The 53,357-nt window shown below is 68.5% G+C and carries 62 protein-coding genes and 1 tRNA gene (2 of these 63 only partly in view); 43 read left to right on the top strand and 20 right to left on the bottom strand.

Annotated features, from left to right (window positions below; genetic code table 11):
• Both AB5S17_RS19710 and AB5S17_RS19705 read left to right on the top strand, forming a co-directional pair.
• Nucleotides 1-815 carry the 3' portion of a DUF882 domain-containing protein gene (locus AB5S17_RS19710; RefSeq protein ID WP_369242580.1) on the top strand. It extends 712 nt beyond the left edge of the window, so the window shows 815 of its 1,527 coding nt (coding positions 713-1,527); the start codon falls outside the window, past its left edge; the stop codon is at nt 813-815.
• A gap of 877 nt (nt 816-1,692) precedes the next feature.
• Nucleotides 1,693-2,118, top strand: coding sequence for a MucR family transcriptional regulator (locus AB5S17_RS19705; protein ID WP_369242578.1), 426 nt, complete (start codon nt 1,693-1,695; stop codon nt 2,116-2,118).
• A 158-nt stretch (nt 2,119-2,276) separates the two neighbouring features.
• On the opposite strand, the gene AB5S17_RS19700 is transcribed toward AB5S17_RS19705, so the two are convergent.
• Both AB5S17_RS19700 and AB5S17_RS19695 read right to left on the bottom strand, forming a co-directional pair.
• The gene (locus tag AB5S17_RS19700) at nt 2,277-2,540 is read right to left on the bottom strand and encodes a DUF2312 domain-containing protein (RefSeq protein WP_369242576.1); all 264 of its coding nucleotides are present in this window, start codon (nt 2,538-2,540) and stop codon (nt 2,277-2,279) included.
• Nucleotides 2,541-2,659: 119 nt separating this feature from the next.
• The gene (locus AB5S17_RS19695) at nt 2,660-2,965 is read right to left on the bottom strand and encodes a DUF1244 domain-containing protein (protein ID WP_369242574.1); all 306 of its coding nucleotides are present in this window, start codon (nt 2,963-2,965) and stop codon (nt 2,660-2,662) included.
• 131 nt (nt 2,966-3,096) lie between these two features.
• Between AB5S17_RS19695 and AB5S17_RS19690 the strand changes: the two genes are divergently transcribed.
• From AB5S17_RS19690 to pyk, 3 genes are all read left to right on the top strand, one after another.
• Nucleotides 3,097-3,414, top strand: coding sequence for a hypothetical protein (locus AB5S17_RS19690; RefSeq protein WP_369242572.1), 318 nt, complete (start codon nt 3,097-3,099; stop codon nt 3,412-3,414).
• A 61-nt stretch (nt 3,415-3,475) separates the two neighbouring features.
• On the top strand, nt 3,476-3,949 hold the full coding sequence (locus AB5S17_RS19685) for a DUF1036 domain-containing protein (protein ID WP_369242570.1): 474 nt from the start codon (nt 3,476-3,478) through the stop codon (nt 3,947-3,949).
• Nucleotides 3,946-5,382: a pyruvate kinase gene (gene pyk / locus AB5S17_RS19680; RefSeq protein WP_369242568.1), complete on the top strand. Its 1,437-nt coding sequence runs from the start codon at nt 3,946-3,948 to the stop codon at nt 5,380-5,382. The genes AB5S17_RS19685 and pyk overlap by 4 nt, the downstream gene beginning before the upstream one ends.
• Before the next feature lie 297 nt (nt 5,383-5,679).
• Here the strand turns inward: pyk and AB5S17_RS19675 are convergent, their stop codons facing one another.
• The 5 genes from AB5S17_RS19675 to AB5S17_RS19655 form a co-directional block, all read right to left on the bottom strand.
• Nucleotides 5,680-6,441, bottom strand: a complete 762-nt coding sequence (locus AB5S17_RS19675) for a hypothetical protein (protein ID WP_369242566.1) — start codon at nt 6,439-6,441, stop codon at nt 5,680-5,682.
• Between the two features lie 157 nt (nt 6,442-6,598).
• Nucleotides 6,599-6,724 carry a type B 50S ribosomal protein L36 gene (gene ykgO / locus AB5S17_RS19670; RefSeq protein WP_229154763.1) on the bottom strand — a complete coding sequence of 42 codons (126 nt, stop codon included), beginning with the start codon at nt 6,722-6,724 and terminating at the stop codon, nt 6,599-6,601.
• A 156-nt stretch (nt 6,725-6,880) separates the two neighbouring features.
• Nucleotides 6,881-7,987: a 5-(carboxyamino)imidazole ribonucleotide synthase gene (locus AB5S17_RS19665; protein ID WP_369242564.1), complete on the bottom strand. Its 1,107-nt coding sequence runs from the start codon at nt 7,985-7,987 to the stop codon at nt 6,881-6,883.
• The gene (purE, locus tag AB5S17_RS19660) at nt 7,984-8,472 is read right to left on the bottom strand and encodes a 5-(carboxyamino)imidazole ribonucleotide mutase (protein ID WP_369242562.1); all 489 of its coding nucleotides are present in this window, start codon (nt 8,470-8,472) and stop codon (nt 7,984-7,986) included. Before purE ends, AB5S17_RS19665 begins: the two co-directional genes overlap by 4 nt.
• 10 nt (nt 8,473-8,482) lie before the next feature.
• Entirely contained in the window at nt 8,483-8,686 is a 204-nt protein-coding gene (locus tag AB5S17_RS19655) for a YdcH family protein (RefSeq protein ID WP_369242560.1), read from the bottom strand.
• A gap of 211 nt (nt 8,687-8,897) precedes the next feature.
• On the opposite strand from AB5S17_RS19655, the gene AB5S17_RS19650 reads away from it, so the two are divergent.
• Complete coding sequence (locus AB5S17_RS19650) at nt 8,898-9,074, top strand: YdcH family protein (RefSeq protein ID WP_369242558.1); 177 nt, start codon at nt 8,898-8,900, stop codon at nt 9,072-9,074.
• A gap of 145 nt (nt 9,075-9,219) precedes the next feature.
• Here the strand turns inward: AB5S17_RS19650 and AB5S17_RS19645 are convergent, their stop codons facing one another.
• Both AB5S17_RS19645 and AB5S17_RS19640 read right to left on the bottom strand, forming a co-directional pair.
• Nucleotides 9,220-10,851 (bottom strand): acyl-CoA synthetase, encoded by a 1,632-nt coding sequence (locus AB5S17_RS19645; protein ID WP_369242556.1) that lies wholly within the window; start codon nt 10,849-10,851, stop codon nt 9,220-9,222.
• Nucleotides 10,852-10,915: 64 nt separating this feature from the next.
• Nucleotides 10,916-11,674 carry a sulfite exporter TauE/SafE family protein gene (locus AB5S17_RS19640; protein ID WP_369242554.1) on the bottom strand — a complete coding sequence of 253 codons (759 nt, stop codon included), beginning with the start codon at nt 11,672-11,674 and terminating at the stop codon, nt 10,916-10,918.
• 336 nt (nt 11,675-12,010) lie between these two features.
• On the opposite strand from AB5S17_RS19640, the gene AB5S17_RS19635 reads away from it, so the two are divergent.
• The 11 genes from AB5S17_RS19635 to AB5S17_RS19585 all read left to right on the top strand — a co-directional run bounded on the left by AB5S17_RS19635 (nt 12,011) and on the right by AB5S17_RS19585 (nt 22,980).
• Nucleotides 12,011-12,664 (top strand): thiamine phosphate synthase, encoded by a 654-nt coding sequence (locus AB5S17_RS19635; RefSeq protein ID WP_369242552.1) that lies wholly within the window; start codon nt 12,011-12,013, stop codon nt 12,662-12,664.
• The gene (locus tag AB5S17_RS19630) at nt 12,664-13,710 is read left to right on the top strand and encodes a tetratricopeptide repeat protein (RefSeq protein WP_369242550.1); all 1,047 of its coding nucleotides are present in this window, start codon (nt 12,664-12,666) and stop codon (nt 13,708-13,710) included. Before AB5S17_RS19635 ends, AB5S17_RS19630 begins: the two co-directional genes overlap by 1 nt.
• 522 nt (nt 13,711-14,232) lie before the next feature.
• Nucleotides 14,233-14,309: transfer RNA gene (locus AB5S17_RS19625), tRNA-Arg, on the top strand.
• A 224-nt stretch (nt 14,310-14,533) separates the two neighbouring features.
• Nucleotides 14,534-15,850, top strand: a complete 1,317-nt coding sequence (gene glyA, locus AB5S17_RS19620; protein WP_369242548.1) for a serine hydroxymethyltransferase — start codon at nt 14,534-14,536, stop codon at nt 15,848-15,850.
• Between the two features lie 198 nt (nt 15,851-16,048).
• The gene (nrdR, locus tag AB5S17_RS19615) at nt 16,049-16,561 is read left to right on the top strand and encodes a transcriptional regulator NrdR (protein WP_369242546.1); all 513 of its coding nucleotides are present in this window, start codon (nt 16,049-16,051) and stop codon (nt 16,559-16,561) included.
• Nucleotides 16,558-17,718, top strand: coding sequence for a bifunctional diaminohydroxyphosphoribosylaminopyrimidine deaminase/5-amino-6-(5-phosphoribosylamino)uracil reductase RibD (gene ribD / locus AB5S17_RS19610; RefSeq protein ID WP_369242544.1), 1,161 nt, complete (start codon nt 16,558-16,560; stop codon nt 17,716-17,718). Before nrdR ends, ribD begins: the two co-directional genes overlap by 4 nt.
• A 5-nt stretch (nt 17,719-17,723) precedes the next feature.
• Nucleotides 17,724-18,332 carry a riboflavin synthase gene (locus AB5S17_RS19605; RefSeq protein WP_369242690.1) on the top strand — a complete coding sequence of 203 codons (609 nt, stop codon included), beginning with the start codon at nt 17,724-17,726 and terminating at the stop codon, nt 18,330-18,332.
• 185 nt (nt 18,333-18,517) lie between these two features.
• Entirely contained in the window at nt 18,518-18,967 is a 450-nt protein-coding gene (locus tag AB5S17_RS19600; RefSeq protein WP_369242542.1) for a 6,7-dimethyl-8-ribityllumazine synthase, read from the top strand.
• 2 nt (nt 18,968-18,969) lie between these two features.
• Nucleotides 18,970-19,461 carry a transcription antitermination factor NusB gene (nusB, locus tag AB5S17_RS19595; protein ID WP_369242541.1) on the top strand — a complete coding sequence of 164 codons (492 nt, stop codon included), beginning with the start codon at nt 18,970-18,972 and terminating at the stop codon, nt 19,459-19,461.
• Nucleotides 19,458-20,687 carry an MFS transporter gene (locus AB5S17_RS19590; protein WP_369242539.1) on the top strand — a complete coding sequence of 410 codons (1,230 nt, stop codon included), beginning with the start codon at nt 19,458-19,460 and terminating at the stop codon, nt 20,685-20,687. Before nusB ends, AB5S17_RS19590 begins: the two co-directional genes overlap by 4 nt.
• A gap of 142 nt (nt 20,688-20,829) precedes the next feature.
• Nucleotides 20,830-22,980 carry a sodium-translocating pyrophosphatase gene (locus tag AB5S17_RS19585; RefSeq protein ID WP_369242537.1) on the top strand — a complete coding sequence of 717 codons (2,151 nt, stop codon included), beginning with the start codon at nt 20,830-20,832 and terminating at the stop codon, nt 22,978-22,980.
• A 113-nt stretch (nt 22,981-23,093) separates the two neighbouring features.
• On the opposite strand, the gene AB5S17_RS19580 is transcribed toward AB5S17_RS19585, so the two are convergent.
• Nucleotides 23,094-23,546: an outer membrane protein assembly factor BamE gene (locus tag AB5S17_RS19580; protein ID WP_369242688.1), complete on the bottom strand. Its 453-nt coding sequence runs from the start codon at nt 23,544-23,546 to the stop codon at nt 23,094-23,096.
• Nucleotides 23,547-23,834: 288 nt separating this feature from the next.
• Between AB5S17_RS19580 and AB5S17_RS19575 the strand changes: the two genes are divergently transcribed.
• From AB5S17_RS19575 to AB5S17_RS19550, 6 genes are all read left to right on the top strand, one after another.
• Nucleotides 23,835-24,368, top strand: coding sequence for a ubiquinol-cytochrome C chaperone family protein (locus tag AB5S17_RS19575; protein WP_369242535.1), 534 nt, complete (start codon nt 23,835-23,837; stop codon nt 24,366-24,368).
• Nucleotides 24,365-24,934, top strand: coding sequence for a DUF177 domain-containing protein (locus AB5S17_RS19570; RefSeq protein ID WP_369242533.1), 570 nt, complete (start codon nt 24,365-24,367; stop codon nt 24,932-24,934). Before AB5S17_RS19575 ends, AB5S17_RS19570 begins: the two co-directional genes overlap by 4 nt.
• Nucleotides 24,935-25,037: 103 nt before the next feature.
• On the top strand, nt 25,038-26,111 hold the full coding sequence (plsX, locus tag AB5S17_RS19565; RefSeq protein ID WP_369242531.1) for a phosphate acyltransferase PlsX: 1,074 nt from the start codon (nt 25,038-25,040) through the stop codon (nt 26,109-26,111).
• A complete protein-coding gene (locus tag AB5S17_RS19560; protein ID WP_369242529.1) occupies nt 26,108-27,088 on the top strand; it encodes a beta-ketoacyl-ACP synthase III in 981 nt (326 codons plus the stop codon). The genes plsX and AB5S17_RS19560 overlap by 4 nt, the downstream gene beginning before the upstream one ends.
• A gap of 101 nt (nt 27,089-27,189) precedes the next feature.
• A complete protein-coding gene (locus AB5S17_RS19555; RefSeq protein WP_369242527.1) occupies nt 27,190-27,543 on the top strand; it encodes an integration host factor subunit alpha in 354 nt (117 codons plus the stop codon).
• A gap of 34 nt (nt 27,544-27,577) precedes the next feature.
• Nucleotides 27,578-28,168 carry a MerR family transcriptional regulator gene (locus AB5S17_RS19550; RefSeq protein WP_369242525.1) on the top strand — a complete coding sequence of 197 codons (591 nt, stop codon included), beginning with the start codon at nt 27,578-27,580 and terminating at the stop codon, nt 28,166-28,168.
• A 44-nt stretch (nt 28,169-28,212) separates the two neighbouring features.
• Here AB5S17_RS19550 and AB5S17_RS19545 read toward each other — a convergent pair whose 3' ends face one another.
• Nucleotides 28,213-28,965: a competence/damage-inducible protein A gene (locus AB5S17_RS19545; protein ID WP_369242523.1), complete on the bottom strand. Its 753-nt coding sequence runs from the start codon at nt 28,963-28,965 to the stop codon at nt 28,213-28,215.
• Between the two features lie 235 nt (nt 28,966-29,200).
• Between AB5S17_RS19545 and wrbA the strand changes: the two genes are divergently transcribed.
• The 8 genes from wrbA to AB5S17_RS19505 all read left to right on the top strand — a co-directional run bounded on the left by wrbA (nt 29,201) and on the right by AB5S17_RS19505 (nt 36,927).
• Nucleotides 29,201-29,800 carry an NAD(P)H:quinone oxidoreductase gene (gene wrbA, locus AB5S17_RS19540; RefSeq protein WP_369242521.1) on the top strand — a complete coding sequence of 200 codons (600 nt, stop codon included), beginning with the start codon at nt 29,201-29,203 and terminating at the stop codon, nt 29,798-29,800.
• A gap of 226 nt (nt 29,801-30,026) precedes the next feature.
• Nucleotides 30,027-30,734, top strand: coding sequence for a ribose-5-phosphate isomerase RpiA (gene rpiA / locus AB5S17_RS19535; RefSeq protein ID WP_369242519.1), 708 nt, complete (start codon nt 30,027-30,029; stop codon nt 30,732-30,734).
• Nucleotides 30,735-30,839: 105 nt separating this feature from the next.
• Complete coding sequence (locus AB5S17_RS19530; RefSeq protein WP_369242517.1) at nt 30,840-31,373, top strand: DUF2059 domain-containing protein; 534 nt, start codon at nt 30,840-30,842, stop codon at nt 31,371-31,373.
• Between the two features lie 241 nt (nt 31,374-31,614).
• On the top strand, nt 31,615-33,012 hold the full coding sequence (gene gor, locus AB5S17_RS19525; protein ID WP_369242515.1) for a glutathione-disulfide reductase: 1,398 nt from the start codon (nt 31,615-31,617) through the stop codon (nt 33,010-33,012).
• A 121-nt stretch (nt 33,013-33,133) separates the two neighbouring features.
• Nucleotides 33,134-33,778, top strand: coding sequence for a gamma-glutamylcyclotransferase (locus AB5S17_RS19520; RefSeq protein ID WP_369242513.1), 645 nt, complete (start codon nt 33,134-33,136; stop codon nt 33,776-33,778).
• 172 nt (nt 33,779-33,950) lie between these two features.
• Nucleotides 33,951-35,333, top strand: a complete 1,383-nt coding sequence (locus AB5S17_RS19515) for a class II 3-deoxy-7-phosphoheptulonate synthase (RefSeq protein WP_369242686.1) — start codon at nt 33,951-33,953, stop codon at nt 35,331-35,333.
• A 135-nt stretch (nt 35,334-35,468) separates the two neighbouring features.
• Nucleotides 35,469-36,266: a dioxygenase gene (locus tag AB5S17_RS19510; protein WP_369242510.1), complete on the top strand. Its 798-nt coding sequence runs from the start codon at nt 35,469-35,471 to the stop codon at nt 36,264-36,266.
• Between the two features lie 67 nt (nt 36,267-36,333).
• A complete protein-coding gene (locus AB5S17_RS19505; protein WP_369242508.1) occupies nt 36,334-36,927 on the top strand; it encodes a hemerythrin domain-containing protein in 594 nt (197 codons plus the stop codon).
• On the opposite strand, the gene AB5S17_RS19500 is transcribed toward AB5S17_RS19505, so the two are convergent.
• Both AB5S17_RS19500 and AB5S17_RS19495 read right to left on the bottom strand, forming a co-directional pair.
• Entirely contained in the window at nt 36,881-37,570 is a 690-nt protein-coding gene (locus AB5S17_RS19500) for a DedA family protein (protein ID WP_369242506.1), read from the bottom strand. The genes AB5S17_RS19505 and AB5S17_RS19500 overlap by 47 nt on opposite strands.
• Before the next feature lie 214 nt (nt 37,571-37,784).
• Nucleotides 37,785-38,363: a DUF1003 domain-containing protein gene (locus AB5S17_RS19495; RefSeq protein ID WP_369242504.1), complete on the bottom strand. Its 579-nt coding sequence runs from the start codon at nt 38,361-38,363 to the stop codon at nt 37,785-37,787.
• 208 nt (nt 38,364-38,571) lie between these two features.
• On the opposite strand from AB5S17_RS19495, the gene AB5S17_RS19490 reads away from it, so the two are divergent.
• The 5 genes from AB5S17_RS19490 (at nt 38,572) to trmD (ending at nt 41,850) form a co-directional block, all read left to right on the top strand.
• Nucleotides 38,572-38,871 carry a hypothetical protein gene (locus tag AB5S17_RS19490; RefSeq protein ID WP_369242502.1) on the top strand — a complete coding sequence of 100 codons (300 nt, stop codon included), beginning with the start codon at nt 38,572-38,574 and terminating at the stop codon, nt 38,869-38,871.
• A gap of 5 nt (nt 38,872-38,876) precedes the next feature.
• Nucleotides 38,877-39,323, top strand: a complete 447-nt coding sequence (locus AB5S17_RS19485) for a GNAT family N-acetyltransferase (RefSeq protein WP_369242500.1) — start codon at nt 38,877-38,879, stop codon at nt 39,321-39,323.
• A 121-nt stretch (nt 39,324-39,444) separates the two neighbouring features.
• Nucleotides 39,445-40,728: an MFS transporter gene (locus AB5S17_RS19480; protein ID WP_369242498.1), complete on the top strand. Its 1,284-nt coding sequence runs from the start codon at nt 39,445-39,447 to the stop codon at nt 40,726-40,728.
• A gap of 89 nt (nt 40,729-40,817) precedes the next feature.
• A complete protein-coding gene (locus AB5S17_RS19475) occupies nt 40,818-41,120 on the top strand; it encodes a putative quinol monooxygenase (RefSeq protein ID WP_369242496.1) in 303 nt (100 codons plus the stop codon).
• 10 nt (nt 41,121-41,130) lie between these two features.
• A complete protein-coding gene (gene trmD, locus AB5S17_RS19470) occupies nt 41,131-41,850 on the top strand; it encodes a tRNA (guanosine(37)-N1)-methyltransferase TrmD (RefSeq protein ID WP_369242494.1) in 720 nt (239 codons plus the stop codon).
• Between the two features lie 135 nt (nt 41,851-41,985).
• On the opposite strand, the gene ptsN is transcribed toward trmD, so the two are convergent.
• The 6 genes from ptsN to AB5S17_RS19440 form a co-directional block, all read right to left on the bottom strand.
• Nucleotides 41,986-42,453, bottom strand: coding sequence for a PTS IIA-like nitrogen regulatory protein PtsN (gene ptsN / locus AB5S17_RS19465; protein ID WP_369242492.1), 468 nt, complete (start codon nt 42,451-42,453; stop codon nt 41,986-41,988).
• Nucleotides 42,454-42,512: 59 nt separating this feature from the next.
• Entirely contained in the window at nt 42,513-43,082 is a 570-nt protein-coding gene (gene raiA, locus AB5S17_RS19460) for a ribosome-associated translation inhibitor RaiA (protein ID WP_369242490.1), read from the bottom strand.
• A 283-nt stretch (nt 43,083-43,365) separates the two neighbouring features.
• Nucleotides 43,366-44,832 (bottom strand): RNA polymerase factor sigma-54, encoded by a 1,467-nt coding sequence (gene rpoN / locus AB5S17_RS19455; RefSeq protein WP_369242684.1) that lies wholly within the window; start codon nt 44,830-44,832, stop codon nt 43,366-43,368.
• Nucleotides 44,833-45,044: 212 nt separating this feature from the next.
• Nucleotides 45,045-45,770 (bottom strand): LPS export ABC transporter ATP-binding protein, encoded by a 726-nt coding sequence (gene lptB, locus AB5S17_RS19450; RefSeq protein WP_369242682.1) that lies wholly within the window; start codon nt 45,768-45,770, stop codon nt 45,045-45,047.
• Between the two features lie 152 nt (nt 45,771-45,922).
• On the bottom strand, nt 45,923-46,555 hold the full coding sequence (locus AB5S17_RS19445) for an LptA/OstA family protein (RefSeq protein ID WP_369242488.1): 633 nt from the start codon (nt 46,553-46,555) through the stop codon (nt 45,923-45,925).
• Nucleotides 46,556-46,557: 2 nt separating this feature from the next.
• Nucleotides 46,558-47,271 (bottom strand): hypothetical protein, encoded by a 714-nt coding sequence (locus AB5S17_RS19440; protein WP_369242486.1) that lies wholly within the window; start codon nt 47,269-47,271, stop codon nt 46,558-46,560.
• A 249-nt stretch (nt 47,272-47,520) separates the two neighbouring features.
• Between AB5S17_RS19440 and sppA the strand changes: the two genes are divergently transcribed.
• From sppA to AB5S17_RS19425, 3 genes are all read left to right on the top strand, one after another.
• Nucleotides 47,521-48,504, top strand: a complete 984-nt coding sequence (gene sppA / locus AB5S17_RS19435) for a signal peptide peptidase SppA (RefSeq protein ID WP_369242484.1) — start codon at nt 47,521-47,523, stop codon at nt 48,502-48,504.
• A gap of 69 nt (nt 48,505-48,573) precedes the next feature.
• Complete coding sequence (locus AB5S17_RS19430) at nt 48,574-48,888, top strand: integration host factor subunit beta (protein ID WP_369242680.1); 315 nt, start codon at nt 48,574-48,576, stop codon at nt 48,886-48,888.
• A 112-nt stretch (nt 48,889-49,000) separates the two neighbouring features.
• On the top strand, nt 49,001-49,381 hold the full coding sequence (locus AB5S17_RS19425) for a lipopolysaccharide assembly protein LapA domain-containing protein (protein ID WP_369242482.1): 381 nt from the start codon (nt 49,001-49,003) through the stop codon (nt 49,379-49,381).
• Between the two features lie 63 nt (nt 49,382-49,444).
• Here the strand turns inward: AB5S17_RS19425 and AB5S17_RS19420 are convergent, their stop codons facing one another.
• Nucleotides 49,445-49,924, bottom strand: a complete 480-nt coding sequence (locus AB5S17_RS19420; RefSeq protein ID WP_369242480.1) for a carbon monoxide dehydrogenase subunit G — start codon at nt 49,922-49,924, stop codon at nt 49,445-49,447.
• Nucleotides 49,925-50,065: 141 nt separating this feature from the next.
• Here AB5S17_RS19420 and AB5S17_RS19415 point away from each other — a divergent pair, with 141 nt between their 5' ends.
• The 4 genes from AB5S17_RS19415 to AB5S17_RS19400 form a co-directional block, all read left to right on the top strand.
• Complete coding sequence (locus AB5S17_RS19415; protein ID WP_369242478.1) at nt 50,066-51,154, top strand: class I SAM-dependent methyltransferase; 1,089 nt, start codon at nt 50,066-50,068, stop codon at nt 51,152-51,154.
• Complete coding sequence (locus tag AB5S17_RS19410; RefSeq protein ID WP_369242476.1) at nt 51,147-51,998, top strand: TrmH family RNA methyltransferase; 852 nt, start codon at nt 51,147-51,149, stop codon at nt 51,996-51,998. Before AB5S17_RS19415 ends, AB5S17_RS19410 begins: the two co-directional genes overlap by 8 nt.
• Complete coding sequence (lspA, locus tag AB5S17_RS19405) at nt 51,995-52,480, top strand: signal peptidase II (RefSeq protein ID WP_369242474.1); 486 nt, start codon at nt 51,995-51,997, stop codon at nt 52,478-52,480. Before AB5S17_RS19410 ends, lspA begins: the two co-directional genes overlap by 4 nt.
• Nucleotides 52,481-52,613: 133 nt before the next feature.
• Nucleotides 52,614-53,357: the 5' portion of an MDR family oxidoreductase gene (locus AB5S17_RS19400; protein WP_369242472.1), read on the top strand. The gene runs 249 nt beyond the window's last position; 744 of the gene's 993 nt are visible here — the first part of the coding sequence; it begins with the start codon at nt 52,614-52,616; its stop codon lies off the right edge, out of view.

Raw genomic sequence — 53,357 nt, 5'->3', positions numbered from 1 at the left:
CGCGCGCGCGGCCCGTGGAACCGTCGCCGACGGCGGTGGCGGCGGCGGCCGGGCTTGATCCCGCAGAGGTTCCCTATCCGACCTCGGCCCCCGACCGCAGTCGGATGATTGCCGCTGCACAGGAGATGCCGGCTGCGGCCACGGCCCTGGCAGAGCCGGCCAGGCCCGACGAGATCGGCCGGATCGTGGCGGCGCTGGAGACGCAGCGCTCGGCGGTCGAGGCCGGAGGCGAACTCGCCTTCGTGCCGACGCCGACCGGCCGGCCGCAGCTGGCCGCTGCACTGCTGGAGACTGCTTCGGCCAGCACCTCCTCGGCGCGCGCGGCAGGTTCCGCTCGCGAGTTCCTCGTGTCCGCCGCCGCGCCGGCTCGGCCGCGCAATTTGAAGACGTCGCTGGACGAGGCGCGGAGCTTGTCGCAGGAGCAGACGGACAAGGCCGCGGCCGTCACGGAAGCCGCGATGCGCCAGCCCGAGCCGGGAAGGGCGCCATCGGCGGACAAGTCCAAGGCCTTCGCGAACACCCATGTGCCCTTGAAGGGCGGCCGGATCCTGACGGCTGCGCAAGGGCTGCAGGGCCGCTCCGGAGCCGCCGACCGTCAGCTGGCGATCGCGGCCCGGATCGAGCTCGCGGCACTCGTCACCGATCCGGGTGATCGGGCCGCGCCGGCACTTCGCGATGGCGCGGACGCTGCGGCCGGCGGCCTGCGGGACGCGATGCTGGCCCGCGGCTTTATGCAGGACGGCGCCGGCGGAAAGACCGGCCGGATCATCGGGTCGCCGCTGGTCGTTGCCTCGGAGGTCGGCCTTCAGCCGTGAGGCTCGGCGGTTTTGATCGCGACGGCGGCGGGGCGTCGCCGCGAGACGGCGCCGCGGTGGCTGGCAAGGGAGTGGCTCGCGGCTGAAGCCGACGCGTCCGGCTGCATCGGCTCCTGCCAGTGTTCCCAGCGAGAGAGGGCAGGGCATCGCGGCTTGAGTCGGCCGCGGGGAGCGGGTGGCGGTGCTCCTGAGCGTCGTGCAGGAGAAACAACACCGGCACCGATCATTCCCGAGCCCGACGGGCCGCCTCGCATCAGGACGGTCGCCGTCACGCACAGCAGCTTGAGCTTTGCAGAGTAGATCGGAGCAGGACAGGCCATCGGCTTCGATGCCCGCTGCTGTCGTTGCGTCGTCGGAAACGAACGGATGGGCCGGCTGCCTGCTGCCGAATGCACGCGCTGAACCGACCGTTGCAGTCGCAACGTCCGGACGATGACGCGCCTCGCACCTTCAACCTTCGAGCTGCCGCCGATACAAAAGGAAACATTTCGCAAGTTATGGTCTTGGCGGACAAATCGAATGTCGACCGAACGATTCGGTGGTTCCGATCCCGTTCGCTCGCGGCTCGCCGAAGTTGCAGCCTAAGGGGCGATTACTGAGCCGCAAACAAACCTTTGAGAGAAAGCGAAGGTGCCGAGGCAGTCAGGTCCAGGGATAGAAACGTTTACCTCCTCTCGCCGGCTTTCCCCCAACATTGCTTGTTTTTCACAACAAAATCCTTGACATGAAGTATTGGCGTATAAATACAGGGTGTACCGAGGGCGTCGCCGAAAATTGCGGCGCGGCCGTTCTCGAAGCAGCACCAGTGGAATGAAAACGATACAATCCTTCGGGATTAGCTTCGCGTGCTGCGACGCCGCTCATTTTGGGGTGAACAATGGACCAGATCGAAACGATCGATAACAATGAAATGCTGATGGAGCTGACGGCCGAAGTGGTCGCGGCCTATGTCAGCAACAATTCCCTGCCGGTCTCCGAACTTCCGGGCCTGATCGCCGACGTCTACGGTGCCCTCGGCCGCACCACGAGCGCGCCGCAGGCACCGCAGGCGGAAAAGCCGAAGCCGGCCGTGCCGGTCAAGAAGTCGGTGACGGACGATTACATCGTCTGCCTCGAGGACGGCAAGAAGTTCAAGTCGCTGAAGCGGCATCTGATGACCCACTACAACCTGACCCCGGAAGAGTACCGGGAGAAGTGGGATCTCGCGCCCGACTATCCGATGGTCGCGCCGAACTACGCTGCAGCGCGCTCGCGCCTCGCCAAGCAGATGGGCCTCGGCCACAAGCGCCGTCGCGGCCGCTGATCCGGCTCTCCGGCCGTCTCACGGGCGCGCGGGACGACGGAGTCCGGCAGGATCGCCGGGCTCGCCCAGGATATCGCTTCCTGCCATGCAAAAAGCCCGCCGGATCGTCCGACGGGCTTTTTCCGTTGCGGCGGCGGAGCGAGCCGCCTCCGGCGATCTCAGTTCTTCGGCAGGTCGGCCATCATGCCGAGCGCCTGCAGGTAGAGGTCGAGGATCGCCTCCTGCTCCTGGCGCTCGTTCTGGTCCTGCTTGCGCAGCGAAATGACTCGGCGCAGCACCTTGGTGTCGAAGCCGTTGCCCTTGGCCTCGGCATAGACGTCCTTGATGTCGTCGGCGATCGTCTTCTTCTCTTCCTCGAGCCGCTCGATGCGCTCGACGAAGGAGCGCAGCTGGTCCTGGGCGACGCCATCCACGTCGGACATGTCAAGATCTCCGTCTTTCTGAAGTTGCAGTTCCGTGGCCGCGACCTAGCAGACGGAAGTGATTCGTTGAATGATTTCGACACGGGGCCGGTAGCGCCTGTCCTGCCCCGGTCTGCGGATCAATGCTGCGGCCGGTTCGCCTCGAAGGCCTTCAGGTCTTCGGCGCTCGCCTCGCGCTGGTGCTTTTCCCGCCACTCCTCGTAGGGCATGCCGTAGACGATCTCGCGCGCCTCGTCCTTGCCGATCGCGACGCCGTCCGCTTCCGCCGCCTCGCGATACCAGTTGGACAAGCAGTTGCGGCAGAAGCCGGCGAGGTTCATCAGGTCGATGTTCTGGACGTCCGCCCGCTCGCGCAGATGGTCGCGCAGGCGCCGGAAGGCGGCGGCCTCGAAGGCGAGACGTTGCTGTTCGCTGATGTCCGACATGACGATCTCCTGAGTTCTGCCGGCGAACCACGGGGGCACCGGGATGCCCCGCATATCGCGCTTGCCGCAGGCGGCATCAAGTCCGGCGGGGGCGGCTCCCCGGGCGCGCATCTTGCGGCATCGCCTGCTTCATGGATCGCCCCGCGATCCCCCACGTGCCGCGGGGTGCGGAATTTCTGCGCCCCCTTGACCCCGGCGACTGTGCTCGGCGGAAAGCCGATTCCGCTTTGCAAGCCGATGCTGTAGCTTGGCGGTATCCGGCGCGGGCTGATTCGCGCCTGTCCAAGGTCGCCGCGGCGATCTTCGGCTGGGTCTTCGCCGGCGAGGCCCTGAGCGGCTGGCAGATCGGCGGCGGCGGCCTGATCCTGTGCGGCATCTTCCTTGCGCGGCCGAAGCGCGCCGCCGTGGAGCCGGGCGGCTCGGCGGTCGAAACGCTGCCACATCGTTGACAGCTTGGAGGCCTATGGAAGACTTAAGGTCTCGAACGACCTGCCATCCGAGGACGACATCATGAAATCGCGATCTGTGCGTCGGCTGCAGGGTGCAGCCATGGCCGCGACGCTGGCTGCCGGCGTCACCTTCCTGGCCGCGCCCTTCACCGCGCTGGCGGCCCGGGCCGACTTCCGCGTCTGCAACGGCACCCAGTCGCTCGTCGGCGTGGCCATCGGCTATCGGGCCGAAGCGGGGTGGACGACGGAAGGCTGGTGGCGCATACCGGCCACCACCTGCAAATCGATCATCGAGGGGCCGCTCTCCTCGCGCTACTACTATCTCTATGCGGAAGACGCGGACGGCAAGGGCCGCTGGGCCGGGCCGGTCAACCTCTGCATCGCGGAGAACGAGTTCAAGATCGTGGGCGTCAAGGACTGCTTCAAGCGAGGCTACCAGAAGATGGGCTTCCGGGAGTACGACACCGGCGAGCAGGCGAGCTGGATGGTTCAACTGACGGAAGCGCCGCACAGCGACGCTACGGGGGCACAATGAAGCGCAATCGCAGGGTCAAGATCCTGGCAACGCTCGGACCGGCATCGTCGTCCGAGGAGATGATCAAAAGCCTGCATGAGGCGGGTGCGGACGTGTTCCGCATCAATATGAGCCATACCGACCACGACCTGATGCGCGAACTCGTCAAGCGCATCCGCAATGTCGAGAGCGCCGTCGGCCGCCCGATCGGCGTCCTTGCCGACCTGCAGGGGCCGAAGCTGCGCGTCGGCAAGTTCGCCGAGGGCAAGGTGGCGCTGACCGTCGGCGACACCTTCACCCTCGACGACAATCCGGCGCCGGGCGATGCGACGCGCGTCCACCTTCCGCATCCCGAAATCCTGGAGGCCGTCGAGGTCGGGCACCGCCTGCTGATCGACGACGGCCGGCTGCAGCTCGTCTGCACCGAGACCGACAAGCACCACATCACCTGCCGCGTCGTCGCCGGCGACAAGATTTCCGACCGCAAGGGCGTCAGTCTTCCCGACACCACGCTTGCGACCGGCGCCCTGACCGAGAAGGACCGCCGCGACCTCGACGCCGTGCTCGCGGAAAACGTCGACTGGGTGGCGCTGTCCTTCATCCAGCGGCCGGACGATCTGGCCGAGGCACGCAAGATCGCCCGCGGCCGGGCCTGGCTGCTCTCCAAGATCGAGAAGCCGCAGGCGGTCGAGCGGCTCGACGAGATCATCGAATTGTCCGACGCGATCATGGTCGCGCGCGGCGATCTCGGCGTCGAGATGCCGCTGGAGACGGTTCCCGGCATCCAGAAGCGCATCACGCGCGCGGCCAGGCGGGCCGGCAAGCCGGTGGTCGTCGCGACGCAGATGCTGGAGTCGATGATCACCGCACCGGTGCCGACCCGCGCCGAGGTCTCGGACGTCTCGATCGCCGTGTTCGAGGGAGCCGACGCGGTCATGCTCTCGGCCGAATCGGCCGCCGGACAATATCCGGTCGAGGCGGTGACGATGATGGATCGCATCGCCCAGCAGGTCGAGAAGGACCGGCTCTATCCCGGCATCATCTTTGCGCAGCGGCCGGAGGCCCAGGCGACCGGAGCGGACGCGGTCTCGCTGGCGGCCCGGCAGATCAGCGAGACGCTCGGCGTCGCCGTCATCGTCAACTACACCGCGACCGGCACGACGGGGCTGCGCATGGCGCGCGAGCGGCCACAGATCCCGATCCTGGCGCTGTCGCCGGTGCTGTCGACGGCGCGCCGCCTGTCGCTGGTCTGGGGGCTCCACTGCGTCGTCACCGAGGACGCGCAGGATCTGGACGACATGGTCGACCGAGCCTGCCGCATCGCCGTCGAGCAGGGCTACGCCAAGTCCGGCGAGCGGCTGATCGCGACCGCCGGCGTGCCGCTGCGCACGCCGGGCGCCACCAACATGCTGCGGATCGCCTATATCGGCTCGGACGGACTCAGCGCCGTCTGAGGCGCTGCGGCAGCCGGCCCATCCCGGTCTCGTCCTTCCGTCGCGGCCGCGCCGAGCTGTCCTTGTTCCGGCGAAGGTCCGGCTGGACAGGATCGCGGCGCCACCGGCGGCGGGTTCGACCGAGCTTTCGCGCGGAAAGGGCGATTCCCGACGCCATTTCCGCGCCGATGCCTTCAACAATGAAGCCGCGGGCACAGCGCTCGCGGGCTTTATTCTCGGATCGTTTTCTGCCGGGGACGCTATGCCGGCCCGCCGTTCCGCAGTCCCCAACCGGCGCCGCACCCGTGAGCGGGCGACTCAGATCGCCGGCCCGAGAAGCTCTTCGGACAACCGCCCGGCGGCGTCCTGCGCCGAGCGCAGGGCCGGATAGATCGCGAGGACCTTCATGTAGGTCTGGAGCGCCTCCGGCTTGCGATCCATCCGCTCCAGGATCGTCGCCAGCCCCATCAGCGCGCCCCAGTGTCGCGGCTCGCGGGCGAGCGTCTGCTCGATGTCGGCGATCGACTTGCCCCAGTCGTCGGTCGTGAAGCTGAGCGTCGCCCGCCGGTTCCAGGCCTCGGCATAGGCGGGATCGAGCACGATCGCCTGGTCGAGCATGTCGTAGGCGGCGGCCGTGTTCTTGTCGATCATCGCCTCGGCCGCCCGCGCCATCAGGAGGTCGACGGTGGCGCTGCCGCTGTGCCGCCACTCGCGCTCGATCCGCGCGGCGATATGCGCGGCCTTGGTTTCGTCGGCGGTACGCTTCAACTCGCCGAACAGCCGGTCGATCATCGCCTCGCGCGTCTCGTCGTGGCGCATGGCCGCATCGGCCTGGTCGGCGATCGCTTCGGCCGGATTGTCGTCCTCAGACACCGGGCTCCCGAACGCGTCGGGGGCGGGTTCGGGATCGTCGTCCGGCGCCGGGACGATCATCGGCGACCGGTCGCCGGGTGCCGGGGCTGAATCCGGAGCATCGGGAGCCGGATCGGTCAGCGGCGCGGCCTGCTGCGCGAGAACCGGCAGGGGACTGCCGGCGAGAAGGGCGAGAGCGGCCAGGAACGGAATCGGTTGGAGGCGCATGGACCGAGGCTAAGCCTCCTCGTGCCGCCGTCAAACTGACAAAGCGGTGAATGCGGCATCGGGCATCATGACAACGGAAAAAATCCCGGCCGCGGCAACCGCAGCCAGGATTCGGTCTCCTGCGCTGGCCCCCGCTCGTCGCGGGTGCCGCGGCGCCTCAGCCCTGGCGGGCCTTGAAGCGCGGAGCCTGCTTGTTGATGATGTAGATGCGGCCCTTGCGGCGCACCATGCGGTTGGCGCGGTGACGGGACTTCAGGGCCTTGAGCGAGTTCTTGATCTTCATGACTTCACCGGATCGATCGTCGCGACGATCGGATCCCTTTCCGTTCCGCCGCATGGATAATGAAAAGCGCGCCGTTGCGGGCGCGCCCTGATAGGCGCTGGAAATAGCCGCGGAAGCCCTGCTTGTCAACGTCGCCAGCGGATCTCGCGGGCTTCTTCAACCCGTCACATCGCCTTGCCTCAGCGGCTTCAGGAAGGTGACGTGGCCCATCTTCCGCCCGCGCCGCACGGTCGCCTTGCCGTAGAGGTGCAGCACGGCGCCGGGCGCCGCGACGAGCGAATCGAAGCGGTTCACGTCCTCGCCGATGAGGTTTTCCATCACGCAGTCCGCATGTCGCTGCGTCGTCCCCAGCGGCAGGCCGGCGATCGCCCGGACATGCTGCTCGAACTGCGAGACGGTGCAGGCCGCTTCCGTCCAGTGGCCGCTGTTGTGGACGCGCGGCGCGATCTCGTTGACGAGCAGCGTGCCGTCGTGGCCGACGAAGAACTCGACGCCGATGACGCCGACATAGTCCAGCTTCTCGAGGATCGTCGCGGCGATCGCCCTGGCGCTCTCCGCCACCGCGGCCGTCACCCGGCCGGGCACGGTGGAGGTGTTGAGGATGCCGAGGCTGTGGACGTTCTGTGCCGGGTCGTAGGCGACGACGCTACCGTCCTGCCCGCGCGCCGCGATGACCGAGCACTCGAAGGCGAAGGGCACCTTCTTCTCCAGGATCGCTGGCACGTTGCCGATCTGCTCGAAGGCGCTGGCATAGGGGCCGCTGGCGCGGATCATCGCCTGGCCCTTGCCGTCGTAGCCGAAGCGGCGGGTCTTCAGGATGCAGTCGCTCTTCAGCTCGAACAGCGCATGCTCCAGCTCGTCGACCGAATCGATCGCGCGCCAGTCGGCGGTCGCAACGCCGATCCCGTTGAGGAAGGCCTTCTCGACGACGCGGTCCTGCGAGACCTCCAGCGCTTGCGCCGGCGGGAACACCGGCGTCTTCCCGATCGCCGCGCGTAGCGGCTCGACGGCGACGTTCTCGAACTCGTAGGTCAGGACGTCGGAGCGCTCGGCAAGCTCGGCCAGCAGCCGGCGATCGTCATAGGCGCCAACGAGCACCTCGCTCGCCACCTGCGCGGCGGGGCAGGCGGGGTCGGGATCGAGCACGAGGACGTGGTAGCCGAAGCGCGCCGCCGCCATCGCGAGCATCCGGCCGAGCTGGCCGCCGCCGACGATGCCGATCGTCGCGCCGGGCTTGAGGGAGGGCAGGGGCGCAGCGCTCATGGCTCGTCCCGCGGCGCGTCGGCGACCGCCTCCGTCTGGGCCTGTCGCCAGGCGTCCAGCCGCGCCGCCAGCGCTTCGTCGGAGAGGGCAAGAACGCTCGCCGCCAGGAGCGCGGCGTTGACTGCGCCGGCACGGCCGATGGCGAGCGTTCCGACCGGGACGCCCGCCGGCATCTGCACGATCGACAACAGGCTGTCCTTGCCCGACAGCGCGCGGCTCTCGACCGGCACGCCGAAGACGGGCAGGGGCGTCAGCGCCGCGGTCATGCCCGGCAGATGCGCGGCGCCGCCGGCCCCGGCAATGATCAGCTTGAAGCCGGCGGCCCTGGCGCCCCGGGCGAAGTCGTAGAGCCGCTCCGGCGTGCGGTGCGCCGAGACGATTCGGGCGTCGTAGGAGATGCCGAGCGTATCCAGCGTCTCGGCGGCATTCTTCATCACGGCCCAGTCGGACTGGCTGCCCATGATGATGGCGACGGGCGGATTCATGACGGCCGGCTCATGCGATGATGTCGGGGATGATCTGGTCCTCCAGATCCTGCAGGTGATCCTTGATCGCCAGTTTCTTCTTCTTCATCCGCTGGATCCGCAGCCGGTCGGCGCCGACGGCTTCCATGGCGTTGACGGCGACGTCGAAGTCGGCGTGTTCCTGCCGCAGACGCGCCACTTCCAGCCTCAGTGCCGCCTGTTCCTGTTCGCCCATTCCTGCCCTTTCGAACGCTTGCACGCCAACCGTTTCAGGCCGCTCCGACCCTCGCCGCTTCAGCCTTCACGAATTGTAAACGCCAAGCAAATCGCCGCTTTCCGATCGAACTTTCGTCATTCGACACTGCTTCAGTTTTATGACACGCTCGCAACGTCTAGTCACGGCTCTGTCGGGCGTGCCGGGACACCAATCAGGAAGGGAGAAGCCCATGTCCTTGAATACCCATATCTCGACGCTGGAACAGCGCCATTCGGCCCTCGATCACGAGATCGCGGAAGCCCTGGCGGCGAAGCCGGCCATGAGCGATACGGAGATCAAGGAGATGAAGCGCAGGAAGCTCAAGCTCAAGGAAGAGATCGAGCGACTGAGGAAGTCCAGCCACTGATCGAAGTCCCGCCGGGCGCGGTCCTTCGGCCGCGTCCGGCCACGCCGCTCGAACCGGCGGCCCCGCGGCGCAGTCTGCCGTCCCTCTGCCTGACCATTCCGGCCCCGCGCCGGCCGGTGACGCTGCCGGACAAGCTGCCGGCATGTCAGCCCACCATCTTGCGCAGGACGTATTTCTGGATCTTGCCGGTCGAGGTCTTCGGCACCTCGGCGAAGCGCACCGCCTTCGGACATTTGAACTTTGCCAGCCGCTCGCGGCAATGCGCGAGGAGCTCCGCCTCGCTCGCCTCCCGCCCCGGCTTCAGTTCCACGAAGGCGACCGGGGTCTCTCCCCATTTCTCGTCCGGCATCGCCACCACCGCCGCCGTCTGCACCGCCGGGTGCTGGTAGAGCGCGTTCTCGACCTCGATCGAGGAGATGTTCTCGCCGCCCGAAATGATGATGTCCTTGGCGCGGTCCTTCAGCTCGATATAGCCGTCGTCATGCATCACTCCGAGGTCGCCGGAGTGGAACCAGCCGCCACGGAACGCCTCGGCCGAGGCCTGCGGGTTCTTCAGATAGCCGCGCATGACGATATTGCCGCGGAACATCACCTCGCCGATCGTCTCGCCGTCCGCCGGCACCTCTTCCATCGTCTCCGGATCGCGCACCGACAGGTCCTCCAGCGCCGGATAGCGAACCCCCTGCCGAGCGGTCTGCGCGGCGCGCGCCGGCCCGTCCAGCGCGTTCCACTCGTTCTTCCACTCGTTCACCACCGCCGGCCCGTAGGTCTCGGTGAGGCCGTAGAGATGCGTCACCTCGAAACCCGCCTCGCGCATGCCCGCGAGCACCGCCTGCGGCGGTGGCGCGGCGGCGGTGTTGAAGGTGACGGTCTGGGAGAAGTCGCGCTTGTCGGCCGCGTCGGCGTTGATCAGCGTCGCCATGACGATCGGGGCGCCGCAGAGATGGGTGACGCCGTGGTCGGCAATCGCGTCATACATCGCCTTCGCGCGCACCCAGCGCAGGCACACATGCGTGCCGGCCTCGACGGCCAGCGTCCAGGGGAAGCACCAGCCGTTGCAGTGGAACATCGGCAGGGTCCAGAGATAGACCGGGTGCCGCCCCATGCCGGCAGCGACGAGGTTGGCATAGCCCATCAGCGCCGCGCCGCGATGGTGGTAGACGACGCCCTTCGGATTGCCCGTCGTCCCCGACGTGTAGTTCAGCGAGATCGCGTCCCACTCGTCCTGCGGCATCAGCCAGGCGAAGTCCGGTTCGCCCGTCGCCAGAAACGCCTCGTATTCGGTGCTGCCGATGGCCTCGCCCTTCGTCGCCGGCGCGTCCTCGGGAAACTCCGGGTCGTCATAGTCGATCACCAGCGGCTTCACCGCCGCCTTCGCCAGCGCCGCGGCCATGACGGACGAGAATTCCCGGTCGACGATCACCGCCTTGGCTTCGGAATGGTCGAGCTGGAAGGCGATGATGTCGGCGTCGAGCCGGGTGTTGATCGACAGAAGCACGGCCCCCGCCATCGGCACGCCGTGATGGGCCTCAAGCATCGCCGGCGTGTTGGAGAGCATCGCGGCCACCGTCTCGCCGCGCTTCACGCCGGCCGCGGCGAGCGCCGAAGCGAGACGGCGCGAGCGGGCGTAGAACTCGGCATAGCTGCGGCGCAGCGCGCCGTGGACGATCGCCATCCGGTCCGGATGGACGAGCGCTGCCCGCGCCAGAAAGGTCAGCGGCGTCAGCGGCTGGTAGTTCGCCGCGTTGCGGTCGAGGTTGTCGTCGTAGATGCCCATGCGTCCTCCCGTCCGATCTGCGTCGGTTCCTCCTCCTCCCGTATAGGCGATCGCGCGGCGATCGTCATGAGAGAAGGCCGCTCGCGCCGTCGAAGACGAGCTTCAGGCCGACGGGGACGAGGAAGGCATAGACCAGCTTGTAGAAAACCGCCGTATCGATCCGGCGCACCAGCCAGATGCCGGTGAGCGTCGCCAGCGGCGCGAGCGGCAAAAGAACGGCGGAGGTCTCGAGATTGCCGGGGGAGAACTGGCCGAGGAGGAAATAGGGGACGAGCTTCACCGCGTTGACGACGGCGAAGAACACCACCGCCGTGCCGGCGAAGGTGGCGGGCGCAAGCTTCAGCGGCAGGACGTAGACCTGATAGGGCGGTCCGCCGGAATGGCTGACGAAGCTCGCAAAGCCCGAGGCCGCGCCCCAGAGCTTGGCCTTGAGCCCGTTGCGCGGCTTCGGCTCGGTGACGTGCCGGCTCTTGAACACCCAGTCGGCGACGAACCAGAGCGCCAGCAGGCCGAGGATCAGCCGGATGCCGTCCTCGGAGACGAGCTCGGCTGCGGCATAGCCGACGAAGATGCCGAGGACGGCGGCGGGCAGCATCGACACGATGACGCCGCGGTCGAACTGGCCGCGCCAGGCGACGAGCCCGATCAGGTCCATGACCACCATGATCGGCAACAGGATGCCGGCGGCGGTGACCGGATCGACCGCAAAGGCCATCAGCGGCACACCGATCACCGCGATGGTGCCGCCGAAGCCGCCCTTGGACAGGCCGACCAGGAACACCGCGGGCACGGCGCAGAGATAGAAGAACGGATCGGTGATCAACGGAGCGGGCGAATCGGAGGGAGACGCTTCCTGCATAGGCCCAAGGGGCCTGGGCCGCAACGCCGTTGCCCTTGGCCGTCCGCCCGCCGCCGCCCCGCCCGTCGCCGACTGCGTCTATCCGTCCCTCACGGTGGCGGCGCCGGGACCCGCGAGCCGGGGAGGCCGCCCGCAATCTGCCATAAAGCCGGCGTTCATCGCGCCGGTCGCCGCACGTCCGGTCCATCGGCGCCGGCGCGACCGGTGGTTTGGCGCCTGCGGCAGGCTTTGCTATGACGGCCCCAGTCGGCGCCCCGAGGCATGCCGAGCCGGATTCTCTCGAACGATCAGAACGCTGCCATGATTGCCGATCCCATTCGTCCAAGACTGGTCCTTGTGACGACGCCGCTCGGCGACGCCGAAGCGGAGGCGGCTCTGAAAGCCGCACTCTCCGGCGGCGACGTCGCCTCGGTGATCCTCGATCCTGCGGGGCGCGACGCCGACGGCTTCCAGCGCTTCGCCGAGAAGCTTGTCCCGCTGATCCAGGCGGCCGGCGCGGCCGCGGTCATCGCCGACGACACGCGCTCTGCCGGGCGGCTGCGGGCCGACGGCATCCACCTGACCGGCGGCGACCTCGCGGCGCTCGGCGAGGCGGTCGAGCGGTTCGCGCCGAAGCTGATCGTCGGCGGCTCCGGCTTCGAGACCCGCCACGATGCCCTGGAAGCCGGCGAGCGCCTGCCGGACTATCTGTTCTTCGGCCGCTTCGGCGGCGATGCCGCGGCCGAGGTGCATCCGAAGAACCTCCGGATGGCCGAATGGTGGGCGGAGATCGTCGAGATCCCCTGCATCCTGATGATCGGCCGGGACATTGCCGGCATCGGCGCCGCCTGCTCGACCGGTGCGGAGTTCGTCGCCGCTGCGGCCGCGGTCTTTGCCGATCCGGACCGGGCGGGCGAGATGGTCGCGCAGGCGAACGCGCTGCTCGACGCCTGGTTCGACAAGGTCGCGGCCTGATGGCGAGGTGGGGCGCCTGGCCGTCGGTCGTGGCGGCCGCCGGGTTCTGGCTGTTGCCGGTCGCCGCAGATGCCCAGCCCGCCGGCGCGATGCCGGCGGTGCGGCTCGAGAAGAGCGTGCCCGTCGAGACGCTGCGGCGCGGAAACGGCGTCATCCTGCCGGTGCCCTATGCCGTTGCCGGAATGCCGACGGAGAAGAAGCCGGGAGAAAAGCCGCCGTCGAAGAGCGATCTCGCCTACGGCGCCTATCAGCGCGGCTTCTACGTGACGGCCCGCAAGATGGCCGAACCGCTCGCCAATCTCGGCGATCCGGCGGCGCAGACGCTGCTCGGCGAAATCTATTCGCGCGGCCTCGGCGTCGCCCAGGACATGAAGCAGGCGGCGCACTGGTACGAGGCCGCCGCCAAGGCCGGCAATGCCGAGGCCGAGTTCCGCTACGCGATGCTCTTGATCGACGGCACCGCAGTGAAGAAGGACATGGACAAGGCGCAGGCGCTGATGAAGGCGGCTGCCGACAAGGGTCTGCCGCTCGCCGAATACAATTACGCGCAGATGCTGATCGAGGCCTCGCCCACCGGCGGCTTCGCCGACGCCGCTGCCTATTTCGAGAAGGCCGCCAATGCCGGCGTGCCAGACGCCGAATATGCCATGTCGCAGCTCTACGCCAACGGCCGGGGCGTCAAGGCCGACGACGCGGCGGCGCGGGCCTGGCTGCGGGCGGCGGCGACCAACGGCCTCGACATCGCGCAGATCGAATACGGCATCTGGCTGATCAACGGCCGCGGCGGGCCGCAGAAGCCGCAGGACGGGTTCCGCTTCCTGCGTCACGCCGCCGAAACCGGCAATCCGATCGCCATCAACCGCGTCGCCCACCTCTACAAGGACGGCATCGGGACGGATCCCGACCGGCTGCAGGCGGCGAAATGGGCGGTGCTCGCCAAGCGGCTGAAGAACAGCGACTCGGCGCTCGACGATTTCTTCCGCGGCCTCGATCCCGCCACCCAGAAGGCGGCGCTGGAGGCGGCGAATCGCTTCCACTCGCAGTAGGGCGCCGGCTTTCGGCCGGGAGCCGGCAGCGCGGGTCTGCTGTCCGCCTGCGTGAGGCGGCGAATCGGAAGCGGCCGCGCTCCCGCGCGAGGCCGTTTCGCGGCCTCACGGCGGCGGGGCGCGATGCCGGTTGCGCTGTGGCCGGCGAGGGGGCGGATCGCGGCAGAGCCCGGCGAGAGGCCGCGGCACGCGATTCGCGGCGGCTCGTCACCAGCCTGATACGTTTCTCGGATAGCGCTCCCCGAAGCATCGAAGCATCGGAGCCTCGGAGCCTCGGAGCCTCGGAGCCTCGGAGCCTCGGAGCCTCTGGACCTTTGCGCGTCCCAACCGGGCCCGCCGGCTCTGCTGCGTCGGCAAAAGGTCGCGAGGTTCGAGCAGCTCCGGTGGCCGTCGTTGCGCCGGTGCGGCGGTCCCCATTGCGCCGCGCCGACATTTTGCCGTGCGACACGGCTTGCATTCCGCGCGGCGAGCGGCTACCTAGCCGCCATCGGCAACGCGCTGCCCCGCAGCGCCGCCGGAAGCGCGCCCGTAGCTCAGCTGGATAGAGCACCAGACTACGAATCTGGGGGTCAGAGGTTCGAATCCTTTCGGGCGCGCCATCTCTTCTTGTCTTCCTGCACCTCCCGGTCCCAACCGCCTTGCTTTCTGTCGGTGCGTGCGTCGCCGCGAATGCGCGCCGGAAAACGCGCATCCGTCTGCGCGCGACATTGCGCGTCGCTCCGGCGGTTGGTGGACGCCGCGGCGTCATGCTAAAGCGCCGGCTTCCGGCGTCGCTCCGCGGCGCGGTCCGCCAAGGGTCCGTTTCTCGACAAGGAGTGTCAGCATGAGCCAGGTCAGCCGCAGCGATCAGTCCTCCGATTTCTCCGACTTCTTCACCGCCAGGCTCGCCGAGCGCGATCCCGAGATCTTCCGCACCGTCGGCCAGGAACTCGAGCGCCAGCGCCACGAGATCGAGCTGATCGCCTCGGAGAACATCGTCTCGCGCGCCGTGCTGGAGGCGCAGGGCTCGGTGCTGACCAACAAATACGCCGAGGGTTACCCCGGCCGGCGCTACTATGGCGGCTGCGAGTTCGTCGACGTCGTCGAGACCCTCGCGATCGAGCGGGTGAAGCAGCTGTTCGGCTGCAACTTCGCCAACGTCCAGCCGAATTCCGGCAGCCAGGCGAACCAAGCGGTGCTGCTCGCTCTGTCGAAGCCGGGCGACACCCTGCTCGGCATGAGCCTCGACGCCGGCGGCCACCTGACCCACGGCGCGAAGCCGAATCTCTCCGGCAAGTGGTTCAACGCCGTCCAGTACGGCCTCGACCTCGCGACCGGCCTCATCGACTACGATCAGGTCGAGGCGCTGGCGCTGGAGCACAAGCCGGCGGTCATCGTCGCCGGCGGCTCGGCCTATTCGCGCAAGATCGACTTCGCCAGGTTCCGCGCGATCGCCGACAAGGTCGGCGCGGTCTTCTGGGTCGACATGGCGCATTTCGCCGGCCTCGTCGCCGCCGGGCACCATCCGAGCCCGTTCCCGCACGCCCATGTCGCGACCTCGACGACGCACAAGACCCTGCGTGGCCCGCGCGGCGGTCTCGTGCTGACCAATGACGAGGACATCGCCAAGAAGATCAATTCGGCGGTCTTCCCGGGCCTGCAGGGCGGCCCGCTGATGCACGTCATCGCCGGCAAGGCCGTCGCCTTCGGCGAGGCGCTGACGCCGGCCTACCGCTCCTACATCGGCGCCGTCGTCGAGAATGCCAAGGCGCTGGCCGAGACGCTGCGCGAGGGCGGCCTCGACATCGTCTCCGGCGGCACCGACACGCATCTGATGCTGGTCGACCTCAGGCCGAAGAACCTCACCGGCAAGGCCTCGGAACAGGCGCTGGGCCGTGCCAACATCACCTGCAACAAGAACGGCGTGCCGAACGATCCGGAAAAGCCGACGATCACCTCCGGCATCCGGCTCGGCACCCCCGCAGCGACCAGCCGCGGCTTCGGCACCGCCGAGTTCCGCGAGGTCGGCAAGCTGATCATCGAGGTGCTCGACGGGCTGCGGGCGGCGAACTCGGAAGAGGGCAACGCCGCCGTCGAGGCCGCGGTGAAGGAGAAGGTCGTCGCGCTGACGGACCGTTTCCCGATCTACCAGGCGATGTGAGCGGCACTTTGCGCTTTTCGCCCGCGGGCGCCGTGACTATCTGGAAGAGGCCGCACCGATGCGGCCTTTTCGTTTCTCGAGCATGATCCCGAAACGTCGGAACCGGTTTTCGGAAGAGATCGTGCGAAACCAGAGAGATAGGGCGACATGATGAGCCAGGCTCATCTCGTCTAGCTCTAGAGGCAGGAGAGGGGAAGGATGCGCTGTCCCTATTGCGGATCGCAGGACAGCCAGGTGAAGGATTCGCGCCCCGCCGAGGACGGGGCGGCGATCCGGCGCCGGCGCATCTGCCCGGACTGCAACGGCCGCTTCACCACCTTCGAGCGGGTGCAGCTGCGCGAGCTCCATGTCCTGAAGAAGTCGGGCAAGAAGGTGCCCTTCGATCGTGACAAGCTGGCGCGCTCGATCGAGGTCGCGCTGCGCAAGCGCCCGGTCGAAGACGGCCGCGTCGAGCGGCTGATCTCCGGCATCGTGCGCCGGCTCGAACAGTCGGGCGAGGCCGAGATCGCCTCGCAGACGATCGGCGAAATGGTGATGGAGGCGCTGAAGGGCCTCGACGACGTCGCCTATGTCCGCTTCGCCTCGGTCTATCGCGATTTCGCCGAGGCGAGCGACTTCCAGTCGGTCATCGGCGAGCTGGCGAAGGCGGGCGGCACGACGGCCGCCGCCGTGCCGGAGCCCGTGCCCGATGCCGGAGCGAGCGACCGATGACGGCGGCCCGTCCAGACGTCGAGGGTGGCGCAGACGAGGGCGGCTTCGCGCCCGTCCGGCCGGAGGACCATCGCTTCATGGCGGCGGCGATCCGCTACGCGCTCCGCCATGTCGGCCGCACCGGCACCAACCCCTCGGTCGCGACGCTGGTCGTCGCCGACGCGGGACATGGCCCGGTGATCGTCGGGCGCGGCGTCACCGCCCTCGGCGGCCGCCCGCATGCCGAAACGCAGGCCTTGGCGGAAGCCGGCGAGCGCGCCCGCGGCGCGACGGCCTATGTGACGCTGGAGCCCTGCGCGCATCACGGCCGCACCCCGCCCTGCGCCGAGGCGTTGGTTGCGGCGGGCATTGCCCGCGTCGTCTCCGCCGCCGCCGATCCGGACCCGCGCGTCGACGGCAGGGGCCATGCGATCCTCTTGGCGGGCGGGCTGGCGGTCACCCCCAAGGTAATGGCGAAGGAGGCGGCCGAGACGATCTCCGGCTACCTCTCGCGGCACGTGAACGCACGCCCGGAAATCACGCTGAAGATGGCGCTTTCGGCCGACGGCAAGATCGGCATCCGGGGCGGCGGCCAGGTCAAGATCACCGGCCCCGTCGCCGACGCGCAGACGCATCTGGAACGCGCCCGCCACGACGCCATCCTCGTCGGCTCCGGCACGGCGCTGGAAGACGACCCGCGGCTCGACTGCCGCCTGCCGGGTCTTGCCGACCGCTCGCCGAGCCGGATCATCCTCGACCCGCGCCTGCGGCTGACGCCCGACATGACGGTGATCAGGACGGCCAAGACCACGCCCACCCTCGTCGCCACCTTCGTCGACGCCGATCCCGAGCGCCGCGCGGCGCTCGCCGAAGCGGGCGTCGCCTTCGTCTCTTGCGAGGCCGATCCCGCGACCGGCCGGATCGCCCTGCCGGAACTTCTCGAGGATCTCGCCGCGACCGGCACCGCCAGCATCCTCGTCGAGGGCGGCGCCGAGACGGGGGCGAGCTTCCTCGCGGCCGGTCTGGTCGACCGGCTGATCCTGGTCCAGGGGACGGTCGAGATCGGCGAAGAGGGCGTTCCGGCGCCGATCGACGTCGCGGCGGCACGCGAGCGCTTCCGGCTGAAGCGGGAGTACCGCTTCGGCACGGACCGCTGGTACGAATTCGGAAGGAAATGACGAAGATGTTCACCGGGATCGTGACCGATATCGGCAAGGTTCTCGCCGTCGGCGAACGGGACGCCGGCCGGAGCTTCCGCATCGAGACAGCCTATGACCCCGAGACCATCCCCATCGGCGCGTCGATCGCCTGTTCCGGCGTCTGCCTGACGGTGACGGCGCTGCCCGATGCGGGCTCGAACCAGCGCTGGTTCGAGGTCGAGGCCTGGGAGGAGGCGTTGCGGCTGACGACGGCTGGGCACTGGGGCGAGGGCACGCGGATCAACCTCGAACGCTCGCTGAAGATCGGCGACGAGATCGGCGGGCACCTGGTCTCCGGCCATGTCGACGGGCTCGCCGAGATCCTGTCGGTCGAGGACGAGGGCGAGGCGGTGCGCTTCCGGTTGCGGGCGCCGGCGGATCTCGAGCGCTTCGTCGCCAGGAAGGGCTCGATCTGCCTCGACGGCACGTCGCTCACCGTCAACTCGGTGGAGGACGACGTCTTCGACGTCCTGCTCATCCGCCATTCCCTGGAGGTGACGACCTGGGGCGAGCGGCGCGCCGGCGACGTCGTCAATTTCGAGGTCGACCAGATCGCCCGCTACGCCGAGCGGCTGTTCCAGCCCGCCGCCTGACGCGCCGGTGCGGCCGAAGCCGCCTGCGGCCCGTTCGCGCGGGTCGGGCGCCGGCCGCTGCAAGCGTCTGCGCCGGCGTTCGCGCCGGCGACCGGATCCGACCGCCGATCGGCGGCCGCCGCCTGTTGCCTGCGGGGCGGGAGCAGCGTATCCCCTCCGCAACCCATTCCCGGAAGGACATTCCCATGGCTTCCAAGCCGCATCTCCTCGTCGTCGAGGCGCGCTTCTACGACCACATCGCCGACCTCCTGCTCTCCGGCGCCAAGAAGGCGCTGGAGGAGGCGGGCGCGACCTATGACGTCGTCACCGTTCCCGGCGCGCTGGAAGTTCCCGCCGCCGTCAGCTTCGCGCTGACGGGCGCGGACGAGGGCGAGACCGACTATGACGGCTATGTCGCGCTCGGCTGCGTCATTCGCGGCGAGACCTATCATTTCGAGATCGTCTCGAACGAGTCCGCCCGCGCCCTCATCGCCCTGTCGGTCGACGAGAACCTCGCGCTCGGCAACGGCATCCTGACCTGCGAGACCGAGGCCCAGGCGCTGGAGCGCGCCGATCCCGCCCGCAAGGACAAGGGCGGCGAGGCGGCGAAGACGGCGCTGACGATGATCCAACTCAGGGACCGCCTCGGAGCCTGACGATGTCCAACACCGGACCGAAGCCGCGCGAGACGAGGCCTGCGAACAAGCGGGGGGTGGCGCGTCTCGCCGCCGTCCAGGCGCTCTACCAGATGGATGTCGGCGGAACCCCGCTGCTGGAGACCGTGGCGGAGTACGAATCCTTCCGCCTCGGGCGGGAGATCGACGGCGAGACCTATCGCGACGCCGACCCCGCCTGGTTCCGCGACATCGTGTCCGGCGTGGTGCGCCAGCAGAAGGTCATCGACCCGCTGATCCACGGCGCGCTGCCGGCGGACTGGCCGCTGTCGCGCCTCGACACGACGCTGCGGGCGATCCTTCGCGCCGGCGTGTTCGAGCTGCTGCAGCGCCGCGACGTGCCGGTGGCGGTGATCGTCACCGAATATATCGACGTCGCCAGGGCCTTCTATGCGGAGGATGAGCCGCGTCTCGTCAACGCCGTGCTCGACCGGATCGCGCGGCAGGAGCGGGGCGAGCCCGACAGCAGGCGGTGACGGCGATCTCCGGGTCGTCCGCGCCCGCGACGGCGGTTGCCCGCGGCAATGCGCTGATCCTCGCGGCGGCGCAGGCGCTCGTCGGTTCGGCGGCGCCGATCGCCATCTCCACCGGCGGCCTCGCCGGCACCTGGCTGCTGCTGGAGGACAAGTCGCTGGCGACGCTGCCCGTCACCGGCTTCAGCGCCGGCGTCGCGCTCGGCGCGCTGCCGGCCGCGGCGCTGATGCGCGCCGTCGGGCGCCGGCTCGGCTTTTCCGCGGGCGCCCTGATGGTCGCGGCCGGCGGGGTGTGCGCGGCCGCCTCCCTCTTTTCCGACAGCTTCGTGCTGTTCACCCTCTCCCTCATCGTCGTCGGCATGGGCGGCGCCTTCACCCAGCAGTACCGCTTCGCCGCGGTCGACGGGGCGCCGCGCGATTACCGCGCGCGGGCGATCGGCATCGTGCTCGCCGGCGGCATGGTGGCGGCGGTGCTCGGTCCGCAGACGGCGCGGCTGACGACCGGGCTGTTCCTGCCGGTGGAGTTCGCCGGCGCCTTCCTCGGCATGAGCGTCCTCGCCCTTCTCGGCGCCGGCCTGCTCACGCGGCTGCAGATTCATGACGCGCCGGGCGAGGCGCTGGCCGAAGATGCGCTCCCCGCCCGGCCGCTCGCCGAGATCGTGCGCCAGCCGCGCTTCCTCGCCGCGCTCGCCTGCGGCGTCGGAAGCTACGCCGTGATGAGCTTCGTGATGACCGGCGCGCCGCTGGCGATCGTCGCCTGCGGCCATTCGACCGATGTCAGCTTCTTCGGCATCCAGTGGCACGTGCTCGCCATGTACGGGCCGAGCTTCTTCACCGGCCGCATCATCGCCCGCTTCGGCAAGCCGCCGGTGATCGCCTGCGGCCTCTTCCTCCTGGCGCTCGCGGCCGTCGTCTTCCTCGGCGGCACGGCCGTGTGGAACTTCTGGCTCGGCCTCGCCCTCCTCGGCGCCGGCTGGAACTTCGGCTTCATCGGCGCGACGGCGATGGTCGCCGACACGCACCGCGCGTCGGAGAAGAACAAGACGCAAGGCTTCCACGACCTGATCCTCTTCTCCAGCGTCGCTCTCGCCTCCTTCATGTCCGGCCGCACCTTCGTCACCGCCGGCTGGGAGACGATGAACTTCGTCGTCTTCCCGATCGTCATCCTCTGCTTCGCAGCCCTCGTCCTCCAGGGCGGCGGCTTCCGCAACGTCGCCGCCAAGAACTGATCGCGGTACGACATCGCGGTGCTTGACGCTTAGCCGCCCTCATATAACCTCAACCTGCCCATGACGGGTCGGCGCCGGCCGTCCGGTGCGCGCGCCGTTCATCAACGCCGGAGGAGGAAGCCGGCGCGAGGGGAGGGTGGCAATGCCGTTGGTTCTACTCGTGGTGGCCCTGTGCGGGCTGCTGGCGATCGCCTATGCCGGATGGGCGACGCGCTCGGTCATGGCCTCCGACCAGGGCAGCGTCCGGATGCAGGAGATCGCGGGCGCGATCCGGGAAGGCGCGCAGGCCTATCTCGCGCGCCAGTACACCACCATCGCCGTCGTCGGCGTCGTCGTCTTTCTGCTCGACTGGTGGCTCCTGTCGCTCTACGCGGCGGTGGGCTTCGCGATCGGCGCCATTCTGTCGGGCCTTGCAGGCTTCATCGGCATGAACGTTTCCGTGCGCGCTAATGTCCGCACCGCGCAGGCCTCGGCCCGTTCGCTCGGCCAGGGGCTCGGCGTCGCCTTCAAGTCCGGCGCGATCACCGGCCTGCTCGTCGCCGGGCTCGCGCTCCTCGGCGTCACCGTCTATTTCTACGTGCTGACGACGCAGCTCCGCTTCATGTCCGTCGACCGCACGGTCATCGACGCCCTTGTCTCGCTCGGCTTCGGCGCCTCGCTGATCTCGATCTTCGCGCGCCTCGGCGGCGGCATCTTCACGAAGGGTGCCGATGTCGGCGGCGACCTCGTCGGCAAGGTCGAGGCCGGCATCCCCGAGGACGATCCGCGAAACCCCGCCACCATCGCCGACAATGTCGGCGACAATGTCGGCGACTGCGCCGGCATGGCGGCCGACCTCTTCGAGACCTATGCCGTGACGGTCGTGGCGACCATGGTGCTCGGCGCGATCTTCTTCACCGGCTCGCCGGCGATCGACCTCGTGATGACCTATCCCCTGGCGATCTGCGGCGCCTGCATCGTCACCTCGATCATCGGCACCGCCTTCGTGCGCCTCGGCGCCAACGGCTCGATCATGGGGGCGCTCTACAAGGGGCTGTGGGTGACGACGATCCTGTCGATCGGCGGGCTCGCCGTCGCCACTTATTTCACCATCGGCTTCGGCACGGTCGGGCGCGCGACCACGGGCCTGTCGATCACCGGCCTCAACCTGTTCATCTGCGGCATCGTCGGGCTGATGGTGACGGGCCTCATCGTCTGGATCACCGAATACTACACCGGCATCGGCTCGCGGCCGGTCCGCTCGATCAGCCAGGCCTCGGTGACCGGCCACGGCACGAACGTCATCCAGGGCCTCGCCGTCTCGCTGGAGGCGACGGCGCTGCCGACGCTCGTGATCGTCGCCGGCATCATCGCGACCTACCAGCTCGCCGGGCTCTACGGCACCGGCATCGCGGTGACCGCGATGCTCGGCGTCGCCGGCATGATCATCGCACTCGATGCCTTCGGCCCGGTGACCGACAATGCCGGCGGCATCGCCGAGATGGCCGGCCTGCCGTCCGAGGTGCGCAAGTCGACCGATGCGCTCGACGCGGTCGGCAACACCACCAAGGCGGTTACCAAGGGCTATGCGATCGGCTCGGCGGGCCTCGGCGCGCTGGTGCTGTTCGCGGCGTACAATTCCGACTTGCAGTTCTTCATCGCGCAGCACCAGGCCGGCAAAGGCTATCCGTATTTCGAAGGCGTCGCGCCGGACTTCGCGTTGACCAATCCCTACGTGGTGGTCGGGCTGCTCCTCGGCGGCCTGATCCCCTTCCTGTTCGGCGGCATGGCGATGACGGCCGTCGGGCGCGCCGGCGGCGCGGTGGTCGAGGAGGTGCGCCGGCAGTTCCGCGAGAAGCCGGGAATCATGGCGGGGACCGAGCGGCCGGATTATGCCCGGGCGGTCGACCTTCTGACGCGCGCGGCGATCCGGGAGATGGTCATCCCCTCGCTCCTGCCGGTCCTGGCGCCGATCGTGGTCTACTTCGTCGTCTACGCGATCGCCGGCAAGAGTCAGGCCTTTTCGGCCGTCGGCGCCATGCTTCTCGGCGTCATCGTCACCGGCCTCTTCGTCGCGATCTCGATGACGTCCGGCGGCGGCGCCTGGGACAACGCCAAGAAGTCCTTCGAGGACGGCTTCGTCGATTCGGCCGGCGTGCGCCACATGAAGGGCTCGGAGGCCCACAAGGCGTCGGTGACGGGCGATACCGTCGGCGACCCGTACAAGGACACCGCCGGGCCGGCGGTGAACCCGGCGATCAAGATCACCAACATCGTCGCGCTCCTGCTGCTCGCGGTGCTCGCCCATCAGTAGGGCGGGACTGCGGCAGCGCTGGAGCACGCTGAGACAAACGAAAGGCCCCGCGAGTCGCTCGCGGGGCCTTCGACGTCAGCGGTGGCCGCAGGTACCTGCCGGCGCCGCCGATCTCAGAGATGGACGCCGGGGCCCTTGTCGGACACGGTGTCGCTCAGCACCTGGCCGAGGAAGGAGGCGTCCTTGCCGCCGGTCGGCGTCGTCCGCGAGATGAAGTCGAAGACCTTGCCGTCCTTCAGGCCGTAATTGGCGATCCGCTCGACCTTGCCGTCCTTGTCGAAGTAGACGGCGAGCACGTGCTGGTCGACTAGGTGCGGCTTCATGAAGGCGACCGGCCGGACGCGCTTCTGGGAGATGTAGTAGAAGACCTCGTTGTCGAAGGTCGCGGTGGTCGACGGCGAGCCGAGCGCCAGGAGCACCTGCGCACGGCTGGAGCCGACCGGCACGAGCTCCAGCGACTTCTGGTCGACGATGTAGCCCTCGTTCAGGACCTGGCTCGTCGAACAGGCGTTGAGGGCGGTCAACCCGAGGATCGCCACGCCGAGCACGATCGGCCGCGCCTTCATCATTCTCTGCTTCACGCCGTCTTGTCCCCCGGACCGGTTGCGTCCCCCAACAGTCATGCCCGGCGGCTGTGCCCAAACCATGGCACGCCCGGCATGGGAGCACGATGCGGCGCGGCGCGTCCGAAGCCGAAAGGTTCCGGACAGGTGGAGCCGCGCGAAATCGCGCTCCGGGACGTCCCGCCGGTCGGCGGAGGGCCCCGGAGGCTCTGGTAATCCACCTGCCTAAGCGTTGCAATCCGGCCCGCCCTGTGGCACGGGCGGCAACTGGCATCGGTCCGGGTTGTTGGCATGCTGCAGAGATGGCGCATCCGCCGCCGTAATCGGGCCGTCGTGGATCGCATCTATGACGCCCTCGTCGCACTCACGCGGCAGCCCGACCTCTATCTGGCGTGCGGCATCGAGGACAGCTTCGCCGGGCGGTTCGAGGCGCTGGCGATCCATGTCCACCTCCTGTTGCGGCGCTGCCGGACGGAGAAGGCGCTGGCGCCGCTGGCGCAGGAGGTCGTCGACCGCTTCGTTTCGGACGTCGAGTTCACCATCCGCGAGCTCGGCGTCGGCGACCAGTCGGTGCCGAAGCGCATGCGCAGGCTGACGGGCGTCTTCTACGAGCGGGCGGTCGCTTACGATGCCGCGTTCGCGGCGCCGGAAGAGGCGGAGGCCGCGCTGGCCAAGGCCCTGACGGGGCGGGCGGTGGCGGAAACCGGCGCCGAAGATGCGGCGCGCCGGCTCGCGACCTACATTGTGACGACCGAACAAGCTTTTGCGGCCGTGTCCGCAGACGACATCCTGACAGGCCGCCTCTCGGCGGAGAACCGATCATGACCAAGGCCCCGGCACACGCCATTCCATTCGCAATCTCCACCATCAAGCTGCCGCGCGACGGCATGCCGATTCGCTTCGATGCCGACGAGGCCGAGCGGCAAGCGCTCGCCCGCCAGCTTTCGATTCCCGAAGTGACGACGCTGTCGGTCGATCTGCGGGCGACGCCCTGGCGTGCCGAGGGCGTTCGCGTGTCCGGCCGCATCGCCGCCGAGGTGGTGCAGGAGAGCGTGGTCAGCCTCGAGCCCGTCGTCCAGCGGATCGACGAGCCGTTCGAGCAGACCTTCGTGCCGGAAGACTCCAGGCTCGCCCGGATCGCCGCACCGGCGGAACAGGAACTGCATATCGATCCCGAAGGCGATGATCCGCCGGAGACCTTCTCCGGCGATCGCATCGACATCGGCGCCTACATCGCCGAGGCGGTGGCGCTGGCGCTCGACCCCTATCCGCGCAAGGCGGGGGAAAGTTTCGGGGCGCTGGATACCGATCCGGCACCGGATGCCGGGCGCCGCTCCGCCTTCGACGTCCTGGCCGAACTGGCGGCAAAGCCCGGGCGGGATGACGAATGAGGGCAAATCGGCGGTTGCCGTCCGCGCGTAAACGGATATTTTCGCGCCGCGTCCGGGAGGCTTCGGCCACCTTGTGGCAGCGGCGCAGGAAAGCGAGCATCATTTGAATACCGAAACCGGCATCACGATTTCGCTCGACGCGATGGGCGGCGATCATGGTCCGGCGGTGGTTCTCGCCGGCGCGGCGATCGCGCTGAAGCGCCGTCCCGACACGCGCTTCGTCCTGTTCGGCGAAAGCGAGGCGGTGCTGCCCGTCCTGGAGCAGTATCCGGATCTGAAGGCCAAGGCCGTCTTCCACCACTGCGACGTCTCCATCCGCATGGACGACAAGCCGTCCCAGGCGCTGCGCCAGGGACGCTACAAGTCGTCGATGTGGCGGACGATCGAGGCGGTGAAGACCGGCGAGTCCGACGTCGCCGTCTCCGCGGGCAACACCGGCGCGCTGATGGCGATGGCGAAGTTCTGCCTGCGCACGATGGCCAGCATCGAGCGCCCGGCGATCGCCGCGATCTGGCCGACCCTCAAGGGCGAGAGCATCGTGCTCGACGTCGGCGCGACGATCGGTGCCGACGCGCAGCAACTCATCGACTTCTCGATGATGGGCGGCGCGATGGCGCGCGCCCTGTTCGGGCTGGAGAAGCCGACGGTCGGCCTCCTCAACATCGGCGTCGAGGAGGTGAAGGGCCAGGACGAGATCCGAGAGGCGGGGCGTCTCCTTAAGGAATATCCGCTGCCGCAGATCGACTATCGCGGCTTCGTCGAGGGCGACGATCTCGGCCAGGGCACGGTCGACGTGGTGGTGACGGAAGGCTTCACCGGCAATGTCGCCCTGAAGACGGCGGAAGGCACCGCAAGGCAGATCGCCGCCTATCTGCGCGCCGCGATGACCCGCACCTATCTGGCGCGCATGGGCTATGTGCTTGCCAAGAGCGCCTTCGACCGGCTGCGCGACAAGATGGATCCGCGCAAGGTCAATGGCGGCGTCTTCCTTGGCCTGAACGGCATTGTCATCAAGAGCCACGGCGGCACCGACGCCGAGGGCATCGCCGCCGCGCTGGACCTCGCGCACACCATGGCCCGCACCGGCCTGCGCGAGAAGATCGCGGTGGATCTCGCCAGCTTCCATCACCGGGTATCCGGTGACGAGACCGAAGTTTCCGAAAGCAATATGCCATGAACGAGCATGTCAGGTCCGTCGTCCTCGGGACCGGCTCCGTCCTGCCGAAGCGGGTGATGCGGAACCAGGACTTCGCGGGGATCGTCGAGACCTCCGACGAATGGATCCGGCAGCGGACGGGTATCGCCGCGCGCCACATTGCGGGGGAGGGCGAAACCACCGTCTCGCTGGCCGAGGAGGCGGCGCGCCGCGCGCTCGCCGCAGCCGGGCTCGAACCGTCGGACATCGACCTCATCGTGCTGGCGACGGCGACGCCCGACAACACCTTTCCTGCCTCCGCCGTCCAGGTGCAGAGCCGCCTCGGCATCACCCATGGCTTCGCCTTCGACGTCCAGGCCGTCTGCAGCGGCTTCGTCTACGCGCTGACCACCGCCGACCTCTACGTCAGGAGCGGGATGGCGCGGCGGGCGCTGGTGATCGGCGCCGAGACCTTTTCGCGGCTGCTCGACTGGGAGGACCGCACCACTTGCGTCCTGTTCGGCGACGGCGCCGGCGCTGTGGTCATCGAGGCCCGCGAAGAGCCGGACGGGGCGGCACGCCGCGGCATCATCGTCTCGCGCCTGCGGTCCGACGGCTCGCACGCGGAAAAGCTCTATGTCGACGGCGGGCCCTCGACCACCGGCACGGTCGGGCATCTGAGGATGCAGGGCCGGGAGGTCTTCAAGCACGCGGTCGGCATGATCACCGACGTGATCGAGGCCTCGTTCGAGGCGGCCGGCGTCGGTCCGGACGATATCGACTGGTTCGTGCCGCACCAGGCCAACCGCCGCATCATCGACGCCTCCGCCAAGAAGCTCGGCATCGCGCCGGAAAAGGTCGTCGTCACCGTCGACCAGCACGGCAACACCTCGGCCGCCTCCATTCCGCTGGCCCTCGATACCGCAGTCAGGGACGGGCGGATCACCAAGGGTGATCTGGTGCTGCTGGAGGCCATGGGCGGCGGATTTACATGGGGCGCCTGCCTGATCCGCTGGTAGAATCAACCTTGATTCAGATGACGTTTTCGTTAGAGTGCGGGTCATCTGAGTTCCGCAGCCAGTCTGTGCGGCGCGGTCTTCCACAGCATTAGGGGACATGGATGGGAGACAAGACTCTAACCCGAGCCGACCTGTCGGAGGCGGTGTTCCGCAAGATCGGGTTGTCCCGGAGCGAATCGGCTTCGCTGGTCGAGATGGTGCTGGAAGAAATCTGCGCCACGATCGCCGCCGGCGAATCGGTGAAGATCTCCTCGTTCGGCTCCTTCCTGGTGCGCCAGAAGAACGAGCGTGTCGGCCGCAATCCCAAGACCGGCGAGGAAGTGCCGATCTCGCCGCGCCGCGTCGCCGTGTTCAAGCCGTCCAACGTCCTCAAGGACCGCATCCTCGACGCCCATGCGCAGCGCCGGGGGAGTGCTCCGGAGGTCGAGATGATGCTGAAGGCCGCCGCCGAATAGCGGCGCTGGCCGACAGGCCACGGAATTTCCTGCCATGTCAGACAAGAGCGACGATGCGTTCCGCACCATCAGCGAGGTGGCGGAGGAACTGGACCTGCCGCAGCACGTCCTGCGCTTCTGGGAATCGCGCTTTGCGCAGATCCGTCCGCTGAAGCGCGGCGGCGGCCGGCGCTATTACCGTCCCGACGATGTCGAGCTGCTGCGCGGAATCCGCTACCTCCTCTACGTCAAGGGCTTCACGATCAAGGGCGTGCAGCGCATCCTGAAGGAGAACGGCAGCCGCTTCGTCGTCGCGATCGGTTCCGGCGACCTCGCCGGCCTCGACGCGCTGCAGGCCTCGCCGCGCGCGGATGCGGAGGACGAGCTCGATGCGCCCGACGTTGCGCCGCCGCCGCATGTGGACGATCTCGACATCATCGCGCCCGAGCCGGAGCTCTTGGCGGAGGAGCCCGACGTCCAGCCGGTGGCGCGCGACCGGGCGAACCCGCTGGTCGGCTTCCTGCGGCGCGACCGCGAGCGGGCGGCCGACGGGCGGCAGCTCCTGCCGCGCGAGAGCATCGAGGCGCTGGACGCGGTCGTGCTCGAGCTTCTGGAGTGCAAGCGCCTGCTCGATCAGGTGCGCTGACGGGCAGCCGAGCTGGCGCCCGTCACTCATGGCCCCGGTCGGCGTCAGTCCGGCTCTCGCGCCGCCATCTCCGCCAGCATGGCCTCGACATCCGCCTTCGCAGCGGCCAGTGCCGCCTCGTCGCGCGAGCGCAGGACGATCTCGGTCGAATAGCGCTGGCCGTCGAAGCGGGGATAGGAGCCGATCGCCACCGCCTCATGCCGCTTGGCGATGGCGCGCAGCGGCTCGCCGATATCGCCTTCGCCATAGGGGCAGGGGACGGCGGCGCTCTTCACCGCCTGCCCGGCCGGCAGCGTCTCGATCACCTTGCCGAGCATGGCGCTGAAGACATCCGGTACCCCGGCCATGACGAAGACGTTGTCGATCCGGAAGCCCGGCGCGACCGAGACCGGGTTCTCGATCAGCGTCGCGCCCTCGGGCGTGCGGGTCATCCGCCGCCGCGTCGCGGTGAACGGCATGTCGCGGCGGGCGTAATGCGCTTCGAGGAGCGCAACGGCCTCCGGATGCTCCCGGACCGCGAGGCCGAAGGCGGCGCCGACTGCGTCCGCGGTGATGTCGTCATGCGTCGGCCCGATGCCGCCGGAGGTGAAGACGTAGTCGTATTCCCGCCGCAGCGTGTTCAGCGTGTCGGCGATGATGTGCGGCTCGTCGCCGACGATCCGCACCTCCTTCAGGTCGATGCCCGCGACCGTCAGAACCTCGGCGAGATGCCCGATATTGCGGTCTTTCGTCCGCCCCGAGAGGAGTTCGTCCCCGATCGCGAGCATGGCGGCAGTGGCGGCGGGCGTCTCGGTCATGAAGGGGGCTCCGGTTCGGCATCCGGCGCTCGGACGAAGCGTCGATGTTCTGGCGCCATAAAGTGGCGACCGGCAGCCGATTGCAAGCGGCACGATGCGCCGGCGGCCACTGTTGCCGCTCACGCGACGGAGCGTCGCGTCAAAGGGCCGAGCCATCGGCGGCATGATCCGTTATCTCCGGGTCGGCGGAAGCAGCCGCTCTCCTTCATCGTCACCAGGAAGAGGAAGCATCGGAATGGCGAAAGTATTAGTTCTCTACTATTCGAGCTATGGCCACATCGAGACCATGGCGAAGGCCGTCGCGGAAGGCGCGGAGAGCGCCGGCGCCAGCGTCGACATCAAGCGCGCGCCGGAGACCGCGCCGAAGGAGGTGGTCGAGGCCGCGCACTTCAAGACCGACCATCCCTATCCCGAATGCGACCCGATGGAACTCGCGAACTACGACGCGATCATCATCGGCGTGCCGACCCGCTACGGCAACATGTGCTCGCAGATGCAGGCCTTCTGGGACCGCACCGGCCCCCTCTGGGCGAAGGGCGCCCTGGTTGGCAAGGTCGGCGGCGCCTTCGCCTCCTCGGCGACCCAGCACGGCGGCAACGAGGCGACGCTGCTCTCGGCCCACAAGACCCTGCTGCACCATGGCCTCATCGTCGTCGGCCTGCCCTATGCCTTCCCCGGCCAGATGAACATGGACGAGATCGTCGGCGGCTCGCCCTATGGCGCGACCACCATCGCCAAGGGCGACGGCTCGCGCATGCCGAGCCAGATCGAGCTCGACGCCGCCCGCTTCCAGGGCCGCCACATCGCCGAGATCGCCGCCAAGGTCGCCGGCTGAGCCTGACAGGACCGGTCCCGTCGGAGTGGCCACGGCGGAAGCCGCTGGGCTGACGGGCCCGGCACCGTCGCCACCTCACCGCCACCGAGCCGTCCCGCGCGATGCGGGGCGGCTCTTTCGTTTTCGGCCCTGCGCCGGCCGGAGGTGTTCTTGCCGCCGCGGCACCTATCGATTCCGGGCATAGGCTGCTAGACCCGTCGGCGAACGCGACGGGAGGATCGGCGGCATGGCGAGCGCGGCGGAGTTGAAGACGATGGCGGGCGAGGCTGCGGCGGCGCGCGTCGAAGACGGCATGAAGCTCGGCATCGGCACCGGCTCGACGGCCGAAGCCTTCGTGCGGGCGCTCGCCGCGCGGGTGCGGGACGGGCTCAAGGTCGTCGGCGTCGCGACATCCGAGCGCACCGAGGCGCTCTGCCGCCAGTTGAAGGTTCCGACGACCTCGCTGGAAGCGATGCCGCATCTCGACCTGACGGTCGACGGGGCCGACGAGGTGGATCCGCAACTTCGGCTGATCAAGGGCGGCGGCGGGGCGCTCCTGCGCGAGAAGATCGTCGCGGCCGCCTCGGACCGCATGCTGGTGATCGCCGACGCCTCCAAGAAGGTCGACGAGCTCGGCGCCTTCCCGCTGCCGATCGAGATCAACGGCTTCGGCATGGTCGCGACCTATCTGGCGATCCAGAAGGCGGCGCAGCGTCTCGGCCTAGAGGGTGAGATCACGCTGCGGCGGACCGGTGAATCACCCTTCATCACCGACAGCGGCCATCTGATCCTCGACGCATCTTTTGGCCGCATTCCCGATCCAGAAGCCCTGTCGCGGGCGCTTCACGCGGTTCCCGGGGTGGTCGAGCACGGGCTTTTCCTGGACCTGGCGAGCGAGGTCCTCCTTGCAGGCGATGCGGGGCTGGAGAGCCTGCGGCGGTCTGGATCCGACTGAGATCCGACGCCGGCTCCTCTTGCCAGGGCCCGCCGAATTCCCTTAACGACGCGCCGATGCAAGGACGATCCGGCGCATCGGAAACCGAACGGAGACACGATCCCCATGATCTTCAGCGAAATGGCGCGCCGAGGACTCGTCATATCCGCCGCGCTCCTCTTCCTGCTGCCGGCATCCGCTTCGGCGCAGGACTTCACCAAGGCGCATCTCGATGCGGCGCATGCCGCGATCACGGCGATCCACGCGACCGACCAGTTCGACGAGATCCTTCTCAACGCCGCGACGCAGATCAAGGCGGAGCTGATCGCCAACAATCCCGACAAGCAGGAAGAGATCTCCAACATGGTCGACGATGCGGCGCTGGCGCTGGCGCCGCGCCGGGCCGATCTCGAGAACGAGGCCGCGCGCGTCTACGCCAAGCTGTTCACGCAGCAGGAGCTGCAGTCGATCGCCGACTTCTACAATTCCGAAGCCGGCAAGAAGCTTCTGAAGGACGGTCCCGCCGCGACCCGCGACATGCTGAACGCCGCCGACGTCTGGACCAAGGGCATCGTGCGCGACCTGCGCCAGAACGCCGCCGAGGGCATGCAGAAGATCACGGGCTCCGAGGCCAAGGCACCGGCCGCCGCCGCGAAGTGAGCGGCGCCCGGCTCGCGTGACGGTTTGCGGGCCGAAACAACAGGTCGAGGGGCGGTCGTTCGGCCGCCCTTTTCGTTTCCGGCGCCGCGCGGGCGGACGACGGTGCGTCGCCGGGCGCAGTCCGGAGGGCGCATCGCATTTTCGCCGATCGGGCTTATGTGGGGGCGGGAATGAAGGCGCCGCGCCGGTTCGACGGGCAGAGCGGCGCGGCGGATGAGGCAGCGAGCGAAGGGGTACAGCCGTGAGCGCGACCAGCTATGATTATGATCTCTTCGTCATCGGCGGCGGCTCCGGCGGCGTGCGGGCCGCGCGGCGGGCGGCCGCGCTCGGAAAGCGCGTCGCCATCGCCGAGGAATACCGCTTCGGCGGCACCTGCGTCATCCGCGGCTGCGTGCCGAAGAAGCTCCTCGTCTACGCCTCGCAGTTCTCCGAGGCCTGGGAGGACGCGCGCGGCTATGGCTGGCAGTTCGGCGAGAAGCATTTCGACTGGCCGCAGCTGATCGCCAACAAGGACAACGAGATCGAGCGGCTGGAGCGGATCTACCACGCCAATGTCGAGAAGGCCGGCGCGAAGGTCCTGATGAGCCGGGCGGTGCTGGAGGGCCCGCACGAGATCCGGCTGACCGCGACGGACAAGCGCGTCACCGCCGAGACGATCGTGCTCGCGACCGGCGGGCGCCCGAACCCCCATCCGGGCCTGCCCGGCGCCGAGCACTGCATCACCTCGGAGGAAGCCTTCCACCTGAAGCGCCTGCCGCAGTCGATCGTCATCCTCGGCGGCGGCTATATCGCGGTCGAGTTCGCCAACATCTTCCTCGGTCTCGGCGTCGAGACGACGCTGGTCTATCGCGGCCAGGAGATCCTGCAGGGCTTCGACGATGACGTCCGCCACGAACTGCACCAGGCGATGGCGCAGAAGGGCATGTCGGTGCGCTGCCGCGACACGCTGGAGAAGGTGGTGCAGAAGCCCGACGGCCGTCTGGAGGCGCATACCGCCTGCGGCGACGTGCTCGACGCGGACGAGGTGATGCTGGCGATCGGCCGCAAGGCGAACACCGAGAATCTCGGCTGCGAGACCGCCGGCGTCGAGCTCGACAAGCGCGGCGCGGTCGTGGTCGACGAATATTCCCGCACGACGGCCGACAACATCTACGCCATCGGCGACGTCACGCACCGCATGCAGCTGACGCCGGTGGCGATCCACGAGGCGATGTGCCTCGTGGAGACGCTCTACCGGAACAACCCGACGAAGCCGGACTACGACACCGTGCCGACCGCCGTCTTCTCGCAGCCGGAAATCGGTACGGTCGGCCTCACCGAAGCCGCCGCCGCCGAGACCTATGACGAGCTGGAGGTCTACAAGACGATGTTCCGGCCGATGAAGAACACGCTGTCCGGCCGCGACGGAAAGATGATGATCAAGCTCATCGTCGACGCGGCGAGCCGCAGGGTGGTGGGCACCCACATCCTCGGTCCCGACGCCGGCGAGCTGGCCCAGGTGCTCGGCATCGCGGTCAAGGCCGGCGTCACCAAGGACCAGTTCGACGCCACCATGGCGGTGCATCCGACGGCATCGGAGGAGATCGTCACCATGTACGAGCCGAGCTATCGGATTCGCGGCGGCGAAAGGATCGGTTAGAACCGGGCGCAGCGCCGCGCGCCCGATCCGGGGGCGGCCCGACCGGGGCGCTCGTCTCTTTCGGGCCGGGCGGAGGGCGGGCTATGAAGCTGGTCCCGAACCAAGCCGCAGGATGAAATCGATGGACCCCCACATTCCGCACGACGATCATCCGGACCTTGCCGAACTCGCCGACGCCGGGAAGGTGGTCGCCTATTTCGGCTATGGCTCGCTGGTCAACCGCTACACGCTGCGCACCAAGTTCCTCGGCATCCGGCGGGCGCGTGCGGGCGGGTGGCGCCGCTTCTGGCTGCCGCGCGTCCCCGCCTCGGAGATGGCGCTCCTCTCCGTGCATCCCGATCCCGACGAATCGATCGACGGCGTTGTCGTCTACGACCGGACGGAACACCTTCCGGCGGTGGACGAGCGCGAGGCCGGCTATGCCCGCCGGATCGTCGATCTCGACCATCTCGGCATCGAGCGGGCACCGGTCGGCGGCGTTCCGATCTACATCTACCAGGCGCCGAAGGGTGATGTGAGCGCCGCCGATACGAAGTCGGTCATCCTGCAGAGCTATCTCGACGCGGTGATGCAGGGCTTCCGGCTGCTCTACGGCGACGAGGGCGTGCAGCGTTTCGTCGCGCACACCGAGGGTTTCGAGACGCGCGTGCTGCGCGACCGGCACGCGCCGCGCTATCCGCGCCCGGTGAAGCTCGAAAGGGACGAGGCGGAGCTGTTCGACTGGCTGGTCCTCGCGCGCGGCGTGACGTTCGTCGACCACGTCTGAGACGTTCGCACGAGAGGCGGCCGGTCATGATGACAAACCGCGCCCGAAGTGCTTAAACCGCCCGTGTTCCGGCCGGATCTCGTCTTGTCAGGCGAGGATGCCGGCCGTCATCAGGACGACATGACCGTGAGGAACCGCCGGCTCACCCGGCGAGGAGATGAAGACCATGGCGATGGCGAAGGACTGGACCCCGTCGAGCTGGCGCGCAAAGCCGGTGAAGCAGATGCCGGCCTATCCCGATCCGGCCGCGCTGGCCGACACCGAGAAGCGCCTCGCGACCTTTCCGCCGCTGGTTTTTGCCGGTGAGGCGCGCAAGCTGACGCGCTCCCTGGCCGAAGTCGCAAACGGCCGCGCGTTCCTTCTCCAGGGCGGCGACTGCGCCGAGAGCTTCGCCGAGCACGGCGCGGACAACATCCGCGACTTCTTCCGCGCCTTCCTGCAGATGGCCGTCATCCTCACCTTCGCCGGCTCGCAGCCGGTGGTGAAGGTCGGCCGCATCGCCGGTCAGTTCGCCAAGCCCCGCTCGTCCGACAACGAGACGAAGGACGGCCGGACGCTGCCGGTCTATCGCGGCGACATCGTCAACGGCATCGAGTTCGAGGAGGGCTCGCGCATTCCGAACCCGGAGCGCCAGATCGAGGCCTATCGCCAGTCGGCCGCGACGCTGAACCTCCTGCGCGCCTTCGCGCAGGGCGGCTACGCCAATCTGGAGAACGTCCACCAGTGGATGCTCGGCTTCGTCGCCGGCAGTCCCGAGGCCGAGCGTTATGCCCAGCTCGCCGACCGGATTTCCGAGACGATGCGCTTCATGCGGGCGATCGGCATCGACGCCGAGAGCCATCCGTCGCTGCGCGAGACCGATTTCTTCACCAGCCACGAGGCGCTGCTGCTCGGCTACGAGCAGGCGCTGACCCGCGTCGATTCGACCTCCGGCGACTGGTACGCGACGTCCGGCCACATGATCTGGATCGGCGATCGCACGCGCCAGGAGGATCACGCCCACGTCGAGTTCTGCCGCGGCATCCAGAATCCGCTCGGCCTGAAGTGCGGCCCGACGTCCGAGCCGGACGAGCTGCTGCGGCTGATCGACAAGCTGAACCCGCAGAACAAGGCGGGCCGCCTGACGCTGATCACCCGCTTCGGCCACGACAAGGTCGAGACCCACCTGCCGAAGCTGATCCGCGCGGTGGAGCGTGAGGGACGCAAGGTCGTCTGGTCCTGCGATCCGATGCACGGCAACACGATCACGCTGAACAGCTACAAGACCCGGCCGTTCGAGCGGATCCTCGCCGAGGTGCAGGCCTTCTTCGACGTGCACCGCGCGGAAGGGACGCATCCCGGCGGCATCCATATCGAGATGACCGGCAAGGACGTCACCGAATGCACCGGCGGCGCCCGGCCGATCCTCGCCGAGGATCTGTCGGACCGGTACCACACGCATTGCGATCCGCGGCTGAACGCCAACCAGGCGCTGGAGCTCGCCTTCCTCGTCGCCGAACTCCTGAAGGGCGCGCAGGATCAGGCCGTGCCGCAGAAGCAGGCCGTGGCCGGGTAAGTTCGTGAAGGCGATGGAGCCGCATCGGCGAACGGTGCGGCTCCGGCCCGCGGCGGTGAACGATCCGTCGCGCCGCGCGGCCTGACGCTACGGCGTCGGCAGCGATATCTTCGGGGCAGCCAAGGGAGCTGCCCCATGTCTTTGCTGCCGACCCTCTTCGTTTCGCACGGTTCCCCCGACATCGCGCTCGCCAGGACGCCGGCGACGGATTTCCTGAAGACGCTGCGGCAGCGCCTGCCGCGGCCCGAGGCCATCGTCGTCGCCAGCGCCCATTTCGAGGCGGAGGGACACGTCGCGGTCTCCGGCGACGCGCATCCCGAGACAATCCACGACTTCGGCGGCTTCGCGCGCGAACTCTACGAACTCAGCTATCCGGCGCCGGGCGATCCGAAGCGCGCGGCGGAGATCGTGGCGTCGCTGCAGCAGGCCGGCTTCCGCTCCGCCGTCGCGGCCCGGCGCGGCTTCGACCACGGCACCTGGGTGCCGCTGCGTCTCGCCTTTCCGGAGGCGGACATTCCCGTCGTGCAGGTCTCCGTCGATCCGTCGCAGGGGCCGGAGCACCATCTGAGGCTCGGCGCGGCATTGTCGTTCCTGCGCGAGCGCGGCGTCCTCGTCGTCGGCTCCGGCTCGCTGACGCACAATCTCCGCGCGGCCTTCGCGCATCTGCGGGTCGGCGAGCGCGACGCGCCGACGCCGGCCTGGGTGTCGGACTTCGCCAGGTGGATGGGCGAGAAGCTCGTTGCCGGCGATCGTGCGGCGCTGGAGGCCTATCGCGACGAAGCCCCGTTCGCGCGCGAAAACCATCCGACGGACGAGCATCTGATGCCGCTCTACGTCGCGCTCGGGGCGGCCGGCGAGGGTGCGCGGGCGGAGAAGCTGCACGAAAGCCGCGACTACGGCGTCCTCGCGATGGAAGCCTTCGCCTTCCATTGACCCGGTCCCTCGGTCCGGGCGAAGGGATCGACGCCGACGAGATCCGAACCCCCAAGGCATCCGGAGCATGATGGAACCGCACTTCGATCTCGACACCCGAGCCGGCCTCCCGGCGGATCTTCGCGCGCTGCTCGAGAATTATCCGCGCGAGCACTGGTCCGGGCACGAAAATCTCGGCCAGACCGCGCAGTTCTGGCTGGGGCGGCACGACATGTTCCGCGAACTCGGGGCCGCGCTGCAGGATGCTCTCAGGCAGCATCGGGAAGGGCAGGTGGCGCTCGATCCGTTCCGGCGCTGGTTCGCGCCGCGGCTGAACGTCTTCCTCGGCGAGCTGGAGGGCCACCACCAGATCGAGGACCAGCACTATTTCCCGGTGTTCCAGCGGGCCGAATCGCGTCTCGCGCACGGCTTCGATCTTCTGGAATCCGACCACGCGGTGATCCATGCGGACCTTCTCGCCGTGGCGGAGACGGCGAACCACTTCCTGGCGCTGGAGGAGGCGGGTGAAGCGAAGCCCTCGTCAGAGGCACGCCGGGCCGCCGACGCCTATGCCGCGGCGAGCGAGCAGCTTCTGAAACGCCTGATCCGGCATCTCGCCGACGAGGAGGACCTGATCATTCCTCTGATCCTCGATCGGGGAGAGGCCGCGATCGGGATCTGACGGGGATGAGGCCGAAGGCGCGCTGACGGCTGCCACCGTCCCGGCCGCTATTATCGCCGACCCGCCGGACGCGCGCGGTCAGGCCCGGCCCCCACTGCCGCCAGGCGAACCAGGCGGCGAGCAGCACGGCGATGACGCCGAGCGCGATGCCGACGCCGCGCTCCATGATCTGCAGATGGTCGAACACCGAACCGATCGAATAGCCGAAGACGAAGCCGACCGTGGTGAAGATGCCGGCCCAGAGCGCCGCGCCGAAGAGGTTCAGGAAGAAGAAGCGGGTCAGCGAGATCCGCGACAGGCCGAGCGCGATCAGCCCGGGCATGCGCAGGCCGTAGATGTAGCGATTGAGGACGACGAAGAAGGCCTGGTAGCGCTCGACGAGGCCGAGTGCCTTGGCGAAGCGCTCGCGCGAGCGCCAGTGCGCCACCCAGCGGTGGTTCGACCAGAAGCGCGCGAACAGGAAGACCGCAAAATCGCCGACGAACGAGCCGGCGAAGGCATAGGCGATCATCATTTCGAGGGGATAGGAGCCGCGATAGGCGAGGAAGCCGCCGATGATCGCGAAGACTTCCCCTTCGAAAAAGGTGCCGGCCAACACGATGATCGGGCCGAACTGCCCGATCAGGCTCAGAATCTGGTACACGATCACTCCGCGCATCCGAAGGGCGGCGGATCGGCCCACTCACCCGCGCCCCGTCGTTTTGTCTCTGCCGCGCTTGTTGCAGAACTTTGCGGCGCAAGAAAGTACCGGCCAAGCTCGGCGTCGCCGCTTTCGCTGGCACCGGCCGCGCGGTTCCACCGCCTCATGTGGCTTTGCTTGCGCCGAGCGCAAGGGGGCAGGGCGGCAGGGGCCCCCGTCAGGCCGAAGGTGAGCCGGCGTTGCTGCGGGCCGTGATCGCCGTCTCCAGGCTGTCCAGCCGCTCGGCGACCGCCTCGATCGTCTTCGTCAGGGCGGCGATCTCGATCGCGCGCAGGGCGTCGAGCTTGTCGTGCAGCGCCAGGATCTCGATCTCGGCCTTGAGATTGACCTCGTAGTCGTGGCTCGCCTCGATCCGGTCGCGCGCCGCCGCGCGGTTCTGCGACATCATGATGATCGGTGCCTGGATCGCCGCGAGCATCGACAGGACGAGGTTAAGGAAGATGAAGGGGTAGGGGTCGAAGGCGGCGCTGCGCAACAGGACCGTGTTGGCCACCGCCCAGACCACCAGGAAGCCGAGAAAGCTGAGGATGAAGGCCCAGGAGCCGCCGATCTCGGCGATCCGGTCCGACAGCCGGTCGCCGAACGACATTTGGGCGTTGACCTTGGCGTTCTGGTCCGCCGCGATCAGCTGATGCTCGTGTGCCCGCTGCAGGACCCGCTGCTCGATCGGGCGCAGCCGCTCGAAGGAGCGGCCGAACCAGCGAACGGCGCTGGCATTCTTGGCTTCCGTGGACATGATGCCTCCTGACCGTTGCGGAGCGCTTGGGGGTCGCGCGCCTGCGTTCCGCTTGATAAGAGCCATCCCGGTCGGCGAAAAGGCGGCGAGGACAAGGGCACCCGCGCATGCGGTCACAATTCGACGTCACGGCGCCCGGAGATGGCGACGGCTCCGCCGCCGGTCTGCAGGACGGCCGGCTCAGGCGAGGGATGCGGGAGGCGCGGCCGTGACCGAGATCCCGCCGCTCAGCTCGATCGCCGCAGCCGCGACCCTGGTCGGGCTCCTGTTCCTCCTGCGCTATTTCCTCGCCATGCGGCGGATCTGGAAGGCCGCGGGGCACCGGCCGAGCTTCCAGTTCGGCGACTATTTCCGGGCGACGAAGCGCGGCGCCTTCGGCGAGGAACTGGAGCCGGAACGCCGCTATGCCGCCCGGCAGTTCTGGTTCGGCGCCGTGCTCCTCGTCACCGGGCTCGTCCTCTACGGCTGGCTCTTCACGACCGGCACGCCGGTCACGCTGAACATGTGATCTCCATGGACATCGAAGCCGCACTGGGCCGCCAACCCGCGGCGCTCTCGCTCGACCCGGCCGACGTCGACGTCGACAAGCTGCATGCCTTCCTGACGGAGAGCTACTGGGCGAGGGGCCGCAGCCTCGATCAGGTCCGCCGCTCGATCGCCGGCTCCTATGTCGCGAGCGTCCAGCGGGACGGCGCGATGATCGGCTTCGCCCGCGCGGTGAGCGACGCAGCCGTGTTCGGCTATCTCATGGACATCGTCGTCTGGCCCGGCCACCGCGGCGAGGGGCTCGGCCGACGGATGGTGCGCGCGCTGCTCGATCGGCCGGAACTTGCCGGCGTGCCGACCTGGTATCTGCGCACCGGCGACGCCCAGGGCGTCTACGCCCCCTTCGGCTTCCAGCCGCTGAACGACGGGCTGTTCATGCGGATGATCCGGCCGCCCGTCGCGGAGCGCAGCTGACCGCCGGCAGCCGCGGACGATTTCTGCCCTCCCAACCGAGGTTTGCGCTTTCCTGTCCGAATGGTAAGGTCGAAGAATGATCTCGGCCGCGGCACAGCCCGCCGCCCCTTCCGGACAAGTCATGGAATTCTTCGCCTTCATCGGCCGCAACGTGCGTTGGCTCGCGGGCGGCTTCCTGCTCTGCTTCTTCTCGTCCTTCGGCCAGACCTTCTACATCTCGCTGTCGAACGGCGACATCCGCCACGAATACGGCCTGTCCAACGGCCAGTTCGGCCTCATCTACATGGCGGGAACGCTGGCGAGCGCCGCGACGCTGCCGACGCTCGGCTGGCTGCTCGACCGCTACCCCGCCTGGCGGGTCGCGAGCGTCACCATCGTCTGCCTCGCCGCGGCGACGCTCGCCATGGCGTTTTCGACCTCGCTGCCGTTCCTGTTCGTCTCGATCTATCTGCTCCGCCTGTTCGGCCAGGGCATGATGACCGAGATCTCGATGACCACCACCGGCCGCTGGTTCGCCGCCAACCGCGGCCGCGCCATGGCGATCACCACGCTCGGCCTGCATGCCGGCACTGGTCTCCTGCCGCTGGTCTTCGTCTTCGTGAGCGCCGCGCTCGGCTGGCGCGGCACCTGGATCGCCGGGGCGACCGTCCTCGGCGTCGTCGCCCTGCCGGCGATCGTCTGGTCGACCTTCAGGGAGCGTGATCCGCAGTCGGAGGTGAAGGGGCGGCCGGCGCCCGCCGTCCGCGACTGGACGCTTCGCGAGGTGCTGAGGAGCCCGGTGTTCTGGCTGATCAATGCGAGCGTCCTCGCCCCGCCCTTCATCGGCACGACGATCTTCTTCCATCAGGTCTATCTCACCCATCTGCGCGGCTGGTCGATCGAAGTGTTCGCTTCCGGCTTCGCGGTGATGTCGGCGACGACGGTGGTCTTCTCGCTCCTCTGCGGCAGCCTGATCGACCGGTTCACGGCGGTGCGTATCCTGCCCTTCTTCCTGATCCCGATGGCGATCTCCTGCCTCGTCGCCGGTACCTTCACCGCCGAGGCCTCGATCTTCGTCTTCATGACCTTCCTCGGCATCTCCAACGGGCTGTCCTCGACGCTGCTCGGCGCGCTGTGGCCGGAGCTCTACGGGGTGAAGCATCTCGGCCAGGTCCGCTCGGTGATCGTCGCGCTGATGGTGCTGTCCTCGGCGATCGGGCCGGGCGTCACCGGCGTCCTGATCGACTGGAACGTCTCCTATCCCCTGCAGATCGAGGCGATGGGGCTCTACTGCGTCGGGATGACTGCGATCATGACGCTGCTCGCCGCCCGCCTTGCGCCGAAGGTCGCAGCGACCCCGCTCCACGCCGCGCCCGGCGCCGGCCGGGCGGTGGATCGGCTCGACCCCGATCCCGATCGGCCTTGAGCCGAAGGCCTCGGCGGGGCTATCTCTCCGCCGCCGCCCTTCGGCCCGGCAAGACGCGTCGCTGAGGACACTGCGAGGAGAACCACGCCATGATCACCGTTTCCGGAACGCTCCGCCTGTCTCCCGGCGACCTCGAGACCGTACGGGAGGAGGCGAAGGCCGTCATCGCCGCGACCAGAGCCGAAGCCGGCTGCCGCGTCTATTCCTTTGCGGAGGACCTCGTCGAACCGGGCCTCGTCCGGATCTACGAGGAGTGGGACAGCCGGGACGATCTCGCCCGTCACGGCAAGGCCGACCACATCGCGACGTGGCAGGCGGCGCTGAAGCGGGTGACGGTGCTCTCCCGCGACCTCAAGGTCAGCGAGATCGCGGCCAGCGAACCGCTCGCCTGAGCCGGTCGCCATGGCCTTCCGCGCGAGCATCCTGACGCTCTATCCCGAGATGTTCCCGGGGCCGCTCGGCCAGTCGCTGGCGGGCAAGGCGCTCGCGCGCGGGGATGCCGCGATCGACACCGTCTTCATCCGCGAATTCGGCATCGGCAAGCACCGCATGGTCGACGACACGCCGGCCGGCGGCGGCGCCGGCATGGTCATGCGCGCCGATGTACTGGCCGCGGCGATCGACCATGCGTCCCCGCCGGGCGACGAGCGCCCGCGAATCCTGATGAGCCCGCGCGGCAAGCCGCTGACGCAGTGCCGCGTGCGCGAACTGGCGGCCGGCCCCGGCGCTGTGATCCTGTGCGGCCGGTTCGAGGGCGTCGACGAGCGGGTGATTGCGGGGCGGAGCCTCGAGGAAATCTCGATCGGCGACTACATCCTCTCCGGAGGGGAACTCGGCGCGCTGGTGCTGCTCGACGCGGTGATCCGCCTCCTGCCGGGCGTCATGGGCAATGCGCTTTCCGGCGAGACGGAGAGCTTCGAGACCGGCCTGCTCGAACATCCGCACTATACCCGGCCCGCGGAATGGGAGGGGCGCTCGATCCCGGATGTCCTGACCTCCGGCGACCACGGCGCGGTCGAGCGCTGGCGCCATGCGGAGGCGGAGCGGATCACCCGCGAGCGCCGGCCGGATCTGCTCCAGGGGGAAGCGCCCCGAAGGCGCCGCTCTCAGGAAAACTCGTAGACGAATCAGAGACGAATTAGGCGGGACCGGCGCCGGCCGTCGCGGAGAAAATCGATCCCGTCTCCAGGCGCTGGTGCACGGAGCATCCTCGCGCCCCGGCAGTCGCGGGCGGTGCGCCGTCTCCAGCCGCCGCGCTCAGGCCGCGTTCTGCGACAGGCCGTTCGTCATCAGCGCGTAGATGACGCCGGCGTCGGGAGACGCCTGGCGGATCTTGTCCACCGTGTCGCCGTTGCGCAGCAGCCGCGCGACCTTGGACAGCGCCTTCAAGTGATCGGCGCCCGAACCTTCGGGCGCCAGAAGCAGGAACACGATGTCCACCGGCTGATCGTCCAGTGCGTCGAAATCGACCGGCTTGGCCAGTCGCGCGAAGACGCCGACGATGCGCTCGAGTTCGGGCAGCTTGCCATGCGGGATCGCGATGCCGTTGCCGACGGCGGTGGAGCCGAGCTTTTCGCGGCCGAGGATCGTCTCGAAGATCTCGCGGTCGGGGCGGCCGGTGATCGCGGCCGCCTTCTCTGCAAGCGCCTGCAGCACCTGCTTCTTGGAGTTCGCTCGCAAGGAGGGCAGGATAGCGGCGGGTTCGATCAGCATCTCGAGGTCCATCGCAGGCCTGCCTTCTGCTTTATGGCTCGCCACTCTGACCGGCAAACCTTGTGCGGCGCTCACGCCTCGCCCGAATAGCTCGACGGGTCAACCCAGCCGTAATTGCCGTCGTGGCGACGGAAAACGATGTTGAGCGCGCCGGAATTGGCGTTCTTGAACAGGACGAACGGGCTGTCCTGGCGGTCGAGCTCCATCACCGCGCTCGCGACGGACAAGGTGCCGACCTTCAGCGTCGTCTCGGCGATGATCGCGGGAGCGTAGTCCTCCGGAACCTCTTCCGCCTCTTCGGGAATCGCCGCCATGATCGAATAGGCCATGTCGCGGCGGGCGTCGGACTGATGGTTCTTCAGCCGCCGCTTGTAGCGGCGCAGGCGCTTCTCGATACGCTCGGCGGCATCGCCGAAGCTCGCATCCGGATCGTGTGCCTGCCCGGCGGCCTGGAAGACCACCCCGGTGTCGAGATGCACGGTACAGTCCGTGGCGTAGCGGGAGCCGTCCTTCGAGATCACGACGCTGCCGGAGAAGTTGCCGTCGAAATATTTGTCCACGGCTTCCCCGAGCCGTTCTTCGATGCGGGTCCGGAATGCCTCGCCGACATCCATGTGCTTGCCCGATACACGGAGGCTCATGCTTGCTTCATCCTTTCCTTCACGATGACGACGCCGGCCGTTTTATCGTCCGATCGCATTCAACGCGCCGACTCGCCTTGTGGGTCCCGTGCCGGGCCAAACGCCGCAGGACGGGACTCCGCCGGGCGGGTCCCTGACGGCGAAGGCGAGAAGTGGCGCCTTCTAGGAACGTACATAGGGCCTGTCAACGCGAAGCCACAGCGGTGGCCAATGACTCGCCCGCCAGGCGCCTCGCCGGCCGCCGGGCGCGATCTGCAGGGTGCGGGGGTGAACGGAGCCCGGTTCAAGAGGCCAGCCGCCGCGCGTTCATCTCGCGCCGGCGCTGGATGGAGGAGGCGATGCCCAGCGCCTCGCGATATTTCGCGACCGTCCGGCGCGCGAGGTCGACGCCTTCCTCCTTGAGCACGGCGGCGATGTCGTCGTCCGACATCACCTTGCCGACGCTCTCCGCATCGATCAGCGTCTTGATGCGGTGCTTGACGCTTTCGGCCGAGTGGGCGTCGCCGCCATTTGCCGACGCGATCGCGACGGTGAAGAAGAAGCGCATCTCGAAGGTGCCGCGCGGCGTGGCGATGTGCTTGGTGGCGGTGACGCGGCTGACCGTCGATTCGTGCATGCCGATCGCCTCGGCGACCGACATCAGCGTCATCGGCTTCAGCCCGCCGACGCCTTTCGTCAGGAACCCGTCCTGCCGGCGCACGATCTCGCTGGCGACCTTCAGGATCGTCTTCGCCCGCTGGTCGAGAGACCGCACCAGCCAGTTTGCTGATTGCTGGCACTCGCCGAGGAACGCCTTCTCCTCGTCGCTTCTGGCGCCGTCGCGCACCGTCCGGAGGTAGTCGTTGTCGACGAGGACCCGGGGCAGGGCGTCCGGGTTGAGCTCCACCTGCCAGCCGCCGTCCGCCGCCTCGGCGACGATCACGTCCGGCACGATCGCCTCGAACCCGTCCTGCGCGAAGGCGTGGCCGGGCTTCGGATCAAGGCCGCGGATTTCGGTGAGGATGTCCATCAGGCCCGCATCGTCCTCGCCCGTCAGACGGCGCAGTTCGGCAAAGTCCCGTCGCGCGAGGAGATCGAGATTGGCGAGCACGGTCTCCATGACGGGGTCGTAGCGGTTCTGCCGTTTCAGCTGCAGCGCCAGGCATTCCGCCAGGTCGCGGGCGAAAAGGCCCGCCGGCGTCGCCTCGGCCTGCAACTGGGAAAGCACCGCCTCGACCGTGGCGACAGGGACGCCGAGAGAGCCGGCGAATTCCGCCGTGTCGAGCCGGAGATAGCCGCTCTCGTCGAGATGCTCGACCATGGATTCGGCGAGAGCCCGGCCCGCCGCCGTCGGCACGGCGTCGGCGGCCTCGGCCAGGGCATGCGCGTGCAGCGACGGACGGCGCTCGGCGACGTCGTCGATCCGGAACCCGCCGTCGCCCGCGCCGAGACGGTTGCCGCTCCTGCCATTGCCGTTGCCGGGAGCGGAGCCTACCGGCCGTCCCGGCATCGGCGCTTGTTCCCCGGCTGCCGGCCGCGCACTGTTCTCCTCGCCGCCGCCGGCTAGCCCGCCCGTTGCGGACACAGCGGCCGCCGCGAGTGACGGTTCACCGGCGGCAGACACGAGGAGCGGGTTGCGCTCCATTTCCTTGTCGACGAAGGCCTGCAGTTCCAGATGGCTGTATTGGAGAAGCCGAATCGATTGCAGGAGCTGGGGTGTCATCACCAGCGACTGCGTCTGTCGCACCTGCAGTTTCGCCGATAGGGCCATGAACACGCCACACACTCGCTGAGCGCCCGAAGCGACCGCGCTCGCACCGATGGTGCAAGCCTACCGCGGACAGGCGCCGGCTTTGCCGAGACAAGATCGCGATGCCGATCCGCCCATGAAAGCGGGACGGGAAGTTGCTTGTCAATCGGATGACAGTCGCATGCGTCGCCGCGCCGGCGGCGCCCGCCGGACGGCCGTGCCCAGCTTGGGGTTCAGAAGCTGAACTGGTCGCCGAGATAGAAGCGGCGCACATCCGGATGGTCGACGATCTGCTTCGGCGTGCCGTGGGTCAGAAGGGATCCGGCGTGCATGATGTAGGCGCGGTCGATCAGGCCGAGCGTCTCGCGGACGTTGTGGTCGGTGATCAGGACGCCGATGCCGCGCGCCGTCAGGTGGCGCACGAGACCCTGGATGTCGGCGACGGCAATCGGATCGACGCCCGCAAACGGCTCGTCGAGCAGCATGAAGGCCGGGTCGGACGCCAGCGCGCGGGCGATCTCGCATCGGCGCCGTTCACCGCCTGAGAGCGACGTCGACGGCTGCTTGCGCAGATGCGCGATGTGGAATTCCTCGAGGAGGTTCTCGAGTTCGCGCTCCCGCGCGGCCTTGTCCGACTGGACGACTTCCAGCACGGCCCGGATATTGTCCTCGACGGAGAGGCCGCGGAAGATCGACGCCTCCTGCGGCAGATAGCCGATGCCGAGGCGCGAGCGGCGGTACATCGGCACCGCGGTGATCTCTTCCCCGTCGAGCAGGATGCGGCCGCTGTCGACCGGGATGAGACCGGTGATCATGTAGAAGCAGGTGGTCTTGCCGGCGCCGTTCGGGCCGAGCAGCCCAACCGCCTCGCCGCGGCGCACCACCATGCCGACATCGTCCACCACCCGCCGGCCGCGATAGGTCTTGGTGAGCCCGACGGCGATCAACGTGCCGCGCAGGCGCTCGTCACGGCTGCGCGGGTCGGTGCCGCCGACAGTTCCCGCCGGGGCGGGCGCAGCCTTGTGCGCCGCCTCCGCGGGAGGTTCGCCTTCGCTGCGCGGCGAGATCCGCCGCTCGGGGTCCTGCAGGTCGAGGGACAACGTGCTGCGCCTCACTGACCGGACTGGGCCGAACCCGACTGCCCGGGCGTCAGCATCAGGTGGACGCGTCCGCCGGTCTTGGTGCCGCCCTTGCAGTCGCGGTTTTCCAGCCGTGCGGCGCCGGTATCCATCCGGATCGTCAGGCGGCAGCCCTGCGCGACGTTCTTGCCCTGGGTGAGCACCACGTCGCCGGTCATGGTGACGAGCTGGCTCGCCATGTCGAAGGAGGCCTGGTCGGCCGTCGCGACCTGGTCGGTCGACTTCACATAGACCTTGCCGGTGGCGTCCAGCCGCTCGATCTGGCTCGATCCGCCGGGCAGGGCGCCGGCCTTCACCGGCGCTTCCTTGCCGGAACCGTCGTTGCTGCCCGGCTTGCGCTTGTAGTGGACGAGCAGCTTGCTGGTGCGCAGCAGCACGTCGCCCTGTTCGACCGAGACGTTGCCGGTGAAGGTCGCGACGGTGTTGCGGTCGTCGACGTCGAGCGAGTCGGACTCGATCGAGATCGGCTTGTCGCCCTGGATCTGCAGCCCGGTGAAGCTCGTGGGGTTCTGCTGGGCTGCCCCCGCGGCAAGACAGGCGCCGGGCAGGCACAGAAAGATCGCAGCCGACGCAACGGCCGCCGAATGACGAAGAAATGCGTGCATGACTATTTTTTTACCGCCTGTCCCTGATTTCCGGCGGCCGACGCGGCCGGTTCCAGAAGCATCTTTACTCTACCGCCGAAGGATAACAATTTTCCGCCGTCTTCAACCGTCACCGTCTGCGATTGAAGGCGCTGGCTCGCGGTCTTGATCAGGACGGGACCGGTTCCCTTGAGGGTGCCCGCCGACAGATTGATGTCCGCATGCACGAGGTTGATCGTCACGCCGTTGGTGGTTTCGACGGAGACGCCGTCGCTGAGGGCCAGCATGCCGGTCGCCGCGTCATAGGAGCCGGAAGCGGCCGCGATCGTCGCCTTCGCGTCGTCGCTGATCGCGACATTCGCCTTCAGCCGCTCCAGATCGATCCGTCCGCCGTTCAGCGACTGGATCGCCCGTTGGGCCACCAGATCGTAGGGCCGGTTGTGGCCGTCGACGCCGGACATCCGCGGATCCTGCATCACGACACGGCCGTCGTCGATCGCCGCTGCGCTGACCGACACGCTCTCCGGCAGGCTGCGCGCGATCCAGACGATGGCGATACCGCCGACGAAGATCAGCGTCGCCAGGATCGGCAGGCCGATCTTCAGCAGCCGGACCTTACGGGCATGCTTGCGCGCCTGAGCAAATTCCTTCTCCTGCCGCTCCGGCGAATGGTGTGCGGTCTCGAAGGCAGGATCGTAGGTCCCGACGGCGTGCATGGTGGCCTCGTCACGTTTCAACGCTTTCCGGAAGCTCCTTAGATGGCTGGTGCCGCCGTCATGTGCCAGGGGCGCTGCGCGATCGCGTGACCCGCCCGGCGAGCGTGGCTTTTAACATCAATAAGCGCTTTTTGCGTCATCTGCCGGGCCGCTCGCGCAAAAGCCTTCCGCGCGCCGGCGCCCATCCTTCGCTTGAACCCTTCGTGAGCTTCACAGCAAGGGGGCGTCGCGCTAACCCTCGTCCCGATTTCCGTTCCACAGGAACCGATCATGGCAACAGCCGCCGAGGATCTTATCGATCGCCGCAGGCTTCGTCGCAAGCTGAGCTTCTGGCGCATGAGCGCTCTCGTCGTCCTGGCGTTGGCGGTGGTGGCGATCTCGTTGGTCGCCGGGCTCCCCGGGCAAGGGGCAGGCGGCCGCGACCAGATCGCCCGCGTCGATATCCACGGCACGGTGACGGAAAACGAGAGGCTTCTCCGCCTCCTGGACCGGCTCCGGACCGAAAATAGCGTCAGGGCGGTCGTCCTCAGCATCGATTCCCCGGGCGGCACGACCGCGGGCGGGGAAGCCGTCTACGAGGCGGTGCGCAAGATCGCGGCGGTCAAGCCGGTCGCTGCCGAGGTCGGCGGCACCGCCGCCTCGGCCGCCTATCTAATCGCCTCCGGCACGGATCACATCGTCGCGCGCCGGACGTCGATCGTCGGCTCCATCGGCGTACTCTTCCAATATGCCGACGCCTCGAAGCTGCTCGACACGGTCGGCGTCGAGGTGAACGCGATCAAGTCGGCGCCGCTCAAGGCCGAGCCTTCGCCCTTCGCCCCGGCGCCGGAAGCGGCGAAGGACATGATCCGCCGCCTGGTGATGGATACCTATGACTGGTTCGTCTCGGTGGTCGCGCAGCGCCGGAAGATCAGCCTCGACGATGCCCGCGCGCTCGCCGACGGCTCGGTCTTCAGCGGTCGCCAGGGGCTCGCGAACAAGCTGGTCGACGCCATCGGCGGCGAGGACGAGGTGCGCCGCTGGCTGGAGAGCGAGCGCAACGTCCGGCCCGGGCTCGATTTCGTCGATCGCAAGCCGGAGAAGGACGGTTTCCACTGGCCGCTCTTTTCCGCCGCCAGATCGGCGATTTATGGCGCGCTTGGGCTCGATCCGGCCGCCGGCTCCCTTCAGGAGGCCGTCTTCGGCCAGATCGGTCACCTTGACGGGCTGGTGTCGCTCTGGCAGCCTTCACAAGGACGTGTAGGGCTTCAGTGAAGCCTCGGAAATGTCTGCCGATTCCTACTGCTGCCGTACCATGGGGCAGGGGGCGAGCAGGGCAACAGGCTGAAGTCCGCAGCCACTCGGAGGGTGCATCGCATGATCAAGTCGGAACTGGTCCAGGCCATCGCCAGTCGCAACCCGCATCTCTATCAGCGCGACATCGAGACCATCGTCAACGCGATCTTCGACGAGATCACCGAGGCGCTGTGCGAATCGAACCGCGTGGAACTGCGCGGCTTCGGCGCATTTTCCGTCAAGAACCGGCCGCCGCGCTCGGGGCGCAACCCGCGCACCGGCGAGGCGGTGGAAGTCGACGAGAAGTGGGTGCCGTTCTTCAAGGCCGGCAAGGAACTGCGCGAGCGGCTGAACCGGGACTGATCGGTCCGTCGGCACGTTGACCCGGCGCGTCGCGCCTCCATCTTCCAAACATCCCGAGCCGCCCCCCGCACCGCGGCGGCCGGCCGCAGGCAAGGCTGACAGGCAAACGCTCATGATCGCGAAGATCCTTTCCTTCATCATCCTCGTTCCGCTCGCGATCATCCTCGTCATATTCTGCGTCGCCAACCGCGAGAGCGTTCCGGTCTCGCTCGATCCGCTCGGCAACATGCCGCAATTCGCCTTCCAGGCGCCGCTCTTCATTCTTTTGATGGGGTCGGTGATCATCGGCGTCGTGCTCGGCGGCCTCGGCACCTGGCTCACCCAGGCGCATTACCGCCGCAAGTCCTGGAAGCGGAAGCACGAGCTCGAGCGCACGCGCCGCGAGGCCGAGGAGGCCAAGGCCAAGCTTCGCCAGATGCAGGAGGAGCGGGAGCGTGCGGCTCTGGCGCCCCCGGCCGGTTCCACCGCCCTCGTCACCTCGAAGGCCGCGTAGGAATCGAAAAAGCGGCGATCGCTCCGACCGCCGCTTCCCATCATGTCCTGATATCGGCCCGGATCAGCCGGATGTCGTCGTATCGCCCTCGGCGGTGGCGTCGTCGCCCGACACGGTCTTGGCGAAGCAGTCGAAGAACTGGCCGGCCAGCTTCTTTGCCGAGGAATCGATCAGCCGGCCGCCGAGCTGCGCGATCTTGCCGCCCACCTGCGCATTGACCTCGTAGGTGAGCACCGTCGCGTCGCCGTCCTCGGCCAGATGCACGTCCGCTCCCCCTTTGGCGAAGCCGGCGATGCCGCCCTTGCCCTCGCCGACGATCGAGTAGCTCTCGGGCGCGTTGACGTTCTCCAGGCGGATCTCGCCGTTGAACTTCGCCTTCACCGGCCCGACCTTCGCCGTCACGGTCGCCTTCATCTCGTTGTCGCCGGTCTTTTCCAGGCTTTCGCAGCCCGGGATGCAGCTTCTGAGCACGTCGGGATCGTTGAGCGCGGCCCAGACGGTGTCCCGCGGCGCCGGAATCCGGTATTCGCCTTTCAGATCCATAATGGTTCCTCCCTTTTCGCCGGAGCGCTGCCCGCGGCCCGTTCGAATCCTGTTCGGGCTAAAGTTCACGCTTTCGTGCCTTTTGCCAAGGCGTGAGCAAGCGGTTAAGGAGCGCTTCCAACGAAAGAACAGGAGAATCCCTTGGCGCGAAGCCGGCGGCCGACACGCACGGGACACGACAAGCCGCCGCGGCCGGCCGAGCGGGAGGCACGGTCCGGCGAGAGGCTCGCGGCGGCATCGGCCGGCGGGGCGAGGCGGCCTGCGGACCGGCAGGCGAGCGCGACTGCACCGGCGCAGCGCCTGGATCTGCCGCGTCATACCGGCGCGCGGCCGGCCCTGCAGGGCCCGTCGATCCTGGCGGTGCGCGGCTCCGGCGACTACGAACTCCTCGATTCCGGTGCGGGCGAAAAGCTCGAGCGCTACGGCCCCCTGCGGGTGCGGCGGCCGGAGAACCAGGCGATCTGGCCGCGCCGGCTGCCCGAGGCGGAGTGGGCCGCGTCCGACGCGGAATTCACCGGCGACACCGACGAGGAGGGCACAGGCCGCTGGCGGTTTCCCAGAGAACCGCTCGGCGAGACCTGGCCGCTCGCCTTCGACGGCCTCTCCTATCTCGGCCGCTTCACCTCCTTCCGCCATGTCGGCGTGTTCCCCGAGCAGGCCGCCCACTGGTCTTTCGCGGCCGACGCGATCGGCGGCGCCGGGCGCCCGATCCGGCTCCTCAACCTCTTCGGCTATACCGGCCTCGCCTCGCTGGTCGCCGCGCGGGCGGGCGCGGAGGTGACGCATGTCGACGCCTCCAAGAAGGCGATCGCCTGGGCGCGCGAGAACCAGGAGGTCGCGGGCCTCACCGAGCGCCCGGTGCGCTGGATCTGCGAGGATGCGGTGCGCTATGCCGAGCGCGAGGTGAAGCGCGGCAGCCGCTACGACGCGATCCTGCTCGATCCGCCGAAGTTCGGCCGGGGCCCGAAGGGCGAGGTCTGGCAGTTGTTCGACGATCTGCCCTATCTTGTGGCCCTCACCCGCGAACTGCTCTCCGACCGCCCGCTCTTCGTGATCCTCACCGCCTATTCGATCCGCGCCTCCTTCTACGCGCTCTCCGCCCTGATGGGCGAGGGCTTCCGCGGCCTCGGCGGGCGGCTGGAGGCGGGCGAACTCTTGATCGAGGAATCCGGCGAGGAGCCGCGCCTGTTGTCGACCTCGCTGTTCTGCCGCTGGATCGCCGATGCCTGACCGTCCGCCACCGAAGCCCCCGACCCGTGCACCCGGCCGCGTCAAGGAAGTCACCAGCGCGTCCAACCCGCTGGTCAAGGACATCCGCGCGCTCGCCCAGAAGAAGCACCGCGAGGAGACGGGCCTGTTCCTGGTCGAGGGGCTGAAGCTCGTCATCGACGGGCTCGACGCCGGGTGGGAACTGTCGACCCTGGTCATCGCCAAGGCCGCCTCCGACAACCCGCTGCTCGCCAAGACCGCCGCACGCGCCGTGGCATCCGGTGCGGACGTGATCGAGGCGAGCGCCAAGGTGCTGGAGGCGATCACCCGGCGCGACAACCCCCAGAGCGCCGCCGGCGTCTTCCGTCGCCGCCTCGCCTCGCTCGGCGAGATCGACCTCTCCGGCAAGGCCGTCGCCGTCGTTCTGGACCGCGTGCGCGATCCGGGCAATCTCGGCACCGTCCTGCGCACGGCGGATGCGGCGGGGGCGAGCGGCGTCGTCCTCGTCGGCGACACGGTCGACCCATTCTCGCTGGAAACCGTGCGCGCCACCATGGGATCGATCTTCGCCGTGCCGATCGCCCGCGCGAAGGAGGCCGAGTTTCTGACCTGGCGCAGCCGCATCAAGGGTCTGGTCGTCGGCACCCACATGCGCGGCGAGACCGATTACCGGGCTCCGGACTATGGCGCCCAGCCGGTGCTTCTGATGATGGGCAACGAGCAGGCGGGCCTCTCCGACGCGCTCGCCGAGACGTGCGACGTCCTGGTGCGCATCCCGCAGGCCGGCCGCGCCGACAGCCTCAACCTGGCCGTGGCGACCGGCGTCATGCTGTTCGAAGCCCGCCGTGGAGTCCTTGCCCTATGAGTCGCGGCCTCATCGCGTTCAATCTCGCCACCGTCGCCATCGCCGTCATTCTCGATCAGGCCATCAAGGCGGTGATCGTCGCGACGCTCGGCGTCGGCGATGCGATCCCGATCCTGCCCTTCCTGGCGCTCTTCCACGCGCAGAATACCGGCATCGCCTTTTCGATGTTCGCCGGTCTCGGTGATGTCGGCCTGTCGCTGCTGGCCGCCCTGGTGCTGGCGGTCGTCCTCTATCTCTGGGTCAAGACGCCGGCCAGCCGGCGGCTGACGCATTTCGGCCTCGCCATCATCGTCGGCGGTGCGATCGGCAACCTGATTGACCGCATCCGGCTCGGCTATGTCGTCGACTATGTCTACTTCCACACCCCCGTCTGGGATTTCGCCGTCTTCAACTTCGCCGATGCCTGCATCACCGTCGGCGCGGTGCTGATCCTCCTCGACGAGTTCGTCCTGGCGCCGCGCGGCCGGGCGCGCGCGCATTGACGGGCGGCGGCGCCCGGCCCTCTGCGATCGCGGCACCGGAGGCGGCGGCCTTGAACGAGCGGGCGGCACCACGCAACTTGTCGACGGGAGCGACAACCGGGGAAGACGCGTTGTCGCAACGGGAGGACCGGTGATGGGCGAGACGTTCAAGGCAATTCTGATTTCACGGGACGAGTCGAGGAAGCAGTCGGTCGACGTCGTCGAGATGACGCCGGACGAGCTGATGGACGGCGATGTCGACGTCCGGGTCGAGGCGACCACCGTCAACTACAAGGATGGCCTCGCGATCACCGGCAAGGCGCCCGTCGTGCGGCGCTGGCCGATGATCCCCGGCGTCGATCTCGCGGGGACGGTTGTGCGCTCGACCCATGCCGACTGGAAGGAGGGCGACCGGGTCCTGCTCAACGGCTGGGGCGTCGGCGAGACGCATTACGGCGCCTATGCCGGTCTGGCGCGGCTGAAGGGCGAGTGGCTGGTGCCGCTGCCGCCGCGTTTCAGCCCGAGAGATGCCATGGCCATCGGTACCGCCGGCTATACGGCGATGCTGTCGGTGCTGGCGCTGGAACGGGCCGGTCTGACGCCGGATCGCGGCCCTGTGGTGGTCACCGGCGCGGCGGGCGGCGTCGGCTCCTTCGCCATCGCGCTGCTCGCGCGGCGCGGCTGGCATGTCGTCGCTTCGACAGGCCGCGCTGGCGAAGCCGACTACCTGAAATCGCTCGGCGCGGCGGAGATCATCGACCGCGCCGAACTCGCCGAGCCGGGCAAGCCGCTCGGCAAGGAGCGCTGGGCCGCCGGCGTCGACGCGGTGGGCAGCCACACGCTCGCCAACGTCCTCGCCTCGACACAGTACCACGGCGCCGTCGCGGCCTGCGGCCTG

The organism is Jiella sp. M17.18, assembly GCF_041027365.1.
In the GTDB taxonomy this organism is placed as follows: domain Bacteria; phylum Pseudomonadota; class Alphaproteobacteria; order Rhizobiales; family Rhizobiaceae; genus VKMB-3413.
The sequence above is the reverse complement of the archived record's forward strand: the minus strand, read 5'-3'. Positions and strand labels throughout refer to the sequence as shown.

What these genes read in the sequence shown, in the direction of transcription:
- AB5S17_RS19510 (WP_369242510.1), top strand. Translation starts at nt 35,469, where the DNA reads ATGTCTTTGCTGCCGACCCTCTTCGTTTCGCACGGTTCCCCCGACATC.
- ykgO (WP_229154763.1), bottom strand. Translation starts at nt 6,724, where the DNA reads ATGAAGATCAAGAACTCGCTCAAGGCCCTGAAGTCCCGTCACCGCGCC.
- AB5S17_RS19485 (WP_369242500.1), top strand. Translation starts at nt 38,877, where the DNA reads ATGGACATCGAAGCCGCACTGGGCCGCCAACCCGCGGCGCTCTCGCTC.
- AB5S17_RS19505 (WP_369242508.1), top strand. Translation starts at nt 36,334, where the DNA reads ATGATGGAACCGCACTTCGATCTCGACACCCGAGCCGGCCTCCCGGCG.
- lspA (WP_369242474.1), top strand. Translation starts at nt 51,995, where the DNA reads ATGAGTCGCGGCCTCATCGCGTTCAATCTCGCCACCGTCGCCATCGCC.
- pyk (WP_369242568.1), top strand. Translation starts at nt 3,946, where the DNA reads ATGAAGCGCAATCGCAGGGTCAAGATCCTGGCAACGCTCGGACCGGCA.
- AB5S17_RS19480 (WP_369242498.1), top strand. Translation starts at nt 39,445, where the DNA reads ATGGAATTCTTCGCCTTCATCGGCCGCAACGTGCGTTGGCTCGCGGGC.
- AB5S17_RS19495 (WP_369242504.1), bottom strand. Translation starts at nt 38,363, where the DNA reads ATGTCCACGGAAGCCAAGAATGCCAGCGCCGTTCGCTGGTTCGGCCGC.
- glyA (WP_369242548.1), top strand. Translation starts at nt 14,534, where the DNA reads ATGAGCCAGGTCAGCCGCAGCGATCAGTCCTCCGATTTCTCCGACTTC.
- AB5S17_RS19420 (WP_369242480.1), bottom strand. Translation starts at nt 49,924, where the DNA reads ATGGATCTGAAAGGCGAATACCGGATTCCGGCGCCGCGGGACACCGTC.
- AB5S17_RS19545 (WP_369242523.1), bottom strand. Translation starts at nt 28,965, where the DNA reads ATGACCGAGACGCCCGCCGCCACTGCCGCCATGCTCGCGATCGGGGAC.
- AB5S17_RS19705 (WP_369242578.1), top strand. Translation starts at nt 1,693, where the DNA reads ATGGACCAGATCGAAACGATCGATAACAATGAAATGCTGATGGAGCTG.
- AB5S17_RS19690 (WP_369242572.1), top strand. Translation starts at nt 3,097, where the DNA reads ATGGATCGCCCCGCGATCCCCCACGTGCCGCGGGGTGCGGAATTTCTG.
- AB5S17_RS19560 (WP_369242529.1), top strand. Translation starts at nt 26,108, where the DNA reads ATGAACGAGCATGTCAGGTCCGTCGTCCTCGGGACCGGCTCCGTCCTG.
- AB5S17_RS19410 (WP_369242476.1), top strand. Translation starts at nt 51,147, where the DNA reads ATGCCTGACCGTCCGCCACCGAAGCCCCCGACCCGTGCACCCGGCCGC.
- AB5S17_RS19570 (WP_369242533.1), top strand. Translation starts at nt 24,365, where the DNA reads ATGACCAAGGCCCCGGCACACGCCATTCCATTCGCAATCTCCACCATC.
- nusB (WP_369242541.1), top strand. Translation starts at nt 18,970, where the DNA reads ATGTCCAACACCGGACCGAAGCCGCGCGAGACGAGGCCTGCGAACAAG.
- AB5S17_RS19475 (WP_369242496.1), top strand. Translation starts at nt 40,818, where the DNA reads ATGATCACCGTTTCCGGAACGCTCCGCCTGTCTCCCGGCGACCTCGAG.
- AB5S17_RS19635 (WP_369242552.1), top strand. Translation starts at nt 12,011, where the DNA reads ATGATTGCCGATCCCATTCGTCCAAGACTGGTCCTTGTGACGACGCCG.
- ptsN (WP_369242492.1), bottom strand. Translation starts at nt 42,453, where the DNA reads ATGGACCTCGAGATGCTGATCGAACCCGCCGCTATCCTGCCCTCCTTG.
- AB5S17_RS19575 (WP_369242535.1), top strand. Translation starts at nt 23,835, where the DNA reads ATGCTGCAGAGATGGCGCATCCGCCGCCGTAATCGGGCCGTCGTGGAT.
- rpiA (WP_369242519.1), top strand. Translation starts at nt 30,027, where the DNA reads ATGGCGAGCGCGGCGGAGTTGAAGACGATGGCGGGCGAGGCTGCGGCG.
- AB5S17_RS19520 (WP_369242513.1), top strand. Translation starts at nt 33,134, where the DNA reads ATGGACCCCCACATTCCGCACGACGATCATCCGGACCTTGCCGAACTC.
- AB5S17_RS19655 (WP_369242560.1), bottom strand. Translation starts at nt 8,686, where the DNA reads ATGGGCGAACAGGAACAGGCGGCACTGAGGCTGGAAGTGGCGCGTCTG.
- sppA (WP_369242484.1), top strand. Translation starts at nt 47,521, where the DNA reads ATGGCAACAGCCGCCGAGGATCTTATCGATCGCCGCAGGCTTCGTCGC.
- raiA (WP_369242490.1), bottom strand. Translation starts at nt 43,082, where the DNA reads ATGAGCCTCCGTGTATCGGGCAAGCACATGGATGTCGGCGAGGCATTC.
- AB5S17_RS19665 (WP_369242564.1), bottom strand. Translation starts at nt 7,987, where the DNA reads ATGAGCGCTGCGCCCCTGCCCTCCCTCAAGCCCGGCGCGACGATCGGC.
- AB5S17_RS19580 (WP_369242688.1), bottom strand. Translation starts at nt 23,546, where the DNA reads ATGAAGGCGCGGCCGATCGTGCTCGGCGTGGCGATCCTCGGGTTGACC.
- AB5S17_RS19650 (WP_369242558.1), top strand. Translation starts at nt 8,898, where the DNA reads ATGTCCTTGAATACCCATATCTCGACGCTGGAACAGCGCCATTCGGCC.
- AB5S17_RS19685 (WP_369242570.1), top strand. Translation starts at nt 3,476, where the DNA reads ATGAAATCGCGATCTGTGCGTCGGCTGCAGGGTGCAGCCATGGCCGCG.
- AB5S17_RS19530 (WP_369242517.1), top strand. Translation starts at nt 30,840, where the DNA reads ATGATCTTCAGCGAAATGGCGCGCCGAGGACTCGTCATATCCGCCGCG.
- ribD (WP_369242544.1), top strand. Translation starts at nt 16,558, where the DNA reads ATGACGGCGGCCCGTCCAGACGTCGAGGGTGGCGCAGACGAGGGCGGC.
- AB5S17_RS19600 (WP_369242542.1), top strand. Translation starts at nt 18,518, where the DNA reads ATGGCTTCCAAGCCGCATCTCCTCGTCGTCGAGGCGCGCTTCTACGAC.
- AB5S17_RS19550 (WP_369242525.1), top strand. Translation starts at nt 27,578, where the DNA reads ATGTCAGACAAGAGCGACGATGCGTTCCGCACCATCAGCGAGGTGGCG.
- purE (WP_369242562.1), bottom strand. Translation starts at nt 8,472, where the DNA reads ATGAATCCGCCCGTCGCCATCATCATGGGCAGCCAGTCCGACTGGGCC.
- AB5S17_RS19675 (WP_369242566.1), bottom strand. Translation starts at nt 6,441, where the DNA reads ATGCGCCTCCAACCGATTCCGTTCCTGGCCGCTCTCGCCCTTCTCGCC.
- nrdR (WP_369242546.1), top strand. Translation starts at nt 16,049, where the DNA reads ATGCGCTGTCCCTATTGCGGATCGCAGGACAGCCAGGTGAAGGATTCG.
- AB5S17_RS19605 (WP_369242690.1), top strand. Translation starts at nt 17,724, where the DNA reads ATGTTCACCGGGATCGTGACCGATATCGGCAAGGTTCTCGCCGTCGGC.
- AB5S17_RS19555 (WP_369242527.1), top strand. Translation starts at nt 27,190, where the DNA reads ATGGGAGACAAGACTCTAACCCGAGCCGACCTGTCGGAGGCGGTGTTC.
- AB5S17_RS19645 (WP_369242556.1), bottom strand. Translation starts at nt 10,851, where the DNA reads ATGGGCATCTACGACGACAACCTCGACCGCAACGCGGCGAACTACCAG.
- rpoN (WP_369242684.1), bottom strand. Translation starts at nt 44,832, where the DNA reads ATGGCCCTATCGGCGAAACTGCAGGTGCGACAGACGCAGTCGCTGGTG.
- AB5S17_RS19630 (WP_369242550.1), top strand. Translation starts at nt 12,664, where the DNA reads ATGGCGAGGTGGGGCGCCTGGCCGTCGGTCGTGGCGGCCGCCGGGTTC.
- AB5S17_RS19695 (WP_369242574.1), bottom strand. Translation starts at nt 2,965, where the DNA reads ATGTCGGACATCAGCGAACAGCAACGTCTCGCCTTCGAGGCCGCCGCC.
- AB5S17_RS19585 (WP_369242537.1), top strand. Translation starts at nt 20,830, where the DNA reads ATGCCGTTGGTTCTACTCGTGGTGGCCCTGTGCGGGCTGCTGGCGATC.
- AB5S17_RS19515 (WP_369242686.1), top strand. Translation starts at nt 33,951, where the DNA reads ATGGCGAAGGACTGGACCCCGTCGAGCTGGCGCGCAAAGCCGGTGAAG.
- AB5S17_RS19445 (WP_369242488.1), bottom strand. Translation starts at nt 46,555, where the DNA reads ATGCACGCATTTCTTCGTCATTCGGCGGCCGTTGCGTCGGCTGCGATC.
- trmD (WP_369242494.1), top strand. Translation starts at nt 41,131, where the DNA reads ATGGCCTTCCGCGCGAGCATCCTGACGCTCTATCCCGAGATGTTCCCG.
- AB5S17_RS19425 (WP_369242482.1), top strand. Translation starts at nt 49,001, where the DNA reads ATGATCGCGAAGATCCTTTCCTTCATCATCCTCGTTCCGCTCGCGATC.
- AB5S17_RS19700 (WP_369242576.1), bottom strand. Translation starts at nt 2,540, where the DNA reads ATGTCCGACGTGGATGGCGTCGCCCAGGACCAGCTGCGCTCCTTCGTC.
- wrbA (WP_369242521.1), top strand. Translation starts at nt 29,201, where the DNA reads ATGGCGAAAGTATTAGTTCTCTACTATTCGAGCTATGGCCACATCGAG.